The sequence below is a fragment of the uncultured Dubosiella sp. genome, assembly GCF_964018005.1.
GTDB lineage: Bacteria > Bacillota_I > Bacilli_A > Erysipelotrichales > Erysipelotrichaceae > Dubosiella > Dubosiella muris.
Map to the genome: position 1 here is coordinate 1 of NZ_CAXHOA010000005.1, position 55,617 is coordinate 55,617.

Annotated in this window: 58 protein-coding genes (1 of these 58 only partly in view); 24 read left to right on the forward strand and 34 right to left on the reverse strand. The window is 50.4% G+C overall.

Annotation, left to right across the window (positions count from 1 at the left end):
- Positions 1-84 precede the first annotated feature (84 nt).
- From ABNS49_RS04560 to ABNS49_RS04580, 5 genes are all read right to left on the reverse strand, one after another.
- Complete coding sequence (locus tag ABNS49_RS04560) at positions 85-1,512, reverse strand: DUF2812 domain-containing protein (protein ID WP_135980525.1); 1,428 nt, start codon at positions 1,510-1,512, stop codon at positions 85-87.
- A 91-nt stretch (positions 1,513-1,603) separates the two neighbouring features.
- Complete coding sequence (locus tag ABNS49_RS04565; protein ID WP_289108524.1) at positions 1,604-2,848, reverse strand: aminopeptidase; 1,245 nt, start codon at positions 2,846-2,848, stop codon at positions 1,604-1,606.
- A gap of 78 nt (positions 2,849-2,926) precedes the next feature.
- Positions 2,927-3,109: a FeoB-associated Cys-rich membrane protein gene (locus ABNS49_RS04570; protein ID WP_135980524.1), complete on the reverse strand. Its 183-nt coding sequence runs from the start codon at positions 3,107-3,109 to the stop codon at positions 2,927-2,929.
- Positions 3,110-3,194: 85 nt separating this feature from the next.
- Positions 3,195-3,470 carry a FeoA family protein gene (locus ABNS49_RS04575; protein ID WP_135980523.1) on the reverse strand — a complete coding sequence of 92 codons (276 nt, stop codon included), beginning with the start codon at positions 3,468-3,470 and terminating at the stop codon, positions 3,195-3,197.
- Positions 3,467-3,697 (reverse strand): FeoA family protein, encoded by a 231-nt coding sequence (locus ABNS49_RS04580; protein ID WP_135980522.1) that lies wholly within the window; start codon positions 3,695-3,697, stop codon positions 3,467-3,469. The genes ABNS49_RS04575 and ABNS49_RS04580 overlap by 4 nt, the downstream gene beginning before the upstream one ends.
- 143 nt (positions 3,698-3,840) lie before the next feature.
- On the opposite strand from ABNS49_RS04580, the gene ABNS49_RS04585 reads away from it, so the two are divergent.
- From ABNS49_RS04585 to ABNS49_RS04595, 3 genes are all read left to right on the forward strand, one after another.
- Positions 3,841-4,038, forward strand: coding sequence for a hypothetical protein (locus ABNS49_RS04585; RefSeq protein WP_135980521.1), 198 nt, complete (start codon positions 3,841-3,843; stop codon positions 4,036-4,038).
- Positions 4,039-4,214: 176 nt separating this feature from the next.
- Positions 4,215-4,496, forward strand: coding sequence for a hypothetical protein (locus tag ABNS49_RS04590; protein WP_135980520.1), 282 nt, complete (start codon positions 4,215-4,217; stop codon positions 4,494-4,496).
- Between the two features lie 26 nt (positions 4,497-4,522).
- Positions 4,523-5,329 (forward strand): Cof-type HAD-IIB family hydrolase, encoded by an 807-nt coding sequence (locus ABNS49_RS04595; protein WP_135980519.1) that lies wholly within the window; start codon positions 4,523-4,525, stop codon positions 5,327-5,329.
- Between the two features lie 39 nt (positions 5,330-5,368).
- On the opposite strand, the gene ABNS49_RS04600 is transcribed toward ABNS49_RS04595, so the two are convergent.
- The 3 genes from ABNS49_RS04600 to ABNS49_RS04610 all read right to left on the reverse strand — a co-directional run bounded on the left by ABNS49_RS04600 (position 5,369) and on the right by ABNS49_RS04610 (position 7,733).
- Positions 5,369-5,671 (reverse strand): thioredoxin family protein, encoded by a 303-nt coding sequence (locus ABNS49_RS04600; RefSeq protein WP_135980518.1) that lies wholly within the window; start codon positions 5,669-5,671, stop codon positions 5,369-5,371.
- Between the two features lie 242 nt (positions 5,672-5,913).
- Entirely contained in the window at positions 5,914-6,930 is a 1,017-nt protein-coding gene (locus ABNS49_RS04605) for a hypothetical protein (protein ID WP_304963797.1), read from the reverse strand.
- 215 nt (positions 6,931-7,145) lie between these two features.
- Positions 7,146-7,733 (reverse strand): flavodoxin, encoded by a 588-nt coding sequence (locus ABNS49_RS04610; protein ID WP_135980516.1) that lies wholly within the window; start codon positions 7,731-7,733, stop codon positions 7,146-7,148.
- A 139-nt stretch (positions 7,734-7,872) separates the two neighbouring features.
- Here ABNS49_RS04610 and ABNS49_RS04615 point away from each other — a divergent pair, with 139 nt between their 5' ends.
- Complete coding sequence (locus ABNS49_RS04615) at positions 7,873-8,772, forward strand: MurR/RpiR family transcriptional regulator (RefSeq protein WP_135980515.1); 900 nt, start codon at positions 7,873-7,875, stop codon at positions 8,770-8,772.
- A gap of 163 nt (positions 8,773-8,935) precedes the next feature.
- On the opposite strand, the gene ABNS49_RS04620 is transcribed toward ABNS49_RS04615, so the two are convergent.
- Genes ABNS49_RS04620 through ABNS49_RS04630 form a run of 3 tightly spaced genes read right to left on the reverse strand, consistent with a single transcriptional unit; the run spans position 8,936 to position 11,362 of the window.
- Complete coding sequence (locus ABNS49_RS04620; RefSeq protein ID WP_288343533.1) at positions 8,936-9,715, reverse strand: hypothetical protein; 780 nt, start codon at positions 9,713-9,715, stop codon at positions 8,936-8,938.
- The gene (locus ABNS49_RS04625) at positions 9,712-10,905 is read right to left on the reverse strand and encodes a zf-HC2 domain-containing protein (RefSeq protein WP_288343531.1); all 1,194 of its coding nucleotides are present in this window, start codon (positions 10,903-10,905) and stop codon (positions 9,712-9,714) included. The genes ABNS49_RS04620 and ABNS49_RS04625 overlap by 4 nt, the downstream gene beginning before the upstream one ends.
- Positions 10,898-11,362: a sigma-70 family RNA polymerase sigma factor gene (locus ABNS49_RS04630; RefSeq protein WP_135980512.1), complete on the reverse strand. Its 465-nt coding sequence runs from the start codon at positions 11,360-11,362 to the stop codon at positions 10,898-10,900. The genes ABNS49_RS04625 and ABNS49_RS04630 overlap by 8 nt, the downstream gene beginning before the upstream one ends.
- A 194-nt stretch (positions 11,363-11,556) precedes the next feature.
- On the opposite strand from ABNS49_RS04630, the gene ABNS49_RS04635 reads away from it, so the two are divergent.
- From ABNS49_RS04635 to ABNS49_RS04645, 3 genes are all read left to right on the forward strand, one after another.
- On the forward strand, positions 11,557-11,715 hold the full coding sequence (locus ABNS49_RS04635; protein ID WP_168353596.1) for a hypothetical protein: 159 nt from the start codon (positions 11,557-11,559) through the stop codon (positions 11,713-11,715).
- Between the two features lie 205 nt (positions 11,716-11,920).
- Complete coding sequence (locus ABNS49_RS04640; protein WP_348687971.1) at positions 11,921-12,394, forward strand: helix-turn-helix transcriptional regulator; 474 nt, start codon at positions 11,921-11,923, stop codon at positions 12,392-12,394.
- Positions 12,395-12,538: 144 nt separating this feature from the next.
- Positions 12,539-13,915, forward strand: a complete 1,377-nt coding sequence (locus tag ABNS49_RS04645; protein ID WP_288343026.1) for an MATE family efflux transporter — start codon at positions 12,539-12,541, stop codon at positions 13,913-13,915.
- Between the two features lie 42 nt (positions 13,916-13,957).
- Here the strand turns inward: ABNS49_RS04645 and ABNS49_RS04650 are convergent, their stop codons facing one another.
- Together ABNS49_RS04650 and ABNS49_RS04655 are read right to left on the reverse strand one after the other, a co-directional pair.
- Positions 13,958-15,133 (reverse strand): iron-containing alcohol dehydrogenase, encoded by a 1,176-nt coding sequence (locus ABNS49_RS04650; protein ID WP_288343028.1) that lies wholly within the window; start codon positions 15,131-15,133, stop codon positions 13,958-13,960.
- Positions 15,134-15,236: 103 nt separating this feature from the next.
- Positions 15,237-16,712: a family 1 glycosylhydrolase gene (locus ABNS49_RS04655; RefSeq protein WP_288343030.1), complete on the reverse strand. Its 1,476-nt coding sequence runs from the start codon at positions 16,710-16,712 to the stop codon at positions 15,237-15,239.
- 416 nt (positions 16,713-17,128) lie between these two features.
- On the opposite strand from ABNS49_RS04655, the gene ABNS49_RS04660 reads away from it, so the two are divergent.
- A complete protein-coding gene (locus ABNS49_RS04660; RefSeq protein ID WP_288343032.1) occupies positions 17,129-18,361 on the forward strand; it encodes an ATP-binding protein in 1,233 nt (410 codons plus the stop codon).
- Positions 18,362-18,564: 203 nt separating this feature from the next.
- Here the strand turns inward: ABNS49_RS04660 and ABNS49_RS04665 are convergent, their stop codons facing one another.
- Positions 18,565-20,739: an alpha-galactosidase gene (locus ABNS49_RS04665; RefSeq protein WP_288343034.1), complete on the reverse strand. Its 2,175-nt coding sequence runs from the start codon at positions 20,737-20,739 to the stop codon at positions 18,565-18,567.
- 71 nt (positions 20,740-20,810) lie between these two features.
- Positions 20,811-21,704, reverse strand: coding sequence for an AraC family transcriptional regulator (locus ABNS49_RS04670; protein WP_289647383.1), 894 nt, complete (start codon positions 21,702-21,704; stop codon positions 20,811-20,813).
- A gap of 160 nt (positions 21,705-21,864) precedes the next feature.
- Here ABNS49_RS04670 and ABNS49_RS04675 point away from each other — a divergent pair, with 160 nt between their 5' ends.
- The 4 genes from ABNS49_RS04675 to ugpC are packed head-to-tail and all read left to right on the forward strand — an operon-like array spanning position 21,865 to position 25,971.
- Complete coding sequence (locus tag ABNS49_RS04675; RefSeq protein WP_135980504.1) at positions 21,865-23,136, forward strand: extracellular solute-binding protein; 1,272 nt, start codon at positions 21,865-21,867, stop codon at positions 23,134-23,136.
- A gap of 1 nt (position 23,137) precedes the next feature.
- The gene (locus ABNS49_RS04680) at positions 23,138-24,013 is read left to right on the forward strand and encodes a sugar ABC transporter permease (protein WP_135980503.1); all 876 of its coding nucleotides are present in this window, start codon (positions 23,138-23,140) and stop codon (positions 24,011-24,013) included.
- Positions 24,010-24,861, forward strand: a complete 852-nt coding sequence (locus tag ABNS49_RS04685) for a carbohydrate ABC transporter permease (RefSeq protein ID WP_135980502.1) — start codon at positions 24,010-24,012, stop codon at positions 24,859-24,861. The genes ABNS49_RS04680 and ABNS49_RS04685 overlap by 4 nt, the downstream gene beginning before the upstream one ends.
- Positions 24,862-24,864: 3 nt before the next feature.
- A complete protein-coding gene (gene ugpC / locus ABNS49_RS04690; RefSeq protein ID WP_135980501.1) occupies positions 24,865-25,971 on the forward strand; it encodes a sn-glycerol-3-phosphate ABC transporter ATP-binding protein UgpC in 1,107 nt (368 codons plus the stop codon).
- Positions 25,972-26,019: 48 nt separating this feature from the next.
- Here ugpC and ABNS49_RS04695 read toward each other — a convergent pair whose 3' ends face one another.
- From ABNS49_RS04695 to ABNS49_RS04705, 3 genes are all read right to left on the reverse strand, one after another.
- On the reverse strand, positions 26,020-26,466 hold the full coding sequence (locus tag ABNS49_RS04695; RefSeq protein WP_135980500.1) for a threonine/serine exporter family protein: 447 nt from the start codon (positions 26,464-26,466) through the stop codon (positions 26,020-26,022).
- Entirely contained in the window at positions 26,463-27,203 is a 741-nt protein-coding gene (locus ABNS49_RS04700) for a threonine/serine exporter family protein (RefSeq protein ID WP_135980499.1), read from the reverse strand. Before ABNS49_RS04700 ends, ABNS49_RS04695 begins: the two co-directional genes overlap by 4 nt.
- Positions 27,204-27,329: 126 nt before the next feature.
- Positions 27,330-27,590, reverse strand: a complete 261-nt coding sequence (locus ABNS49_RS04705; protein WP_135980498.1) for a hypothetical protein — start codon at positions 27,588-27,590, stop codon at positions 27,330-27,332.
- 43 nt (positions 27,591-27,633) lie between these two features.
- Between ABNS49_RS04705 and ABNS49_RS04710 the strand changes: the two genes are divergently transcribed.
- Positions 27,634-28,383 (forward strand): GNAT family N-acetyltransferase, encoded by a 750-nt coding sequence (locus ABNS49_RS04710; protein WP_135980497.1) that lies wholly within the window; start codon positions 27,634-27,636, stop codon positions 28,381-28,383.
- A 1-nt stretch (position 28,384) separates the two neighbouring features.
- Positions 28,385-29,257 carry a radical SAM protein gene (locus ABNS49_RS04715; RefSeq protein WP_135980496.1) on the forward strand — a complete coding sequence of 291 codons (873 nt, stop codon included), beginning with the start codon at positions 28,385-28,387 and terminating at the stop codon, positions 29,255-29,257.
- A 45-nt stretch (positions 29,258-29,302) separates the two neighbouring features.
- Here ABNS49_RS04715 and ABNS49_RS04720 read toward each other — a convergent pair whose 3' ends face one another.
- The 4 genes from ABNS49_RS04720 to lacG all read right to left on the reverse strand — a co-directional run bounded on the left by ABNS49_RS04720 (position 29,303) and on the right by lacG (position 33,221).
- The gene (locus tag ABNS49_RS04720; protein ID WP_135980495.1) at positions 29,303-29,674 is read right to left on the reverse strand and encodes a hypothetical protein; all 372 of its coding nucleotides are present in this window, start codon (positions 29,672-29,674) and stop codon (positions 29,303-29,305) included.
- 126 nt (positions 29,675-29,800) lie between these two features.
- On the reverse strand, positions 29,801-31,447 hold the full coding sequence (locus tag ABNS49_RS04725; protein ID WP_135980494.1) for a PTS transporter subunit EIIC: 1,647 nt from the start codon (positions 31,445-31,447) through the stop codon (positions 29,801-29,803).
- Between the two features lie 3 nt (positions 31,448-31,450).
- On the reverse strand, positions 31,451-31,762 hold the full coding sequence (locus tag ABNS49_RS04730) for a PTS lactose/cellobiose transporter subunit IIA (RefSeq protein ID WP_135980493.1): 312 nt from the start codon (positions 31,760-31,762) through the stop codon (positions 31,451-31,453).
- A gap of 31 nt (positions 31,763-31,793) precedes the next feature.
- A complete protein-coding gene (gene lacG, locus ABNS49_RS04735; protein ID WP_135980492.1) occupies positions 31,794-33,221 on the reverse strand; it encodes a 6-phospho-beta-galactosidase in 1,428 nt (475 codons plus the stop codon).
- A gap of 211 nt (positions 33,222-33,432) precedes the next feature.
- Here lacG and ABNS49_RS04740 point away from each other — a divergent pair, with 211 nt between their 5' ends.
- Together ABNS49_RS04740 and ABNS49_RS04745 are read left to right on the forward strand one after the other, a co-directional pair.
- Positions 33,433-34,200, forward strand: coding sequence for a DeoR/GlpR family DNA-binding transcription regulator (locus ABNS49_RS04740; protein ID WP_135980491.1), 768 nt, complete (start codon positions 33,433-33,435; stop codon positions 34,198-34,200).
- Between the two features lie 2 nt (positions 34,201-34,202).
- The gene (locus ABNS49_RS04745) at positions 34,203-34,859 is read left to right on the forward strand and encodes an HAD family phosphatase (RefSeq protein WP_135980490.1); all 657 of its coding nucleotides are present in this window, start codon (positions 34,203-34,205) and stop codon (positions 34,857-34,859) included.
- 139 nt (positions 34,860-34,998) lie between these two features.
- Here the strand turns inward: ABNS49_RS04745 and ABNS49_RS04750 are convergent, their stop codons facing one another.
- Together ABNS49_RS04750 and ABNS49_RS04755 are read right to left on the reverse strand one after the other, a co-directional pair.
- Positions 34,999-36,465 carry an ROK family protein gene (locus ABNS49_RS04750; RefSeq protein WP_135980489.1) on the reverse strand — a complete coding sequence of 489 codons (1,467 nt, stop codon included), beginning with the start codon at positions 36,463-36,465 and terminating at the stop codon, positions 34,999-35,001.
- A gap of 119 nt (positions 36,466-36,584) precedes the next feature.
- Positions 36,585-37,955 carry an NAD(P)/FAD-dependent oxidoreductase gene (locus ABNS49_RS04755; RefSeq protein WP_135980488.1) on the reverse strand — a complete coding sequence of 457 codons (1,371 nt, stop codon included), beginning with the start codon at positions 37,953-37,955 and terminating at the stop codon, positions 36,585-36,587.
- Between the two features lie 153 nt (positions 37,956-38,108).
- Here ABNS49_RS04755 and ispG point away from each other — a divergent pair, with 153 nt between their 5' ends.
- Positions 38,109-39,158 carry a flavodoxin-dependent (E)-4-hydroxy-3-methylbut-2-enyl-diphosphate synthase gene (ispG, locus tag ABNS49_RS04760; RefSeq protein WP_135980487.1) on the forward strand — a complete coding sequence of 350 codons (1,050 nt, stop codon included), beginning with the start codon at positions 38,109-38,111 and terminating at the stop codon, positions 39,156-39,158.
- Positions 39,159-39,398: 240 nt separating this feature from the next.
- On the opposite strand, the gene aroD is transcribed toward ispG, so the two are convergent.
- Positions 39,399-40,169 (reverse strand): type I 3-dehydroquinate dehydratase, encoded by a 771-nt coding sequence (gene aroD, locus ABNS49_RS04765; RefSeq protein WP_135981340.1) that lies wholly within the window; start codon positions 40,167-40,169, stop codon positions 39,399-39,401.
- Positions 40,170-40,303: 134 nt separating this feature from the next.
- Here aroD and ABNS49_RS04770 point away from each other — a divergent pair, with 134 nt between their 5' ends.
- The 3 genes from ABNS49_RS04770 (at position 40,304) to ABNS49_RS04780 (ending at position 42,243) form a co-directional block, all read left to right on the forward strand.
- Complete coding sequence (locus ABNS49_RS04770; RefSeq protein WP_135981341.1) at positions 40,304-40,843, forward strand: shikimate kinase; 540 nt, start codon at positions 40,304-40,306, stop codon at positions 40,841-40,843.
- Positions 40,840-41,709: a shikimate dehydrogenase gene (gene aroE / locus ABNS49_RS04775; protein ID WP_288342284.1), complete on the forward strand. Its 870-nt coding sequence runs from the start codon at positions 40,840-40,842 to the stop codon at positions 41,707-41,709. The genes ABNS49_RS04770 and aroE overlap by 4 nt, the downstream gene beginning before the upstream one ends.
- Positions 41,710-42,072: 363 nt before the next feature.
- Complete coding sequence (locus ABNS49_RS04780) at positions 42,073-42,243, forward strand: hypothetical protein (protein WP_288342285.1); 171 nt, start codon at positions 42,073-42,075, stop codon at positions 42,241-42,243.
- A 398-nt stretch (positions 42,244-42,641) separates the two neighbouring features.
- On the opposite strand, the gene ABNS49_RS04785 is transcribed toward ABNS49_RS04780, so the two are convergent.
- From ABNS49_RS04785 to ABNS49_RS04810, 6 genes are all read right to left on the reverse strand, one after another.
- Entirely contained in the window at positions 42,642-43,679 is a 1,038-nt protein-coding gene (locus tag ABNS49_RS04785) for an aldo/keto reductase (RefSeq protein ID WP_288342286.1), read from the reverse strand.
- Complete coding sequence (locus ABNS49_RS04790; protein WP_288342287.1) at positions 43,672-44,508, reverse strand: MBL fold metallo-hydrolase; 837 nt, start codon at positions 44,506-44,508, stop codon at positions 43,672-43,674. The genes ABNS49_RS04785 and ABNS49_RS04790 overlap by 8 nt, the downstream gene beginning before the upstream one ends.
- Positions 44,509-44,574: 66 nt before the next feature.
- On the reverse strand, positions 44,575-45,141 hold the full coding sequence (locus tag ABNS49_RS04795) for a TetR family transcriptional regulator (protein WP_168353668.1): 567 nt from the start codon (positions 45,139-45,141) through the stop codon (positions 44,575-44,577).
- A complete protein-coding gene (locus ABNS49_RS04800) occupies positions 45,138-45,548 on the reverse strand; it encodes a hypothetical protein (RefSeq protein ID WP_135981347.1) in 411 nt (136 codons plus the stop codon). The genes ABNS49_RS04795 and ABNS49_RS04800 overlap by 4 nt, the downstream gene beginning before the upstream one ends.
- A 386-nt stretch (positions 45,549-45,934) precedes the next feature.
- Complete coding sequence (locus tag ABNS49_RS04805; protein ID WP_135981348.1) at positions 45,935-46,786, reverse strand: deoxyribonuclease IV; 852 nt, start codon at positions 46,784-46,786, stop codon at positions 45,935-45,937.
- Positions 46,783-48,105 (reverse strand): DEAD/DEAH box helicase, encoded by a 1,323-nt coding sequence (locus ABNS49_RS04810; protein WP_135981349.1) that lies wholly within the window; start codon positions 48,103-48,105, stop codon positions 46,783-46,785. The genes ABNS49_RS04805 and ABNS49_RS04810 overlap by 4 nt, the downstream gene beginning before the upstream one ends.
- A gap of 133 nt (positions 48,106-48,238) precedes the next feature.
- Between ABNS49_RS04810 and ispH the strand changes: the two genes are divergently transcribed.
- Together ispH and ABNS49_RS04820 are read left to right on the forward strand one after the other, a co-directional pair.
- Positions 48,239-49,138, forward strand: coding sequence for a 4-hydroxy-3-methylbut-2-enyl diphosphate reductase (ispH, locus tag ABNS49_RS04815; protein WP_135981350.1), 900 nt, complete (start codon positions 48,239-48,241; stop codon positions 49,136-49,138).
- Between the two features lie 371 nt (positions 49,139-49,509).
- A complete protein-coding gene (locus ABNS49_RS04820; protein ID WP_348687746.1) occupies positions 49,510-50,817 on the forward strand; it encodes an IS4 family transposase in 1,308 nt (435 codons plus the stop codon).
- Positions 50,818-50,969: 152 nt separating this feature from the next.
- Here the strand turns inward: ABNS49_RS04820 and ABNS49_RS04825 are convergent, their stop codons facing one another.
- Positions 50,970-52,241, reverse strand: coding sequence for a glucose-6-phosphate isomerase (locus ABNS49_RS04825; RefSeq protein ID WP_135980796.1), 1,272 nt, complete (start codon positions 52,239-52,241; stop codon positions 50,970-50,972).
- Positions 52,242-52,405: 164 nt separating this feature from the next.
- On the opposite strand from ABNS49_RS04825, the gene ABNS49_RS04830 reads away from it, so the two are divergent.
- Positions 52,406-52,870 (forward strand): divergent PAP2 family protein, encoded by a 465-nt coding sequence (locus ABNS49_RS04830; protein WP_135980795.1) that lies wholly within the window; start codon positions 52,406-52,408, stop codon positions 52,868-52,870.
- Between the two features lie 9 nt (positions 52,871-52,879).
- Positions 52,880-53,218, forward strand: coding sequence for a NifU family protein (locus tag ABNS49_RS04835; RefSeq protein ID WP_277820835.1), 339 nt, complete (start codon positions 52,880-52,882; stop codon positions 53,216-53,218).
- A gap of 22 nt (positions 53,219-53,240) precedes the next feature.
- Here ABNS49_RS04835 and ABNS49_RS04840 read toward each other — a convergent pair whose 3' ends face one another.
- Both ABNS49_RS04840 and ABNS49_RS04845 read right to left on the reverse strand, forming a co-directional pair.
- The gene (locus ABNS49_RS04840) at positions 53,241-54,449 is read right to left on the reverse strand and encodes an MFS transporter (protein WP_135980794.1); all 1,209 of its coding nucleotides are present in this window, start codon (positions 54,447-54,449) and stop codon (positions 53,241-53,243) included.
- Positions 54,450-54,571: 122 nt separating this feature from the next.
- Positions 54,572-55,617 carry the 3' portion of a DUF975 family protein gene (locus ABNS49_RS04845; protein WP_135980793.1) on the reverse strand. It continues 730 nt past the right edge of the window, so the window shows 1,046 of its 1,776 coding nt (coding positions 731-1,776); its start codon lies off the right edge, out of view; the stop codon is at positions 54,572-54,574.

Sequence of the window (55,617 nt, forward strand, 5' to 3'; positions counted from 1 at the left end):
TTCCCTTAATTTTACACTACAATACTACCCCCCCCCCGTTTTTTGTCAAGAGTGCCTACAAAAAAAGCCTTGCTTGCGCAAAGCTTAATCTTCGTCTTCCTCGTCGCGGGAACGATGGAATTTCCGTCGCTGGGTCTTTTCCGACTCGAGCGTATCCCAATCGGATTCGAGCTGCGACTCCGATTCGGATACATCGAAGTAGTTTTCTTTCGCCCGATTGTCCTGGTTTTCCTTAATGCGCAGCCGGGCTTTGAGCAGCCGGGCGCGTTTTTTCGCGTGGCGAAGCATGCGGCCATACGTGCAGAACGCGACCAGCGCGATCACGAACAGCGCCAGACAAACGATGATTCCCCACAAGTAGCCTTGGAACTCGTATTGCAAAAACGCGGTCACGATACAGCAAGCCATGCAAATAAAAATCAAGAACATCGTCGAGCGGCAGGAATTCGCGTATTTGCGGAAGAAACGATATTTTTCCTCCTCGTTGTCGATTTCTTTTTTGTATTCGCCCTCGTCCTGATAATTGCGGAACGTGAACCAGCCCGCTTCGGATTTTTTCTTCGCCGCAGATTTGGCTACGAGTTTCCAGCCGTCGCGCTCCCATTGGCGCCATTGATCGGCGGAAGGCTCGTCTTTGAAGTAGTTGATCGAATAATAGTAAGGCTTTGGATCGCCTTTGACGAAATAGTATTTATGGCCCACGTGGCGCACAAAATGGTACCCGTCTTTCGATTGCTCTCCTAAATAGTTTTCAATGACTGGATACTGGGAAAGAAGAAAATGTTTGCGATCCTCGTACAAATCCTGCTCTTCCTCGTCGTAAAACTCGTTTTCATCCTCGTTTTCGTCGTCGTCCTCTTCTTCCTCTTCGTCTTCGTATTCATATTCTTCGTCATCGTCATCCTCTTCGATGAACTGACCTTGCTTCATTCGAATCGTATCGTCTTTGCCGTCTTCTTCCAATTCCTCTTCTTCCTCCGCCAAATCAAACCGTTTCCCAAAGGATTCCGCTTCGATTTCCTCGTCAAAGGCCGGATCGTCTGCGGTTTCCTCGATGGTTTCCTCCATGGCCTGTGTCAAAGGCGCGGCTTCCTCTTCCTCGACTTCGATCGTTTCCACTTCGGGTTCCATGATTTCCACCGGTTCGATCGGGACAGCCACTTCCTCGATCTCGCGTTCCAGTTTTTCATGTCCTGGCTCGATTTCGATTCGCTCCTGCTTGACCACTTCCGTGCGTGGACGGATGCGGATCTCCTCCTCGATCAGTTCGCGGGTTTCATATGTATTCGTCTTCACCTTCACATTCGCGCTTCGATTCGCCCGCTTGCCAAAAATCTTTCGCTTCGATTTTTGCGCTTCCTGCGACTCGTCGATTTCGAAAATGGAAGATGCATCAAAATCATGCAGTTCCGGCTCGTTGAATTGAATGGATGAAATACGATCTTGCTGGTTCAACTCTTCGAGTTCGTCCAGGGCACGACTTCGCTTCAAGTCTTTTCTTTCAGATGCCATTCTTGATCACTCCATTTCTTTCCATAAGTATTTTACGTGCAATCATGGTTCAAGTCAAATGAAGTGGACTTTGCCAAACAACACGACCGTCTTATTCAAATTCCGGCACCCAGTTGCCGTTTTTAAACACATCCACTTTCGCGCCGTTTTTCAAAGTCGCCACAATGGAAAGATCTTCGCTGCCCACCATGAAATCGACATGCACGCGCGAGTCGTTCAAACCGACCGCGTCCATCTGGTCCTCTCGCAATTCCAGGCCGTCGCAAACGCATTCCAAATACGCGGCACCTAACGCGAAGTGGCACGAGGCGTTTTCATCAAACAGCGTATTGTAGAAAATCGTGTCCATTTTGGATATTGGCGAATCCACCGGAACGAGTGCGACCTCGCCCAAATACGCGGCGTTGCGGTCGCTTTTCAAAATCGCCTCCAACACATCCCGGCCGGTTCGCGCGTCAAAATCAACGACCTTTCCCTCTTGAAAGCGGAAATGGAAGTCCTCGATCACGCTTCCGTTGTAAATGAGCGGCATCGTCGCGTAGAGAACGCCGTCCACGCCGTATTTATATGGAGCCGAAAACACTTCCTCGGTCGGAATGTTTGGAAAATACACCGTGTGACGCGCATCGCGAAGCGTCGAGCTGCCACCCGCGAACCGGTAGCCGTCGGGCAGCTTCACGACCAGATCCGTTCCCCGTTTGTTTTTATAATGCAAGGACGCGATGTCGAGTCCGTTGAGCAAATCGACTTTTTTCACAAACGAGGCGTTGTGCCGCTCCCAGTTTTCTTTCGTCTTTCCCGGTTCGACGCGGCACGCGTCGAAGATCGCGTTCCAGAGCCGCTCGATCGCGTCGTGGAAAGACAGCTCGGGATACACTTTTTGCGCCCAGCCCGGTGTCGCGCAGGCCGCGACACACCATTGCGCTTCCATATGGTCCAGTTTGTCGTGCTGAAGCTTTGTCGCTTCCCGCAGCTTCGCCCGGTATTCGACTAGCCGCGTCATGTCGACGCCCTTCATCAAATCGGGGTCGTTTCCGGTAATACTTAAATAGCACGCGCCATCCTTGGCGGTTTCGTTGAAAAACAAGGCGTCGTAATCCGGAACGTGGTCAAACGCCGCGTCGTCGGCATGCTCGAGCCGTTCCTTTTCCACGACGTCGTCTTTATACCGAACGACAACGTCGCCGGCGTGCCGTTCAAACGCCGCTTTGCTCACAGCTCGCACGAGCGCTTTGGCTTCCACCGGCGCGCTAATCACGACAAGCTGCCGCGCCTTGACGTTCAGGCCTTGATCGACGATCAGCCTCGCGTATTCTTCAAGTTTTATTTGATCCATAGTATTCAACCTCACTTTTTATTTATCATATCAAAAAAAGCGGGTGGAATCGCCTTTTTTCGATTTTGTTCCCCCGCGTTATTTTTTGTTTTTTTCCTCATGGATCGACTTGCGCACTTCGTCCCAGTCGATTTTCGAACACGACGAGGCGCAAGACGAGCAATCGCCATGGCAAGAATTTTTATTTTTCCTCAAAAATCGAACGATCCATAAAACAAGACCGCCAATGACGAGGATGACTCCCAGATCCGCGATATTCATCGTGCTCCTCCTTTTTCTTTAAGATCACGCGCCTTCCAGATCCCAGTCGCTGTCGACCGCTTCCGAATCCGGCGTGTATCCTTTTCTAAATAAAAGATAGAGGATCCCAAGCAAAAGCGCAATCGCCACAACCGTAAACCCGTTGAACGCGACTTCGCCGGTAAACAACCCGCCAAGCTGGTACACGATGAGCGCACACATTGAGTTCCATCGGATCGCCCAGCGGCGCGATCTTGCGGACAAAGACTTCGACGCCTTTCGTCAGTCCCATGTCCATGATACGTCGTTTCGTGGCGCCCGATCCGTGAATTTTCACAACTTTCGCCCTTTCCTTTGGACGGCATTCATTCAACGTCTTCATACCGTTCTCCTTTCATCCTGAACAAAGATGCGTCGTCCAAGTCCCGCGTCGATGGCGACGCATCTTCCTTTTACTTCGACAATCAAATTTCCTCCAGCGCTTTGCCGGACAAGAACCGGCTCGTTTTCCACAAATCCGAGATTTTGAAGATGACTGCGGATCCGGTCCCTGCCGCCTACTTTGTGTACACGGTATACCGTACCCATATTTGCATAAGTCAATGGCATACTATCCCCCTTAGATTAGTTATAACTAACTATTATTAGTTTACACAAACCGAGTGTTAGTTTCAACTAATTTTTCCCAAAAGCGTCGACCGCCTTCTTTGCGGCATCCTATGCTAGGATGAGGGCGGAAAGAGGTGGTTCTTATGAAACAAATACGAAACGGATGCGCTTTTGTCGGCATTGTAGGGATGCTCATCGTCTTTATTCATCATTCTTTGATCGCGCTGCCGGATGTGGTCATGAAATGGACCTCTCTTGTTTTATCCATCGCGCTGGCGATGATGCTGTTTTGTATGTTCACCATGTGGCATGAGGGACGGCAAAAGAAAACCCGTTTTTGATTGAAAAAGGCAACAGCCGGCGTTTCGGCTGTTTTTTTGTTTCAAAAACAAAAACCGCATTTATTGTTTATTTTCAAAAAGAATTGATTACTGAATTCTTTTTTTCAAAAATTTTTATTGGTTTTTCGCCTGTTTTTTTCTATACTGCAATCGAAAACAAAAAGGAGGAATCAACGATGTGTGTCGTACATTTGGAACCAGAGGAATTTGTGAGTCAAGTTTATAAGAGTCATGCGAAAATCGACTTTCGCGTCTACCCGATGGACAACACCATCGCGGTTCTTGTCTATTGCATCCGCGACGGACAGACGCTCTATTATATGGACCGGGCGCTGGCTTCCACCCAAAAACAAGCTTTGATCGACGAAATGAACAGCGACGAGCGGCATGCCGAACTGTATCGAAAAGTGGCGCTGGATGAAAGACTTCGTTTCAATGGATCCTGTTCCCCGTTATAATGAAACAAGGAAAGAGAGGGTGAAGGATGGAAAACATCAAACTGGTCCTTGTCGATTTGGACGGGACGCTGCTGGACGACCAGAAACGCGTATCGGCGTATACGCTTGACGTGTTGCGCCGGCTGAAAAAGGCGGGTATTCAATTTGGCATTTGCACAGGCCGGACGCCTTACGCGGTCGAACAGCTGTTGAAAACATGGAATATGGACGAAGTGACGGATGTGATCATCGGCTTCAATGGCGGACAGATTTTTGATTTACACGAGCAAAACAGCGAGTCGATTTACGAAATGGACGGGGCGTACATTGACGAGATCCTGGCCTTTTTGGCGGATTTCGCGTTTAACGCGTTCGTCTTCGATCATTACACGCTGCACGCGTTGCGCGACGACGCCCACGCCCAAACGATTGCCCGCCGCAACTTGCTGACGATTGTCGAGGATGGACTCGCGCCGTACCGGGCAAAAAAAATCAACAAGCTGTTGACGAGCTGGGACAAAGACGATCTAGATCGTTTTTTATCGACGCATACGTTGCGTCATCCGGACTACTACATGGTGCGGTCCACCCCGACGCTGCTGGAATTCATGGATCATCGCGTGACCAAAGGACAAGGCATTCAGCGGCTATGCGAACGAAAAGGCATCCATCCCGCGCAAATTCTATCCTTTGGGGACGAATTGAATGATTTGGATATGCTGGAAAACACGATGGGCGTGGCGATGGCCAACGCCAATCCGCTTTTGTTTGAAAAAACGCGATGGCGCACGCGCGAAACCAACAACGAGGACGGAGTCGCCCGGTTTCTCGAACGCCACCTTCTGAATCGCTAAACAATGAAAGGCAGGATCGACCCTGCCTTTGACTTTCTATTATCTTACCATCGCTTCCAGCGCTTCGATTGGCTGGCTGCCCGGCTTGTGGTCAACGATCTTTCCGTTGGAAAAAGCGAAGAAATTCGGCCAAAGTTCCACATGGTACTTCTCGACAAGCGCAGGGAATTTGTCGACATCCACTTGCATGACAAGCACATCCGGATTGGCTTGGGCGTATTGTTCGACGACGGGCATTTCCGCTTTGCAGTATTTGCACCATGTCGCGAAAAACTCCACAAGCACCTTCTCTTTTTGAATGCCTTGCGCAAACTGGTCCACTCTTTGAATTTGCTCGATCATTTGCGGCTCCTCCTTTCCGTCTCTTCGCTTATTGTACAAAGTCTTTTCCAAAACACCATTCGAAACGCTTCAAAAAAACAAAATGATTTTTGTTGTGCATAACATTTGAGGCAAAAGCCGGAATATGGTTCAATACAAGCGAGCTAGATAAGAGCTCACTTCATAATCAAATTCCCTTTCTTAAAACTTTCTTGAAAAAAGGCCTCGTTGGAGGTCTTTTTTCTTGGAACGGCTTTCCTGATTTAATTTTTTGTAAAATCCGACGGCTCCATTTCCTTCTTCAAAGCCTGCACATCCTCGATTGACAATCCGGTTACTTTCGCAATGATCTCAACGGTAAATTGCTTTAGATCCAGCATCCGGCGAGCTGTGGCTAACATAGCTTTCTCATATCCATCCACATGCCCAGACTCATACACGCCCATGCTCAAATTGCACATATCCTCTACCTCCTTATTGAATTTCTCCGTCATTGGGATCTTGTACTCTTCCTCCAGGATCCTTTTCTTGTCGGCTGCTTCCATCGTGTTCGACAATAAAACATCCAGCATCTTGAAAATCCCTTCGTACCTTTCCCGCTTTTCACCGCCCAGCGTAATCAGGATTCCCGAAATCAAATCGTAGTTTTCCGGGTTTCTTTTCATGTTCCCAGCCACGCGTTCTTCCGTTATATGGTAATGGTTCATACTGTTCGCACATTCCTGCGCCGGATCGTTGCAGATCCAAATCGAATAGCATTTTTTGATCTCTCCATAGCGCGAGTTTTTGAACTCCGTGCCATACTGACGCGAAACCATCCGGCACATGTTGTACACCATCCGCGATTCCAGCGGATAGCCCGGATAAAACTTGTTTTGCGCTTCCAGATCGACAAAGACCTTGACTCTCTCTCGGCTTTTTGGAAGCAGCACATGAAACAAAATATCGAAAGCGGCCGTTCCTTCCAAAACGCTCGCGTCTTCCGTGTTCATCCCAACGATCCGCGACGTGTCCCGACGCAAAGGGACGGCGCTTACATAGGGCGTCCCTTCGATATAGAACGACTCGATGTCCTTGACATCAATGTCCTTAAATTCCGGAATACACGCTTTCACGATCCGGGCCAAAACCGGCTTTTCCGACAACAGCCGCTTGCACGCCGCCCGGTACTCGGTGCTATCCAGACTTTCGGAAAGCGAGTTTTTCTTCCATCCATACAATACCACATCCTCGCGAATAAAGGATGGTCTTGATGTTGCCGCAAACGGAAATGCCATCATCCATCCCGTCCTTTCCTCATCCTGTTCCTGCTTGGTTTGTATTTGTTCATAAAGAATCCCCTCCTATCTCTTCCTTGTTGAAACAATCATACCACAAAACACAGAATAATTGTTCGAATTCATCATTTTATCCATAAATATTATAAGTATATATAAAAATCCAGCGTCTTTTATGACGATCCGTCACAAAATTCACTGGATCCAAAGTATTCGTCCTATTCGGCTCCAATCTCATTCAGCCACGTGTCGACATCTTCAATCGACGCATCGGCAGCAAACCGCTGTCCTTCAAACCAGACACCTGTCTTCGTCAAATCCTCCAGTTTCGTCGCGCTGTCCCCCACCTTCGAACTTGACGAGGTGCAAAACGGATACACGACTTTATCCGAAAAGTCTTTGCCCTTCACAAACGAAGCCACCGGATACGCCGCCTCGTCCCACCAAATCGGATAACCGACATACACCGTGTCGTAATCGTCCCAGTCCGGCACGTCGACTGTTTTCAGTTCCACCTTGCGATCATCCATCGTGCGCTCTTTGGCAACTCGTGAATCGTCGTTGTCGTAGGCAAGATCCGCCTTCGTATACGGTGTGGCCGGCTCGATCTCAAACAAATTGGCCCCCGTTAGCTGGGCGATGTCCTCGGCAATCTTTTTCGTATTGCCGGTCGCCGAAAAATAAACGACAATCGAGGCGTCGTCTTTTGCCTCCTTGCGCTCTTCTTTCGCCGCCGGCGTGTTCTGGCACGCAGCCAGCGAAACAGCCAGCACGAGGCTGAGCATGAGTCCTGCAATTTTTTTCATGACAATCTCCTTTTTGACTATTGTACTTCACGAAGCCGGCGGATTCATTTCTAAAACTCTTTGTTCTTTTCCTTCCAGTCGCTTCAACTTTTCCCTCGTTTCTATTTTCGATATAATACAAAAAAAGGAGAATTTGACTATGCTTATTCGCGAACGACTGGAAACCACGAAGTTTTCCAACAGCGAGAAAACGATCGTGGATTTCATTTTAGAACAAAAAGAGAAAATCAAACCGATGACGACGAAGGAAATCGCCAACGCCACGTTCACCTCCCCTTCCACCCTCATCCGCATCGCCAAAAAAATGCGCTTTGAAGGCTGGTCCGAATTGAAAGAGGCGTTTTTAAAGGAAGAGGAATACTTGTCCTCCCATTTTTGCGACATCGACGCCAACCTTCCCTTTACTGCCGAAGATCCATGCTACACGATCGCCTCCAAACTGCTCACCCTTAAAAAGGAAGCGCTTGACGACACGTTCCAGCTCATCAACCACGTCGATTTGCACTACGCCATCCGGATACTCGACCGGGCGTCCCTCATTTCCGTGTTTGGCGTATCCAACAACGGATTGATCGTTCAGGAGTTCAAGCACAACATGCGCCGCATCGGCAAGCTCGTCGAAGTCGTCAACCTCCAGGGCGAGCTGCTCTACAACGCCCACACGATGCCTGCCAGCGCGTGCGCCCTCATCGTGTCCTATTCGGGCGAAACCCCGATCTATCACAAGATTTTAGCCGTCTTGAAAGAAAATGGCATTCCAAGCATCGCCCTGACCAACATTGGAGACAGCACCGTCTCCAAGCAAGCCGACATCGTGCTGCGCCTGTCTTCCAGGGAAAAGCTCTACTCCAAGATCGGGACGTTTTGCACCGACGCCTCGATCGAATATTTGCTCGACGTCTTGTTCGCCGGCGTGTTTGCGCTCCACTATGACGAATATTTGCGCGAAAAAATCGAGCGGTCGTCCCAAATCGAGCAAGGCCGGTTTTCGACGACCGAACCACTCAAAGAATCCCGCTTTTTCGACGATTTTGACTGATTTTCCGCTTTGGAAGTGTCTGGTTTGTGTTTTGAAACCGTCTATGCTTTACTAGGGTCAAGCGGGTGGTCACGCCCGTTTGAATATCAATTCCCTTTTCTACAACAACCTTATAAAAAAGGCGAAACCCGCTGCCCGGACGCATCGCGGTTTCCGCCTTTTTTTATTGATCTTCAAGCAAACGCGCGACGATTTGCCCGATTTGCTCCTGCTCCTCCTTGGAAAGAAACGGAGCCGTTTTCATCCACGTCGTTTCCGTATTCACAACCGATACGCTGCCATTCGTTTCCATGAGCCGGTCGCTCAAACAACGAAGCGACAGCCAATCCTCTTGTCGATCGAACGTCAGCACGTATTCGTCTTTGTAAATTTCCACCCGGTTCAAATCGTTGACTGTCCGGTCGTTTTGCTCCATAAAATCCGCTTCCGCCTCTTCAAGATCCATCAGGGAAGCCGTAATCGTGTTGCCCTCCTTCGTAAAACGATACGCCGGATTCAATCCCACGATTTGGCCATCCCGCCATGTAAACAAAAACTGCATCCAAAACGCAAATTCCGACGCCGGCTGCGCGTACGATGAATCGAGCGTATACGAACGAATCGAAAACCCGTCGTTTGTCTTTTCAAGCCACACGTCCACGCCCAGGCCGTTTGAAGACGCCTGCACGCTGTACGTCAAATCGTCGACCGGCAAAATGCCTGTCGATTCCGTCACCGAAATTTTCATTCCTTCCGTTTCCCACATTTGCACGCGCGAAACGCTCGTCGAATCGTTGGACAACGTCGTAACCTGTATCGTCGTTTCCGTTTGCTGCCGTTCCGTTTCCATTACTTCCACAAGCTGCTTTTCAACGGCCGGATCCAGCGTCGCCGTTTTTGGCGCGCAGCCGATGCCACCCCATCCAAGCAGCCCGATCCACAGCGCTATCCATCCTCGTTTCATGATCCAACCTCCCTGACTTCGATATCGCCACCGCTTTGCCCGACCTCGAAAACAAACGAACGGGCGTTTTCTTTTAAATCGACTCGCGCCGGCTTTGTCTTTTTCACTTGTCCGTCTTGCGTGACTGCGATTTCCAGCTCGTACTCACCGTCCTTTAACGCAATTTGCGTCATGCCCAGCATGGATCGGCCGCCGTTTTCATAAACCCGCTTTCCGTTTTGCCAAAGGGTGACGACCACAAATTCAGGTTCGCTGTCCAAATCCCAGCGAAAATCAAACTGCGCCATCGAACGCATCGACACCAACGCCTGGTTTTCAAGCACCCGCTGCAAAATAGCCGGATGCGCGTAGGCGTCTTTTAAATCGGGCGCGACATCCGCGGGCCGGACGCTTTGCACGATCTCGTTTCCAACCAGCCAGTCCACCTGCTTGACGTTTTGAATCAAGGCAAGCAACCGGATCGAAATCGTATCCAGTTCCGCTTTTTCCAAAACCTGCCCGATTTGAATCGTTAAAACGCCGTTTTCAAACCCGTACGACACGTCTTCGTCCAGCGCGGTCGCGTACGTCATGAGCGCTTTCACTTTCAAGGGGTCGCTCGTGTTTTTGATCCGCATATTGTACAACCGGGCGATCGAGCTAGAAATCGCCATCCCGTCGTCCCATTCCACCATGCCGTTGAGCCACACCTGCGTGATCCCCTCCTGCTCATACGCGTAATGAAACGAAGCGTCGGCGTTGGGCGTTTCATACACGGTCGCTTTGAGCACGTCGCCCTGACGAAGCCAGCGGATCCGGCCGATGCCCTGCCCTTTTTTCTCATCCGTTCCCTGAATGACGACTTTTCCATTCGTGTTCGTCACGTTCGCGTTTAGATTTTGCGGCTTGGCCGGCACGCCGATTCCATACACCCACACCAGCGCCGCGACGCCGATCACCAGCACGGTGCCAACGACCGAAAGCAAGATTTTTTTCCACGTCTTTCGTTTAATGAGAAGCAGGTAGTCCACCGAGCGGCTGTCCGCTTTCGGGATCTCGTTGTCCGACTTCATATTTTCATACACCGCCCGGCACGTCGGACACGACGCCAAATGGTTTTCGATCGTTTCGTTTGTGCTTTCGTGTGTCAGCTTGTCGATGTAGCTTGGCAGCAAGTCCTGCACAAGATCATGCATTTTTTGTTTATCCATCGCGTTTCATCTCCCTTCTTAGATTTTCCTTCGCCCGATAAAACGTGACCCGCGCCCAGTTTTCCGAGCGATCCATCACTTCGCCAATGTCCGCGAAACTCAAATCGCCATACATGCGCAAATAGACGACTTCGCGCTGGCTGTCGCTCAGCTTCCGGATGGCCTTGAGCAACCGCACCTTGTCGACCGGATCGGCTTGGGCGTTGGCAATCATGGAATCATCCAAATCCACCGTCGGCGGATGCTCCCGGACGTACGCCGCGTACAACGTCTTCGCGATGCCGCAAAGCCATGTCGACATCCGGCATCGGCGGTCGTACGATTTCAGCGAGCGGTACGCCTGGTAAAACGTTTCCTGCGTCAGCTCTTCGGCAATGGACTCGTCATGGCAGCGCGACAACAAAAACCGGTAAATAAATCGGGCGTGCTGTTCGTAAAGGTGTTCAAACGATTCCATCCTCTTTCTCCTTTCACCCATATATGTAAAAAATCGTCGGTTTCGTTACAAAAAAAATTTTTTTCCATTATACCGTTCGCAAATTCATCGCGACAATGTTCAAAAAAGGAAAACGCCGTTTCATTCGAATCCCGTTTTCTGTATTTCCTGTTCTTCCTTTTGTACAATGCGATCGTACCAGGGAGGAAAAAACAATGAAAAAAATCAATGAACACGAAATCATCGAACGATATGTAAACTCGAGGTCGGGCATGTACGACTGGAAGATGCCCGTCAAAACAAGCGCGCCAAGCCATCGGCCATCCCGGTTCGCCTTTGCGGGCATCCTGAAGCTTTGCGGCATCGAAAAGTAGAAGCGTCGCGCTTGGCAGGAAGGCGATTTGTATGTTTAAATAAATGTGAGCTGAAAAGAGCTCACTTCATAATCAAATTCCCTTTCTTAAAACTTTCTTGAAAAAAGGCCTCGTTGGAGGTCTTTTTTCTTGGCATTTTTGTCAACTTTTCTTGGTGGCGCTTCGCCCGTCTTTTTGGCACAATAAAGCTAGACAAGGAGGAATTATGAATTTAGGAAACAACTTATTTCACGCGCGCAGGAAAAAAGGCTATTCGCAAGAAGACGTGGCCGAACGGCTGGGCGTCAGCCGCCAGACGATTTCCAAATGGGAAACGGGCGAAACGATTCCCGACGTGTTTCAGGCCAAAAAAATGGCGCACCTTTACGACATTCCACTCGACGAATTGATCGAGCTGGACGCCACGCTTTTCGAAATCGAGGCGATTATCGCCAAAACCGACGAAGCCGTGGACGAGAAAATCGACTGGACGTCGGCATGGGCGAAAAAATACCCGGTTTTGGCGCGCTATCCGCAAACGATCAACACCGCGTACTACGCCCGGGCGATCGAACAGTTGCTCAACGAGCTACAAGCGGAAGCCGGCTACAACGATCTGGACACGATGCTTGTGCTCAAAGACGTGCTGTACCAGACGTGGAAACGAAAAAAAGGAAAATCAAACCGGTCAGCGTCTTGAGAATCGCTCAAGGCGTTTTCGTTTGTTCGCGTTTTTCAAAGGAGACGGCTTTCTTTTTGCGAACCCGGTTTCAATCAGAAAAGAAATCATTTCGCATTTTGAACGATTTGGCCATAATGAAACCGAAAAACGAAAGGAGTCTTTATGGAATCAAACGCTCTAAAAACGGAACCCGTTTCAACCTTGCTCGTTCGCATGGCGCTGCCGGCCATTTGCGCCCAGCTTGTCACGCTGCTTTACAATTTGGTGGACCGCGTCTTTATCGGACAAATGGAAAACGGGACGCTCGCCATGGCGGCCATCGGCATTTGCGCGCCCGTCGTCACGATCGTCACCGCCTTCACGAATTTGTTCGGTCGGGGCGGCGCGCCCCTTGCCGCCATGGAAATGGGAAAAAAACAAGTTAAACGGGCCGAGCAGTATATCAACCACTCTTTTTTCGCCCTCGTTCTCGTTTCCCTTGCCATCACGTTTTTGGTTTCCTTGTTCAAAAAACCGGTTTTGCTCGCCTTTGGCGCCAGCGACGCCACGCTGCCCTTCGCGCTGGACTACTTGTCCATTTATATAGCCGGCACGTTTTTTGTCCAGCTGTCCGTAGGCATGAACGACTACATCACGACGCAAGGATTCGCGAAAACCGCCATGACGACGACCGCGATCGGTGCGATCTTGAACACCCTTCTCGACCCGTTGTTTATTTTTGGACTGGGCTGGGGCGTGCGTGGGGCGGCGCTGGCCACACTGTTGTCCCAAATGGCTTCCTTTCTCTGGGCGATGCGTTTTTTGCTCGGACCGAAAACACGCCTGCGTTTGTCTTTTCGGACGTTTCACGCCCGGTCCTCCATCTTTCAAGACATCCTCAAGCTGGGCGCCTCGCCGTTTTTCATGAGCTTGTCCGAAGGCGTGCTCGTCTTGTGCTTCAACACGCAAGCGTACCGGCTTGGCGGGGACGTCGCGGTTGGCGCGATGGCCATCCTGTTTTCGATGTTTCAGTTTTTGCTGCTGCCCGTCGAAGGCGTCACGATTGGCGCCCAGCCTATTTTGAGCTACAACTACGGTGCCAAACAACACGAGCGGGTTCGAAAGACGATTCGTCTCACGCTCCAAACCACCCTTTCCTTTACTGTTGCCGCGACGGGCCTTCTTGTTTTGTTCCCGTGCCCGGTGCTCGCCATTTTCACACACGATCCCGCGCTCATCGAGCTGGGCTCCCGCCTGCTTCCCGTCTATATGGCTGGATGCTTTGGCATCGGCGCCAATTCGACGTTCCAGCAAACGTACAACGCCCTGGGCGCGGGCGGACGCTCGTTTTTCTTCGCGTTTTTTCGCAAAGGAATCCTGCTCGTTCCCCTGCTCTATCTTTTGCCCGCGCTCACCAATGGCGGTCTTGTCGCGCTTATGCTGGCCGAGCCGGTTTCCGACGCGCTGACGACGCTTGTCAACGCGCTGTCGTTTCGAGGGTTTGCCCGACAAACGCTTCAAGCCGCTTCCAATCACCAACCCGTTTTATCCTTCGAATAAAAAGGAAAAAGGCGACAATCTCGTCGCCTCTTGATGGTTGTTTTAGAAATCCACGTCCTCGTTGTAGAAGCAAGCCTTCAGCAGCCGTTCCATTTGTTCCGGGGTAATGGAGCGCGGGTTGCTTCCGGTGCACGCGTCGCCGACAGCCAGCTCGGCCACCGTTGGCAGTTTTTCAAGGAACTCCGCCTCGTCGATGATACCGCCCTCGTACTCTTTGATGCTTGGAGCGATGTTGAGCTGTTTATTCATTTCATTGATGTGCTCGATGAGCGCCTTGGACGTTGGCTCCAGGCCGATGAACGCCGCGATCTCGCCATAGCGTTTTTCCGCTTCCGGCTCTTTCGCATTGTAGGCGATGACCTTCGGCAAATACATCGCGTTGGCCGCGCCATGCACGATATGGCCGCCCGAGTACGCGGCACCTGTCTTGTGAGCCATCGAGTGCACGATGCCAAGCAGCGCGTTCGAGAACGCCATGCCTGCCAGGCATTGCGCGTTGTGCATACGGTTGCGCGCCTCCTTGTCCCCGTTGTAGGAATCCACAAGGTTCTCGTCAATCATCTTGATCGCGTGCAGCGCCAGCGGATCCGTGTAGTCGCAATGCAGTGTCGACACGTACGCCTCGATGGCGTGCGTCAAGGCGTCCATTCCGGTGTTGGCTGTCAGCTTTGGCGGCATCGTCTGCGCGAGCGCCGGGTCGACGATCGCCACATCCGGCGTGATGTTGAAGTCGGCCAGCGGATATTTGATGCCTTTGTCGTAGTCGGTAATGACTGCGAACGCCGTCACTTCCGTCGCCGTGCCCGACGTGGATGGAATCGCGACGAATTTCGCCTTCGTACGCAATGTCGGGAACGCGAACGGCGTGATCAAATCCTCGAATTTCGTTTCCGGGTATTCATAGAACGCCCACATCGCCTTGGCCGCGTCGATTGGGGAACCGCCGCCCACCGCGACGATTACATCCGGTTCAAATTCCTGCATGACCGCCGCGCCACGCATTACCGTTTCCACGGAAGGATCGGGCTCGACGCCTTCGATCAAAATCGTTTCCATGCCGGCTTCCTTCAAATACGACTCGATCGTATCCAAAAAGCCGAAGCGCTTCATGCTGCCGCCACCTACGACGATGGCCGCTTTCGTGCCTTCCAGCGTCTTCAGCGCTTCCAGCGCGTTTTCCCCGTGATACAAATCCCGAGGCAGTGTAAAACGATACATATTCAATTCCTCCTCTTACTGTGTTGATTTTGTATAGCCGGTTTCATTATAGCGTGGTTTTCGGCGGGTTGCCACTTCTTTTTGAAAGCGTTTTCAGTTTCTTTTATTCGCCCAAATCGTCTCCGTTCGTCGCGATGACGGTTTTATACCAGTCAAACGAATCCTTTTTGATGCGGCGGCCTTCCCCGCTACCATCGTCCTGGTAGTCCACATAAATGAAGCCGTACCGCTTGTGCATCTCGCCGGTCGAAGCCGAAACGAGGTCGATGCAGCCCCACGGCGTATAGCCCCACAGCTCGACGCCATCCTCATTGATCGCCTGATCCATCGCTTTGATGTGGTCGCGCAAGTAGTCGATATGCGCCCCATCGTGCACGACGTCGCCTTCCTCGAGCGCATCCTGCGTTCCGACGCCGTTCTCCACGATCATGAGCGGCTTCTGGTAGCGGTCGTACAAAATATCAAGCGAATAGCGCAATCCCGTCGGGTCGATCTGCCATCCCCAGTCCGACGCCTTCAAATACGGGTTTTTGAATCCCATCGACATGTTGCCAATCGAGGTTTCCGCCGCGTCCGACTGTTTCGCCGCGCAGTTGCTCATATAGTATGAGAACGAGATGAAGTCCACCGTTCCGTTTTTCAACGTTTCCTTTTCCTCGTCCGTCAAATGGATTTCGATGCCTTCGCGTTCGTACTCTTTCAGCTTGTAGGCCGGATAATATCCTCTGGCCTGCACGTCGCAATAAAAGAAGTTGCTGTTCATCTCGCCCCAGCACGCCATGATGTCGTCCGGGTTGCACGTCAAAGGATAGTACGTCATGAACGCGATCATGTTGCCGACTTTGTTGTTGGCGTCGATGGCGTGCAATACCTCGACCGCTTTCGCGCTGGCCAGCAGCTGGTGCTTGGCTGTCATCGCCAGCTTTTGCGGATCGGTCGAAGGGACACCCGCGCCCATCCAGCCGCCATGCCCGAGCGTGTTGATCTCGTTGAACGTCAGCCAGTATTCCACCTTGCCTTTGTATCGTTCGCCAACGACTTTCACATAGCGCAAAAACGCCTCGATCGTTCTTGGATCGTTCCACGAACCCCATTCGTTTGTGAGTCCAAGCGGCGTCTCGTAGTGGGAGAGCGTGACAAGCGGTTTGATGCCGTGTTTGTTGCATTCGTCGAACAGCTCGTCGTAAAACTTCAGTCCCGCCTCGTTGGGCTCGGTTTCCAGTCCGGTCGGGAAAATGCGCGTCCAGTTGATCGACGTGCGGAACGTCTTGAATCCCATCTCGGCAAACAAGGCGATGTCCTCCTTGAACCGGTGGTAGCCATCCACCGCCTCGTGGCTTGGATAGTCATAGCCTTCAAACACGCCGAATTTCGCGTCGTCCGGCGTGTTGAGCGTGAACATCTCGTCGGCGTGCACGACGCCATCCGCCGTTTGGTACGTCACATAGCGCGCCTGCGTCCTCGAACCGCGGGTCACGACATCGGCGGTGGACAAGCCTTTGCCTTCGGCGTCCCAGCCGCCTTCATACTGGTTGGCGGCTACGGCGCCGCCCCATAAAAAATCCTTTGGAAAACTCATAATCCGTTCCTCCTTCTTTTTCTTCATTATAAAATGAAAACGCTGTCAATCTACAAAAACAAGTCAAATTGTTTCATTGTTTCGGTCTTTCCTTCCAAAACCAAATGGAAAAGAGAACATCGTTCCCTTTTCCTCACAAGAGATGAAAAACTATTATTTTAACAGAATGTTCATTATGAAATTCATTGAATGGAAAGAAAATTCGAATTGTTTCGAAAACATCAAAAAGAGATACCAAGCAACAGTGTCTTTCAAGTATTTCTACCTAAGTCTCCCGGAAAAGTCAACGAATGTCTTTTTATCGGTCCGGTTCAAAACTTTTGTCATTTGAAATGATAAAACTTTTAAAAAAACAAAGTTTTTTCATTCTGAACGACAAAACTTTTTAGTATAATAGAGATGAAAGGAGAGCTTCTATGAAGAAATTAATTGATCGTCCTCAATATTTAGCTCAACTGATTGGTCATAAAGATGTAGATTTAGTGAAGATCATAACTGGTATTCGTCGTTGTGGTAAGAGCTCGTTGCTGGACTTATTTCATCTTTATTTATTGGAAACCGGAGTAAGCGATGGTCATATTATCCATCTTAATTTGGAATCTATGAAGTATCGAAATCTGACTGACTATGTGGTCTTTTATGATTTTGTTGCGAGTCAACTCCAAGATGGTCAAAAAACTTATTTGATGTTTGATGAACTTCAAAATGTTGAACACTGGGAAAAGGCGATTGAATCCTTCCGACTCGATTTTGATGTGGATATTTATATTACTGGTTCGAATGCCTATTTATTATCTTCCGAATTCTCCACTTTACTTTCAGGTCGTTATGTTGAGATCCGTGTATTTCCGCTTTCCTTTGCTGAATTTTTAACCTTCAACACCTGGGAAGACTCCATTTCAATAGAAGAAAAGTTTCAAAAGTATTTACAATTTGGGGGAATGCCGATTTTAAGTGAATATCATTTTGATGAAACTAGATGCAATCAAGCATTAGAGGGTATTTATTCAACAATTATTTTACGTGATATTATGCAAAGAAATTCCCAAATCAATCAAAATACCCTACAGCGTATCACTTTGTTTCTTTGTTCGAATATTGGCAATATTACTTCTCCAAATAATATGGGGAATGTGTTATCAAGTGATGGCGCTATAGAATCAAGTCGCCAGGCGCTTACCCGAAACACGGTCGAACGTTACATCACCTTATTGAAAAACGCATTTTTATTTATACAAGTCAATCGTTATGATGTGAAAGGAAAACAATTATTGAAGACATTGGAAAAGGATTATATTATCGACCTTGGTTTTCGCAATCTGCTTTTAGGGTATCGGGATGTGGATCGGGGTCACATGCTCGAAAATGTGGTTTACCTTGAACTCATGCGCAGAGGCTACCGTGTTTATATTGGCAAAGTCGGTACGACAGAAGTTGATTTCATTGCGGAAAAGCCGAATGAAAAAAAATACATTCAAGTGACAGAATCATTACTTTCCGAAGATGTTCGAGACCGTGAACTTCGTCCTCTCCACGCCATTCATGATCATTATGAAAAGATCGTTTTATCCATGGATCGCAGTTTCATTAACTCGGAAGATGGAATCAAACTGATCAATCTTATTGACTGGCTGTTGGAAAAAAAATAAAAGCCATTGATACACTCATAAAACAATGGTTTTGGATCATGTTGTGGAAGTCAAAGGATGACTTCCTTTTTTTTCTGAGCCCTCCTCTTTCGTTTTCGGTATATTATTTCATCTTCTCTTCAAAAACACCATCATTTGCTATGCTCCTTTTTGCCATTGATCGTTTTGCGCGACAAAAAAAGAGAGCGTCGCTCACGACTCCCTCAATCTATTTGTTCCAATTCCACCTGATGCCCCACGTTCGAGCCCAGAGTATCCGGCAAGAAGATACCCGCCTTCATCAGCGCCTTGCCCGAAAACACCATTCCGTCTTCCTTGCGGCGATAAAACGCCATCGGATCAAGCCCTTGCAGTTTGACATGCGGCTTTTTCGCGTTGGGCTTGTGCTCGAACACAACCGCCTGCACGAGCGCGGTCTTTTTGTCTTTGGACACAAACGACCACGCGCACACGTTGTTTGCGTTCGGGTCGCTCAACCGGTAATAGTCGCCATCAAACACGAGTGGCTGCATCGCCTTGTACGTTTCGACTTGCGCCTTGACTTCCTCTTTTTCCTCGTCGCTTAACGTGGACAAGTCGAGCTCGTAGCCAAACGTGCCCGCCATCGCCACGATGCCGCGCGTCTTGAGCGACACGGTCCGTCCAGTCTGGTGGTTTGGCACCGCCGAAACGTGGGAACCCACGCTGCTGATCGGATAGAAAAAGCTCGTGCCATGCTGGATGAGGCAGCGGTTGTGGGCGTCGGTGTCGTCCGAGCACCAGTATTGCGGAAAATAGTACAGCATTCCCGCGTCGAAACGGCCGCCGCCACCCGCGCAGCCTTCAAAGAGCACGTCGGGAAAGCGCGAAGTGAGGCGGTCGGCCAAATCGTACACGCCCAGCATATAGCGATGCGCCATCTCGCTTTGCCGTTCCGGCGCCAGGGACGGCGCGTAAAAGTCGCTAATTGAGCGGTTCATATCCCATTTGATGTAGTCAACGCCGTTTTCCTCGATCAACGCCATGAACGTGTTCGCCAAATAGTCGACAACCTCCGGGTTGGCCATGTCCAGCACGAGCTGGTAGCGGCTGCGGGCCGGATCGCGCAGCGGCGAGCGAAGCACCCAGTCCGGATGGGCACGGTACAGCATCGAGTTTTCCGACACCATTTCCGGCTCGATCCACAAGCCGAACTGCATCCACTTGTCATGGACGCGATCCACGAGCTCGCGCAGCGGCATTTGCAGTTTTTGCTCGTTGACGACCCAGTCCCCCAGACTCGAGTCGTCGTTGTGGCGCTGGCCAAACCAGCCATCGTCCAGCACGAACAATTCAATGCCCAGCTCGCGAGCCGTTTGCGCGATGTCCAACAGCTTTTCGCCGTTGAAATCGAAATACGTCGCCTCCCAGTTGTTGATGAGGATCGGCCGCTTTTGATGCACGAACCGGGAACGGATCAAGTGCTCCCGGATGAAATCGTGGTACTGGCCGCTTAACGTTCCCAGCCCGTTTTCCGTAAACGACAAAATCGCCTCCGGCGCGCAAAAGCGCTCGCCCGGCTTGAGCGTCCAGTTCAGATTTTCGCTTCGCAAACCGATCGTCGCCCGCAGCTGGTCAAGCTGGTCCTTTTCGACTTCGGCCTCGAAGCTTCCCGAATACACAAGCAGCATTCCGTACGCCTCCCCGCTTGTCTCGGTCGTGTTCGCTTTGGCGAGCACGAGGCCCGGATTGTGCTGGTGGGACGACTGGCCGCGTCTGGAACCAATCGAAAACGTCCCGTGGGTGAGCGGCGTCTTTTCCATCATCCGCTCCATCGCGTGGCGGCCATGGAAGTGGATCACCTCATAGTCGCTGGTCGGCAAATCGAGGCTGGCGCTCACGATTTTTTTCACCTTGATTTCAAACGGTGTCAAGTTGCGGATGACAACCGAGCGCGTGATGACGTTCTCCTCTTCAAACACCCCGTAAAGCAAGTCCACGTAAATATCGTACACCGTGTCCTTGAGCGTGATTTTCAATGTCTGGCCGTCGCCAAACGAGGCCGGCAAGCCCTCAAGCGCGTACTTGTCCGGCATGATCTCGTACGAAAAATAACGCAAATCCAGCGAGGACGAGCCATCGGGCACCGTCAGCAAAAGCGCGGGATTGCGAAAATCCGAAATCCCGCCGCACGAGTATTCAAGCAGACGGTCGTTGAGCGAGTACATCCGGCTTTTTTCGGTATCCCACAAGTTGGCGGAAAAGCTGATTTCCGGATAATCCTCGATATAGCTCATATCCATGGCGGTATCGGGACCGTACCACGTATGGTTCAAAACGCCATACTGGTCGACTTTCATTTGGTATAGGGAATCACGCGTGCACAGTGAAAATAATGAATCGTGTACTTGTATTGACATGTTCGTTCTCCTTTTGGTTTGATTTATTCCCAGTTTTAACGGAACGAAGCAAAATTGTCAACTTGTTTTTACTAAAACTTTTCTTGTTTTTTACCGACCGGCTCCAGTTCGACTGGCTTTTTCCGCCGCGTTTCCTGCCGGTACTGCTTCGGCGACTTGTTGTAGAGGGATTTAAACGCCCGCGAAAAATGGAGCTGGTTCTCGTAGCCGACCTGCGCCGAGATTTCCGCGATCTTCAAATCGGTCACTTGCAAAAGCCCGGCCGCCTTCGTCATCCGGTACTGCAACAAAAACTGCATCGGCGCCTTGCCCGTCACCCGCTTGAACAGCTTGCCAAAATAGCTGCGGTTGATGCCAAGCGCCTTGGAAATCTGCTCGATCGTGATGTCTTTGGCGTAGTTGTTTTCGATAAACGACACCGCCTCGCGCACGTAAAAGTCGGCAAGCGAATTGGTCGGATGCTCGACAGGCTGGCGGGCCGATTTCATAAAATCGTCGAAAAACAAGTACAAATGGCCAATCGTGGCGAAACTGGAATCGTTCATATGATGCAAAATGTACTCGATTTCCTGCACCATCGCCTCTTTTCGTTTGGCGTCTCCCGCCCGGTAAACCGGATCGTCCACCGTGATGTTCATCAAATCCAGCGCCGCCTGCACGCGCAAGCCGTCGAATTCGATCCACGCGTATTCCCACGGATCCTTCTCGTCGGCGAAATACGTCGTAATTTGGCCCGGATAAATCAAAAACCCCTGTCCGGCGTGCAAATGGAACGTCTGGTTCTTTCCTGTCCGGTCGGGCGCGATCAGCGTTCCCTTGCCGCGGTGTATGTAATGAAACAAGTAATGGTTGCGGGCGGCCGGGCCGAAAATGTGGGCCGGCGCGCATTGCTCGCGTCCGCACTGATACAATCCCAGGTCGATGTAGTTCTCGTTGGGAAAAATATTAAAGATCACATCACGCATATTTGTAAGCCCTTTCCACGTTATATATCAAAATGCTATCTTGGTTTTAGTATAACGCAAAAACATCGTTTTTTGGTATATTTCATGTCACTTTATTCCATTTTATGACTGAAATCTTCGTGTTACGATTTTATCAACAGCAAACGAAAGGAGAATTTGCATGAAAACAATCCGTAAAATCATGGCGGCTGCCACATGCGTCATGATGACGGCCTCGCTCGCAGGATGCGGGCAGGCTTCGCCGGACGGCATTCCCGAAATCGAAATCGTTTCGTACAAACGGGAAGCCGTGCAAGTCATGGAGGAAATCCAGGACTTGTTCAACGCCACGCATGACGATGTCCGGCTCAAAATCAGCAGTCCCAACGAAGCGATGACCATCTTGAAAACGCGATTCATCCGCGATGATTATCCGGATATTGTCGCCATCGGCGGGGACATCAACTATTCCAATTTTCTCGACGCCGGTCTGTTCATGGACATTTCCGACCTGCCGGCGCTTCAGAACGTCAAGCCCGGCTATCTGGACATTGACAAACAGCTCGAATTTGTCGAAATGGAAGGCACGTACGCTCTGCCATACGTCGCCAACGCGGCGGGTGTCCTCTACAACAAGGACCTCTTCGACGAGTACGGCTGGAAGATCCCGAAAACGTGGGACGAGTTTCTCGCGTTGTGCGAAGCGATCCAGGCCAAAGGGCTGATGCCGTTGTATTTCGGCTACAAGGACACATGGACGACGTTGGCGCCATGGAACGCGCTGGCGGTCGATCTGGTGGATGCCGACATTTGCTCGCAAGTCAACAAAAACGAGGCGACATTCGCCGATGCGTACCGCGAGGTGGCGACGAAGCAAAAAGAGCTGCTCCAGTATTGCCAGCCTAACCCGTACGCCTACTCGTACACGGACGCGGCGACGGCGTTTGCCAACGGCGAGGCGGTCATGTGGCCGATTGGCAGCTACGCCATCAGCCAGGTGCAAAGCGTCAACCCGGATATGAACATCGACTCGTTCGTCATGCCCGGCAGCAACGACCCGGAAAAAAACATTTTAAACTCCGGCATCGACGTCCAGTTCTCCGTCATGGAAAACTGCCCGAACAAGGAGGCGGCGTACGAGGTGCTCGACTTCCTGTATTCCGACGAGGTGCTCAACATGTATTTGGAGGATCAGGGCGGCATCGCGACGAAAAAAGGCGAATTCCCGATCGCGGAATATTTGAAAGGCATGGAAACGTACATTTTGGCCGGCGAGGTCGCTGACTACCAGGACCACCACTACCCGACCGAAATGGCGGTGGACGCGATGATCCAGACGTATTTGCTTGACGAGAAAAAGGACGCGCTCGACACGTTCCTGAACAAATTCGACACGGAATGGATCCGTTACAACCGCGATTTGATCGCGCGGCTCCAAAAGGAGGAATCATAACATGAAAAAGAAGATGTCCAACCGGACAAAGACATATTTGTTCATCCTCGTTCCCGCATTGATCTTGTTTGTGATGTTCAATACGTGGCCGATGATCAACGGGTTGATTTACAGTTTCACCAACTACAAAGGCTACGGCAAGTTCGACTGGGTCGGCTTGCGCAACTACGCCGACTTGTTCCAGGACGGCCGCGTGCTGAAAAGCTACTTGTTCACGTTCAAGTACGCCATTTGCGGCACGATCCTTGTCAACGTGCTCTCGCTGCTGATGGCGCTCGCCCTCAACGCCAAGATCCGCTTCAAATCGGCGCTTCGCGGCATTTACTTCGTACCCAACATTTTGGGTGGTCTGGTCATCGGTTACATTTTCAGCTTCTTCTTCACGTACATCCTGCCGTATATCGGCGTGGCGTGGAACATTGAATGGCTGCAAAACTCGATTCTCGCCTCCCCGGCGTACGCCTGGATCGGCGTGCTGATCGTGGGCGTGTGGCAGGCGGTCGCGATGACGACGATCATTTACATTTCCGGCTTGCAGACGGTGCCTGAAGACGTGTACGAGGCAAGCCGCGTGGATGGCGCGAGCAAATGGACGGAATTTTGGAAAGTCACCTTCCCGCTCATTATTCCGTTTATTTCGATCAACTTTGTCTTGACGACGAAAAACTTCCTGATGGTGTTCGACCAGATCATGTCGTTGACCAACGGCGGGCCGGCCCAGTCTACGGAATCGATTTCGTTTTTGATTTACCGCAACGGTTTGGATGGCGGCCAGTTCGGGTTCCAGAGCGCGAATGCCTTCGTGTTCTTTCTCGTCATCGTCATCATTTCCGTCATCCAGCAAGTCATTACCGGAAAGAAGGAGGAGCAGCTATGACAAAGCCAATCAAACCGAAAAAGCAGACAAACTGGCTCATGACGATTGTCTTGTGCCTGGGTACGGTCACCGTGTTCTTCCCGTTGTACATGGCGCTGGTCATCGCGTTTAAAAAGCCGTCGGAAATGACCAACAGCGTCCAGGGCGCGCTAGGCTTTCCAAAGGAGCTTGGCTTTGACAACTTCGCCAAGGCGATGGAAGTGACCGATTTCTGGAACACGCTGGGCAACTCCCTGCTCATCACCATTTCGACGATCGTGCTGGGCATCATCGTGTACTCGCTGGTCGGCTACGTGCTTGGACGCACGACGGCCAAGTCGAAACACTTCAAGCTCATTTACTTGTACATCATTTCAGGGATGTTCGTCCCGTTCGCCATTTTGATGATGCCCCTTGTCAAGGAGACGGCACAACTGCATCTGGGTAATCAGCTAGGCGTCATCTTGCTGTATCTCGTGTTTTACATGCCGATGAACGTCATGCTGTACGCGGGATACATGAAAAACATTCCGGAAGTCATGGAGGAAGCGAGCATGGTCGACGGAGCGAGCACGTGGAAGACATACTGGAAAGTCATCTTCCCGATGATGAAGCCGATGCACGCGACGGTCGCGATCATGACGGCGCTGGGCACGTGGAACGACGTCATGACGCCGCTAGTCATCATGTCGGGAACGGGCATCAACACGCTGCCGATCGCGCAGCTCAACTTCCAGACGGCGTTTGGAACCAACTACAACCTCGCGTTCGCGTCGTATATCTTGTCGCTCATTCCAATGCTTATTTTCTATGTCGTCTGTCAAAAACAAATTTTAAATGGCGTCGCCAATGGCGCGGTGAAAGGATAAGATATGTCAGAAGTTATTTTGAATCACATCCAGAAAGTGTATCCAAACGGCTACCAGGCCGTGAAAGATTTCAATATGGAAATCAAAGATCAGGAGTTTATTATCTTTGTCGGTCCGTCGGGGTGCGGCAAGTCGACGACGCTGCGCATGATCGCGGGTCTGGAGGACATTAGCGGCGGCACGTTGCAAATCGACGGCGTCGTGTGCAACGACAAGGAGCCGAAAGATCGCAACATCGCGATGGTGTTCCAAAACTACGCGTTGTATCCGCATATGACGGTGCGCAAAAACATGGAGTATCCGTTGAAGATCGCAAAACTGCCTAAAGAGGAAATGGACGCCCGCATCGACCACGCGGCCAAAATCCTTGGCTTGCAAAATTTGCTGGATCGCAAGCCGAAGGCGCTTTCGGGCGGCCAGCGCCAGCGTGTGGCGATGGGCCGGGCCATCGTGCGCAACCCGAAAGTGCTGCTCATGGACGAGCCGCTGTCCAATTTGGACGCCAAGCTGCGCGGGCAAATGCGAATCGAGATCGCCCGCCTGCACAAGGAGCTCAAAGCGACGACGATTTACGTCACCCACGACCAGACGGAGGCGATGACGCTGGGTGACCGCATCGTTGTGATGAGCGATGGCGAGATCCAGCAAATCGACACACCGCAAAACTTGTACGAGAAACCGCGCAACTTGTTTGTCGCCACGTTTATCGGCATGCCGGTGATGAATCTGCTCGACGCACGCCTCGTTCAAAAAGACGGTCGTCCGGTTTTAACGGGTGACGGATTTCAGTTCGACGTGTCCAAAACAATGGCGGATACATTCGAGCGTCTGGGATTCGGTTCGAACAAGGCGTTGAAAGTCGGTATCCGTCCGGAAAATTTACGCATCGCCGATCGAAACGCCGACGGGCTGCACGGGCATGTCGATGTCGTCGAGATGCTGGGCAGCACGACGAATGTCTATATGACGATGGCCAACGGCGCGAAAGTCGTGGCGACTTTGCCGGGCGACGCGCGGGTCCAGGATGGAACCGAGCTGACGCTGGCGGCCGATGCCGACGCGCTGCATGTGTTTGATGCCGACTCAAGCGTGAATGTTCTTTATTTATAAAAAAGAATGCGACAATGGCTCGTTCCATTTCGCATTCTTTTTCTTTTGTTATAAAAACGGATCCTCGTCGGGCTGGTGTATTTTTTCGGAGAAGAAGTGGATCGCGGTTTGCGTCAGCAGGATGGCCAGCGCGATCATGCCGCACACGCACATGATTTCCGACAGCCGATCCATCGCCGCCACCCGGTCCCCGTGGACAAACTCGCCCATCATATAAAACGTAAGCTTGCCGGGAACGAATGGCACGAGCACGGCTGGCAAGTACACGGCGACCGGTTTTTGCTCAATGCGGGCGAAGATTTCCGAAAGAATGCTGTAAATCAGGCCGCTAACGAACGCCCGGACGTACATGCCTTCGAAAAAGCCCATGCCCAGCGCGGCCATGAAGCCGATGAATCCGGCGATGGTGATGTCTTTCCCTCGTCCGTTGAAGCGGATCGAGCACATCATTCCGACGATACCGGCGCCAAGCGCCTTAATCAAGATCATGATCATAATACCATCACTCCTAACGCGAGGCCGGTTCCGGCCGCGATGGCCGCCCCAATCAGGCACGCTTCGGCGGTTCGGTTCAAACCGGCTTGGTAATTTCCGGCCAGGGTGTCGCGGATGGCGTTGAAGATGACCATGCCGGGCACCATGAGCGGCATATTCGATACGACGACTGTTTCAATGCTTAAGTGGATGCTGGCGTGCTCCAGCAAAATGGGGCAAATCGTCACGAAGAAGCTGGCGCAAATGATCATGAGGATTCGGTTGCTTTTGTTGGTCAGGATCCATCCCGCGCCCAAGCCGATGAAAAAGATAAAGAGTACATCGAGCGGATCGCCAAAGAAAAGGCCGAATCCGGCGGAGCAAATGCCGGAGGCTAAAATGCGCAACCAGCGCGGATGCGTCTTTTCGCGTTCGATGGCGTCCAGCTCCTCCTCCATTTCTTTCATCGACAAGTTTTCGCAGTTGTTCACGAGGTCGTGGATCTTGGCGATTCGAACGAGATCGTTGCCGACTTTCGTGATTTTGCAGGCGCGCGTAATGATATGATGTTCGGTTTTAAAGGAAAAAAGAATCGTTGTGGGTGTCAGCACGCATTCCGGCTTGGAGGCGCCTGGATGCGAAAGACAAATACGTTTCATCGTCTCTTCGGCGCTGACCACATCCCCTCCGCTTTGGAGCAGGAGCTTTCCGCTTCGCATGACGATTTTGGCTAGGCGGCTGCTTTCATAAGGTTCCAAAATGACCTTCCTTTCTTTTTTTTAAGATACAGATTGTCAATGTCTAGGTCTTATGTTTTTTTGATCTATGGCACTGGCATGGCGAATGTGATTCCCTTTCAATGCGTATGGAGAAAACGGCGCGTTTCAATGAAAATGTCCCTTTTTTCTCCATACATTTTCGTTCTCATTATACTCGCATTTTCCTTGATGTCCATTATGGGGACACTGGAGTTTTGCGCGCGGTTTCCCATGAAAAGCCCAAATTTTTGAAGGTTCTTTTCCATTTTGTTTCCGCCTCCTTTCGCAACCGGTTTCAGAATACCCTTTTTTTCCGCTTTTCGTTCCCCATCTTGTTTCTCTTTTTAAAAATGCAAATTTTTTAAGAAATATCACATAAAATTCCATAGTTTCTGGTATAATTTTCGTAAATGAAACGAGGAAGAACACAATGGAACATCAATGGATCGACTTGACGGTCGAAACGGTGGAATCGGAACATCTTTGCTGCGCCATCGCCGACAAAAAGCATCAGGCGGGCGTCCAGTCCAAAAAACAATGGCTGAAACAGCGATTCGAGGAAGGGCATGTCTTTCGCAAGCTGGACGCGCGAGGCAAAGTTTTGATTGAATACGCTCCGCTGGAAACGGCGTGGGTGCCGATTGAAGGCGACAACTACGTCTATATATATTGTTTGTGGGTGGCTGGCTCTTTCAAAGGCCAGGGTCTGGCGAAGGAATTGCTGGAATCGTGTATTGCCGACGTGAAAGCGAAACACAAGGCGGGCGTATGCGTGTTGAGTTCGAAAAAGAAAAAGCCGTATCTTTCGGACGCGAAATTTTTCAAGCGCTTTGGTTTTGAAGTGGCCGATACGGCGCCCAATGATTTTGAACTGCTCGCCCTCTCCTTTGACGGTTCGATGCCCCGCTTTGTTTCAACGGCGAAAGCCTTTGAAATCGGCGAGAAAGATTTGACGATTTACTATGGCATGCAATGTCCGTTTCTTATCAACTCGGTCGAGCAGGTGCGCTCGTATTGCGAAACGAACGCCATTCCGCTGCGGCTGGTCGCGATCGACTCGCTTGAAAAAGCGAAGGCGCTTCCTTTCGTGCCCGCGAATTACGCGGTGTTTCAAAACGGAAAATTCGTGACGCATCAGTTGCTGAACGAGAATTTATTCAAGAAGAAACTCGGTCTTTAAGATGCACTGGATCCACGCGAAAACCATTCTCTCGGCGAACAACGGGATGAATTTGTACCGGGGCTGCCTGCATGGCTGCATTTATTGCGATTCCCGCAGCGCGTGCTATCGTATGGACCACGACTTCGAGGATGTCGCGGTCAAGGAAAACGCGATCGAGCTTTTGGAAACGGCATTGAAACGAAAGCGAAAAAAAGGAATGCTGGGCATCGGCGCGATGAGCGATCCCTACCTTCCTTTGGAGGAAACCTTGCGGATGACGCGGCAGGCGCTTGAACTTGCCTTGCGGTATGGATTTGGCTTTACGTTCATCACCAAATCGGCGCGGGTGCTGCGGGATTTGGACTTGCTGGTGGCGATCAACGAAAAAGCCAAATGCGTCGTCCAAATGACATTGACGACAATGGATGAGCGTCTGTGCCAAACCCTGGAACCCAACGTCAGTACGACAAAAGAGCGTATTCGCGCGCTGGGGGTTTTGCGGGACGCGGGCATTCCAACGGTTGTCTGGCTTTGCCCGATTCTTCCATTCATCAACGATTCGTTTGACAACATCGCGCGAATCTTGCAGGCGTGCGTCGACGTCCGTGTCAAAGGGATCGTCTGTTTTGGGATGGGCGTCACCTTGCGGGAAGGCAACCGGGCGTATTTCTACGAACAGCTGGACCGGTTTTTTCCGGGGATGAAAAGCCGCTATCAGCAAGCCTTTGGCGACCGGTACGTGTGTGGCAGCCCTCGAAACCAGGCGCTCATGAAATACTTTCATGCGGTGTGCGAGCAAAACGGCATTTTGCACGACAACGAGCAAATCTTCGCCTATCTTCAGCAATTCGAATCGAAAGAAAAAGCGGTTCAGCTTTCTTTGTTTGAGTAGCCAAACCGCTTTTTTATTTTTCGAAGGAAAACGTTGGAAGATTTTTCAAAAACACATTGCTGGCTGTGCTTGATAGGAAAGGATTCGATCGTACATTTCGCACTTTTTCAAACCGTATACGCTTCGGATCATCGCATCCAATTCATCACAAATGACAACATTCGTTTCGAAAAACCGCTCTTTTCCGTTTTTCACTTTCCATTCTTTCATTTGCTCCTGTAGACGGCGGCGTTCCTCAATCTGCGCTTTTGTTTCTTCCAATAGCTCCAATGGAATGTATTGACTTTTTACCTTTCCATTTTCCTTCCACTGCAAATAATAGCGTGTTTTTCCGCCAATCCGCTTTTGAGAAATATACCCGCGCGGAAGCGTGGATAATCGTTCTTCGATTTCCCAAATCGCATTGAATTCGTTCATACGATCACCTTCTTTTTTTAATATAACCTACTTTAACCTACCGGTCAACGAAAGGCTTTTTGATGGCTAACAACAATATAAAAAAGAATACGCCGCTGTCTGGACGTATTCTATAGATAAGATGTTTTACGATTTCGACGCCTCCACCACAAATTCGACCGCGCCTTTCGGATCTTTGGTGAGCTGGATGTATTGCGCGCCTTTCGTGCGGACGATTTGAATGCCGTACTTGTCCGCGTCTGCTTTGATTTCGTCAAACCGCGACTGCACTTGCGGAGACAAAACGACAAGCTGGAAATCTTTGAGAATGTCCGTGTGCGCGCCAAACGCCTCGGCTTTCGCTTTGACCGGCAGGTTTTCCTGTTCGGCGCCTTTGTTCACGGCGTTGGCGAACATCGCCGACGTTCCGGCTCCGACGCAAAGCACAAGCACGTTCAAATCGTCGTTGAGTTCGACTTTCTCTTTTTCCTGTTCCTCTTCTTTTTCCTCTTCGATTTCCTCGTGCTTTTGCGCCTCCTCTTCCACAAGCGTCGAATCGTACGCTTTGATGAATGGCGCGTAAATCACGACATCGACGACCAGAAGAACGACGGCAAGCAACAGAGCCATCGGCGCCATGCCCGTTCCAAAGAACAAGCCAAGCGGTCCGGGCATCGCCCATGGCATGACGTATACGAACGAGTTCATTTGCAGGACGTCGACAAAGAATTTGAAGATGCACACGTTGACCATCGGCGCCAGCAAAAACGGCACGAAGAAGTACGGATTGAGCACCATCGGCGCCGCGAACAGGACTGGTTCGTTCACGCCAAAGCAGCATGGAACGATCGACGCTTTTCCAACGGCTTTCAACTGTTTCGATTTGCAAAACCAGATCAGCAGAAACGGCACGACGAATGTACAACCGGTTCCGCCCAGACACGCGATAAAGTTGTTCATACCAATCGTCAAAGCGTGCGATGCGTGCTGTCCTTCTTCAACAAGACGCAAGTTCGCTTCCACATTGGCATACAAAGCGGCCGCCACAGCCGGCTCCACAATGGATGGGCCATGGATGCCCAAAAACCAGAAGAACGCCATCGCGCCCGCGATCAGCATCAGGCCCGGATACGAGTCGGCCGCCGAAAAGATTGGAGAGAACAACGCGATCATGCTTTCCGCAAACGAGATATTGAACACATTGCGGGCGATCGTGTCGATCAGGACGCAAACGAGCACCGAAAACGAAAACGGGAATACGTTTTTGAACACATTGGAAATGACGCCCGGCACTTCCGGCGGCATGTTGATCGTGATGTTTTTGACAGCGCAAAACTTGTACATGTTCGCGGTGATGAACGCCGCGATAAATGAGCAAAGCAACCCTTTCGTCCCCAAATACGTGACGTCGATGCCGCCGTCGATTTCCGTGACCGCCAGCATCATAAAGCCGGTGATGCTGGCTAGCATGACGGACACGATGTTCATGCTTACGCCGGAAGGCAGTTTGCGGGCGAAATTTTCTCCCAGCGAACGGGCCGTTGTCGCCGCGACGAGGATCGCCACGATGCCCATTGACAAATTGTACACCCGCCACAGCCACGAGGAGACGGATTCGGGCAAGACGATTCCGAACACTTCCGGCAGCGCCGCGATCAAAATGAAGATGGATGAAAACAGGATGGCGGGCATCGCCGTCAAAAATCCATCGCGAATGGCCTGCAAATACGCGTTGGCCGCCAGTTTGTTAAAGAAAGGCTTTCCCTTTTCGATAAATCCAATGATCGCGTTCATGGCTTATTTCCTCTTGTACAGCTCGACCATATCCATGATCAAATCGCGCAGCAGGATCGTCGTCATCAAGTGGTCCTGTCCATGGATGAAAATGAATCCCATATCCATGCTTTGACCTTGCGCTTCCTGCGCCAGGATTTCCGTCTGCGCCTTGTGCGCCAGATTCAGGTTTTCATCCGCGTCCGCAAGCAGCGTGTCCACATTGTCAAAGTTTCCGTTTCGCACCTGCTTCAGCAATTCCAGCAGCGTGCTTCTCGCGTCCCCGGAATACGCCACGATCTCAAATCCTACCATTGCCAGTTGTTCTCTGTTCATTTTTTGTTCCTCACTTTCCTGACTTCTTTATTTAATATTGTTCCTCTTCCTCGTACCGGTCCCGGATCTCTTTCGTCCGAGCCAGTCCCTGATACCAGTACGCGGACTGCTTTGGATAGCGCTTTTGCGTATCGAAGTCGACATAAAACAAACCGTAGCGCTTGTTGTAGCCGTTCGACCACGAGAACACGTCCATCAGCGACCAGAGGAAGTAGCCTTTCACATTCACGCCATCGGCGATCGCGTCCGCCAGCGCCTCCATATATTGTTTGACGTAGTCGATGCGCGGTTCGTCATAAATTTTTCCATCGACAAACTCGTCTTTGTACCCCATTCCGTTTTCCGTGATATAAATCGCTTTATAATTTGGATAGTCGGTCTGAATGCGAATGAGCAAATCGTACAATCCTTTCGGATAAATCAACCAGTCCCAGTCCGTCCGTGGCAGTCCTTCTTTGTAAATCCGCTCACCAATCCCTTTGACCGCATAAGCGCTTGTTCCTTTGTCGCCTGTCCCATTATGGTGGATCCGGCTTTCGCCATGGTAAGCCTTCACGAAATGGCTTTGATAATGGTTAATGCCCAAATAGTCGTTTCGATCTTTCGCTTTTTCCATTTCGACAAAGTCCGCTTCCGGGAAATGGATTTCAAACCCGTTTTCCTCACTGATTTCTTTTAACGCGGAAAGCGTTTCTTTCGAGTATCGACCCTTGAACGTCCCATCCAGCAACATCCGAATGCTTAACGCATCGTCAAGAAAAGCGGCGTGGATGTCTTCGTCGGACATGCTGGCCGGATATTTCGTTTCCAGAGAGTGCACGACTCCAATCTGTCCCTTGTATCCCCCATCTTTGAACACGTTGACAGCCCGGGCGTGCGCGTACAGCATATTGTGCAGGCACGTCATTACTTTTTTTAAATCGTACGTGATGCCTGGAGGAAACGTTCCGTTCAAATACTGGTTGGTTGCGATCGGATAAATCTCGTTGAAAGTCGACCAGTATTCGACTTCTTTGAACTCCTCGAAACAAAATTTCGCGTACTCGACAAATGCGTCGATTGTTTGCCGATTTAGAAAATCTCCTTCGTCAAAGAGTGCTTTTGGCGTGTCGAAATGATGAAGGGTTACAAACACCTTAACATTCCTCTTTTTCGCTTCTGAAAGAACTTCATGATAATAGCGAACGCCTTCTTTGTTGACTTCACCTGTACCTTCTGGAAAAATACGACTCCATGCAATCGAGAGCCGGATTCCGTTGACGCCAAATTTTTCGCACAATTCTAAGTCGATCGGGTATTTATGATAAAAGTCGCTTGCGGGTTCCGCGAGAAACCGTCCTTGTTTTTCAAGAAACGCGTCCCAGGCAACGGGTCCCTTTCCGCCTTCATGTGTCGCGCCTTCACATTGATATGCAGCTGTCGCTCCACCAAAAATAAAATCATCCGGTAATGTTTTCATGTACTTCTCCTTGTTCATTTGATTTTGATTTTGTTTATTTCTGTTGTTCACAAACTCACTATATTCGATTAATTTGAAATTGTCAACGTTTTCATAAACAAATTTAAACACGTACACTCAGATTCCAACAAATTTTCTCGTTCCAAATGTTTGCTTTTGTTGACTTTGATATAAATCACATGCTATAACCAATTCGAAAGGACAGGATATTATGCTGAAAAGTGAACGACTACAATATATTGGTCGGCTTGTGGATGAAAAAGGGATCGTGACGGCTACGGAAATTATGAGCGCGCTCAATGTATCGGACATGACTGTCCGGCGCGATTTAGATGAACTCGAAAAAAGCGGGAAGTTGATTCGCGTTCACGGAGGCGCGCAAGCCGTCAACTACAATATTGACTTCGAACTTTCCCACTTTGAGAAATCGACTGTCAATACAGAAGAAAAAAAAGCTATCGCAAGACAAGCTGCCAAACTGATCAAAGACAATGACACGGTCTTTTTAGGTCCAGGCACGACGATTGAGCAGCTCGCCAAAGAAATTGCTGGAAGAAAAGTGCGCGTGATCACGAATTCACTACCGGTTTTTGAAATTATTCGGCAGCAAGATCCAGATCAAGTTTTTTTAGCCGGAGGAACATTTCGAAGCCATACAAGCTGCTTTGTGGGTCCCTTATGCGCTGAAGTGCTCGGGCGATTGAAATTTTCCGCCGCCTTTATTTCTTGTAATGGACTGGCGGAAAATCAAATCACCACATCTACGATTGAGGAAGGCCAAGTTCAAGAAACCGCGCTTAACAATGCACGTTATCGCTATTTGCTCATAGACGAACATAAATTTAACCGGGAAGACTTTTATGTTTATTACAAACTCTACAATATGGATGGTATCATCACGGATGCGACCACCAATCCAAATCTTATTGCGCATTATAGCCAATATACCCAAATCATACAAGCAGGAAAGGATGAATAAATATGCATGGAGTAATTTTTGATTTTAACGGAACGTTGTTTCTCGATAACGACAAACATACTATGGCTTGGAATAAAATTTCCCAATCCATTCGCGGACGCGGCATCACACAAGAGGAACTGCATACAAAAATGAATGGCGTCAACAACAAATACATCATCCGCTACTTAAACGGCGGTAAACCCGACGAAAAACTTGAGAGCGCCTATTCGTCACTCAAGGAACAATACTACCGCGAGTTTTGCAAAGAGGACGCGAAAAATTTCCATTTGATTGCCGGAGCGAAAGAACTATTTAACGAGTTGAAAAAAAGAGGTGTTCCGTTCACGATCGCCTCCGCGTCCATCAAGGACAACATTGATTTTTTTGTGGAAAGCTTCCATCTCGACCGCTGGATCGACCCTAAAACGATCGTTTACGACAACGGTCAGTATAAAGATAAAGAAGCGATGTTCCTGCAGGCCGCCAAAAACATTGATGTTCCTACGGAAAAAATTTGTGTGATCGAAGACTCGCTCGCCGGCGTGAACGCGAGCGTCAAAGCGGGCGTTCAGGATATTCGAATTATCGACTCCGGCCATATTGCCGACCAGGTCAAAGATCTGGAACAAGTCAAACAAATTTGCGAAACAATGGAGGAAATCCAATTTTCTTTATAAGACAATTCATTCATTGATCAAAAAAGTGATCGACTTTCTCTCCTTGAGCAAGCCGATCGCTTTTCTTTTTTCTTGCATTTCAAATCAAGTCAAACAACTCCAAAAACCAGTTCTTTGCAAGTTGCGTTTATTTTTACAGTTAAGCCGCGTATTGCAAACTTGCCGACTCGACAGGACTGACTTCCAGCTGCTTTTGGCGCCACTGGCCGCACAGCTGCAAACTGCCTTCGAAAATCAGCTCGTTGACGTCGCTAATAAACTCCAGCTTTGGAATGGATGGGGCCGGAATGAAATTAGCCAGCCGTTTTTCCAGGCTTTGCATGTCGTTGACCATCGGGGTGCGGAGCACGACGACTTCCGGGCCTAAGAGCGCGATCGTTGGCAGCAGCGCGTTGATGACCAGCTCGATTTGTCCTTGTTCGGTGCGGGCCAGACGACGTGGATCGTCGGAAAACTGCATACGGCCTAAAAAGTATTTCAACTCGCCGCCAATGCCGGAAAGCCCGGTGACGAGCGTGCCGTTGACGAGATTGCCCTGCCCGCCCATCGGCTTTCCATAAGGCTGGGAGTGGAACGTGATGTTTTTGTATTCAGGATGCTCGACGCCATAGCCGACGACGGCCGCGTTGACGTTGTTGACGATCATGGCCGGCATCCCGTAGCGGGCCTGTACCTCCTCGCCAAGCGGATAGTCGCGTAAATCGCGCTGGACGTGATTGACGACGCCTTGCTCGTTGACTTCGCCTGGAAACGCGATCGTAATGAGCTCGATTTGCGGATACTGGCTCAAACAGTAGTCGATCGTGTCCCACAGCGGAATGGAGTTGAAATCGGCCTTGATGACGACATCGTCAAGCATGATCGTTCCTCGATCGTACACCCGGAAAAACAGCGTGACCTTGTTGCCGTCATACAGCTCGGCCAAACTGAGCACGACCTTTTCTTGTTGGGCGCACCGGCACACGCTGGCTTCCTTCTTTTTTTTCTTTTTGTGTTTTTCACATCGCCGCCGCAAATTCGTCTGGATAAATTCGAGCGCGCTCATCGCGTCGTACGAGGCGAACACCGCAGTCGGAATCTGCAAAATGAGCTTGTTGGGCATCGAGGTCGACAATTTTTTAAGCATATAGCCGATTTGAGGCGCGAGCAGAACGATATCGTAGTTTTCGGCCTGGTCGTACAAGTCGAAATACGACACGGCGTCAAACGTGTAATCGAGATCGAGCGTATCGGCCGCTTCCGTCAGCCGGCTGGCGAAAAAAGACGTCGTAAAGCCCGAGGAACACGACAACAGCACTTTGATCTTGCGCTCGCTTTCCAAGGTTTCGAGCGCCTGTTCCATTTCGTAAAACAGCGTTTTCGTATGCTCCTCGTCCTTGAGCTGAAAATGCAAGTAGTATTTCGGCTCGTTGTCTTTAAAGCTGGTGATGCTGATTTCCACGATTTCGTTGGGATAAAAATTGATTTCCGCCCGGCCGTACTTTGTCAGCAGCCGGTAGTGGTCGTCGTCTTCGACGACAAGGTCGTATTCCTTTTGCGGCTGATTTTGGATCCAGGCGCGAAAATCAAAATCAATAAATTCCACGTTTCGTTTTTTTTCTTCCATCCTTCCCCCTCTCTTTCCTTTTCCTGTTTTTATTATATGGGTTTATCCAAGTTCTGAAAAGGCTTACAAAAGAAATAAAAAACGATCGCGTCTATTTCACCACGATCGTTTTTCTGACTTTATTTTTCCGCGATTTTTCTTGCCGCGTACACGCCCGAAGCGCTGGCGTGCGAGAGCGAGTGCGTCACACCCGAGCAATCGCCAATGACGTACAGCCCCGGGACGCATGTTTCAAGATTGTCGTCCACTTCGACTTGCATGTTGTAAAACTTCACTTCAATGCCGTACAACAGCGTGTCGTCGCTGGCCATGCCCGGGCACACCCGGTCGAGCGCCTCGATCATTTCGATAATGTCGTCGAGCTGGCGTTTTGGAATGACGAGCGACAAGTCCCCTGGCGTCGCTTTGAGTGTCGGCGTTACGAAGCCGTTTTCAATGCGGTCCTCGGTCGAGCGCTGGCCGCGGATGAGGTCGCCAAACCGCTGGACGATGACGCCGCCTCCCAGCATGTTGGACAGTCTGGCGATCGACTCGCCATACTGGTTGGACTGGTGGAACGGCTCGGTGAAGTGGTTGGACACGAGCAGCGCGAAGTTCGTGTTGTTCGTGTACAGTTTCGGATCCTCATAGCTGTGCCCGTTTACGGTAATGATGCCGTTCGTGTTTTCGGACACGACCACGCCATGCGGATTCATGCAGAACGTGCGCACTTTGTCCTGGTAGCGTTTTGTGCGGTACACGATTTTCGACTCGTACAGCGCGTCGGTCATGTCGGAGAAAATATCGTATGGCACTTCGACGCGGACCCCGATGTCAATGCGGGAAGACTCGGTTGGGATCGAGAGCGACTGGCAAATGCTTTCCATCCACTTCGAGCCGGAACGTCCGGTAGAAATGATGACTTTGTCGGCGGTGAACTGTTCTTTTGGACACGTGAGCACGAAGCGCTCCCCTTCCCGCTCGATCGTTTGCACTTCGGTATTAAAGACGAAGTCCACTTGGTCTTTGAGCTGGTTGTAGAGATTTTCCAGCACGATATAGTTGATATCGGTTCCCAGGTGGCGGACTTTCGCTTTGAGAAGGTGCAAATCGTTTTGCAGGCACAGCTTGGCGATGTCCGGTCTTTCGCTGGCGAACAGCCGGCTTTCGGCCCCGCCGTTTTCCACGTTGATGGCGTCGACGTATTCCATCAGCTCGATGGCTTCGTCGGCTCCTACGTATTTATAGAGGTCGCCTCCAAACTCGTTGGTGATATTGTATTTTCCATCCGAGAACGCGCCGGCGCCCCCGAATCCATTCATAATTGAACACGAAGGACAGTTGATGCATGATTTGATTTTCACCCCGTCGATTGGGCATTTTCTTCGATGCAGCGCGCTTCCCTTTTCAATGACGACGACGGAAAGCTCCGGTTTTTGTTTTTTTAATTCGTAGGCGGCGAAAATGCCTCCCGGCCCTGCGCCTACGATCGCAACATTGTAACTATTCATCGTTTATTTTTGTTCTCCTTTTTCGCAAACCCGATTTATTTTATTGGATTTTAAAAGAAATGTCAACTCTTGTTTTTCTTTTCTAATTTGCGTGAACTTGGTATACTCAAAGCGAATCCATATCAAGTTCCAAACGAATAAGTGAGGTAAATTATGAAACGAAATCAAACAAGAAGCGTACGGGTCGGCGATCTGGTGCTGGGCGGCAACGACGAGGTCATCATCCAGTCGATGTGCAACGTGCCGACAAAAAACGCGCAGGCGGTCATTGACCAGATTTTGGAGCTGGAAAAGATTGGCTGCCAGCTCATCCGCGTGTCTTGCATGGACATGGAGGACGCCAAGGCCATCAAAACGATCAAAGAGCACATTCACATTCCGCTTGTGGCGGATATTCATTTCGACTATAAGCTCGCGCTGGCATGCATCGAAAACGGCGTCGATAAGATTCGGATCAATCCGGGCAATATCGGCTCGCGCGCCAATGTCGAAAAAGTCGTCGAGGCGTGCAAAGCCCGTCACATCCCGATTCGTATCGGCATCAATTCCGGTTCGCTGGAAAAGGACATTCATGAAAAATACGGCAAGCCGACGGCGGAAGGCATGATCGAGAGCGCCAGACGCCATGTCGAGATTTTGGAATCCCTCGACTTTTACGATACAGTGCTTTCGTTTAAATCGAGCGATCCGATCTTGTGTATCGAGGCGTACAAACTGGCGTCCGAAACATTCGACTATCCGCTGCATTTAGGTGTGACGGAGGCGGGCACGACGATGACGAGCGCCATAAAATCGTCTTTGGCGTTGGGAAATCTTTTGCTGGATGGCATTGGCAACACGATTCGCATTAGCGTCAATGGCTCGCCAGCCAAGGAGATCCCAATTGTCAAGGAATTGCTGAAAGACTGCAAGCTACTTAAAAACGTGCCGGATCTGGTGGCCTGCCCGACGTGCGGCCGCACCCAATGGGACATGGAACCGGTCGTCAACTGGGTGGAGGACTATCTCCAGCAAATCAACAAGACGATGACGGTAGCCATCATGGGCTGCGCGGTCAACGGGCCGGGCGAAGCCAAACATGCCGACATCGCGATCGCGGGCGGCAAGGACGAAGGCTTGCTGATTAAAAAAGGACAAGTCATTAAAAAGATTCCGCAGGATCAGATGATCGCGGTTTTGAAAGAGGAAATCGACAAATTTTAAACGAATCCGGGAGGCCTTCCCGGATTTTTTGTGAATGAAGGAAAAATGTCGGTTTGAGTGTCAGTATAAATGTCGGTATGTCTAAAAACGAAAAAAATTGTCTTTTTTCTGATGGAAAATACAAATTATACGGCTGAGGAATTGGCATCAAAAATAGGGTTACCAAAAGAATAATCGGGCGTTCTTTTCAAGCTTTATAAAACCAAAAAAAGCCGGATCTCTCCGACTTCGATTCCATTCTCAACATTCTTCCAAACTCTCGTGAACGACATCCAGCAGCGTGTGTAGCGTTTCGACCGGGATCTGTCCCGGCGCGGAAGCCTGTCCCACGCAGCCAAATGTCATCGTCGAGCCAAACAGCTCGCCCGCGACCCGGCTGATCTTTCCAGTTTCTCCCATCGCCATCGTGACAAGCGGCTTCATTTCCTTTTCATTGGCCAGCTTTCTTGTCGTCGCCAGCAGACGAACGACATCGTCTTCAGTATTGGGCATAACGGCGAGTTTCAACACGTCCGCGCCCAGATCTCGCATCGTTCGCAAACGACTTTCCATATCCTCATTTGATGGTGTTTGCTTGAAATCATGACTGGAAGCGACGACCTTTACATCGTTTTGATGGGCGCATTCCACCAAAGAGCGAACAATATCCTCTCCGGAAAACAGCTCGATATCAATCAAGTCGATCGCGCCCGATTGAATGAGCGTCCGATTCAGCTTCTCGTACGCCGCGCTATCCAGCCCCTGCTCTCCTCCTTCCGCCTTCGTGCGAAACGTCGCCAGCAGCGGAATGTCTTCTAAAGCCTGGCGCAGCTGCTTCGCGACCGCTTTGACTCGTTCCAAATCGGCAAACGCTTCAAACCAGTCCACTCGCCATTCCACCAGATCGACGGGACTTTCCTTTATTGTTTTCGCGGCCGCCTCGATCCCTTCAGGCGTCGCTTGCACGATTGGAACGATCACCTTCGGCTTTCCCGACCCAATCGTTTGATTTCGAACCGTGATTGTTTCCATTTGGTTTCCATCCTTTCGATTTTTTTTATCTTATCACGATTTTTCCTCGAATGAGAAGAAAAGAAACAAAATGAAAGAGCCTTGTTTCTCTTTCATCGTTTCCGCTATAATGGATACGAAAGAGAGAGGATCTCATGGAAACAAAGAACAAAAATATTTTTCTGATTGGCTTCATGGGCGTTGGCAAAAGCACAATCGCCCGCGCCTTGCAGGAACGACACGATATGGAAATCATCGAAATGGACGACATCATCGCCAAACGCAACGGCATGAGCATTCCCGACATTTTCGAACAGCGCGGCGAGCCGTATTTTCGCAACGAGGAGACAAACCTGCTCAAAGAATGCGAAAACAAACAAAACGTCATCGTCTCGTGCGGTGGCGGCGTCGCCATGCGAAAGGAAAACGTGGCCGAAATGAAAAAGAGCGGAACCGTCGTGCTGCTGACGGCCAAACCGCAAACGATTTTGGAACGCGTTGAGCACAGCCACGACCGCCCTTTGCTTGAAAACAACAAGACCATCGAGCACATTGCCGCGCTCATGGAAACCCGACGCCCCGCCTATGAAAAAGCGGCCGACATCGTCGTCGAAACCGACGGGAAATCGGCATCCGAAATTGGCGAGGAAATCATTCGCCGCATCAATGAATCAATAGAAAGGAATCCCTTATGACAAAACCCATCAGCGGCCACACCGGCCTGCTTTGTTTGCTGGGCAGCCCGGTCGCCCACAGCATTTCCCCCGCCATGCACAACGAGGCGTGCGAACAGCTTGGCCTCGACTACGCGTACTTGGCGTTTGACGTTGACGAAAACGGCATGAAAACGGCTGTCGAAGGCTTGAAAACCCTGGGCGCGCGCGGCTGGAATATCACGATGCCATGCAAAAACATCATGTGCCAGCTCGCCGACAAACGCTCCCCCGCTTCCGAGATTTCGGGCGCGTGCAACACGATCGTTAACGACGACGGCGTGCTGACCGCCTACACGACCGATGGCGTCGGCTTTATGGACGCTGTCGCGGAAAACGACGTCGGCCTCAAGGGAAAAACAATGACCCTTCTAGGCGCGGGTGGCGCCGCCACTGCCATCCTTGTTCAGGCCGCCCTGGACGGACTCAAGGAGATCCACGTCTTCAATATTCGAGACGGCTTCTTCGAACGTGCCGAAGAAATCGTCGATACGCTCAACGAGCGCACCGATTGCCACGTCACGCTGCACGATTTTAGCGACGAGTCCGTTTTGCGAAATTCGATTGCCCAAAGCGACATTCTCGTCAACGGCACGAATGTCGGCATGGCGCCAAACATCGACCGCACCATTATCACCGACCCGACGATGTTCCACAAGGATTTGTTCGTCTTCGACGTCATTTACAACCCGCAGGAAACCAAACTGCTCAAAGACGCGAAAGCGGCCGGATGCCAAACGGCCAACGGCATGTACATGTTGTTGTATCAGGGGGCGGCTTCGTTCAAACTGTGGACCGGACACGACATGCCGGTCGACATCATCAAAGAAAAATACTTTGCCAAATAAGCCGGATTGCCGGCTTTTTTCATACGCTTTGGCGCAAACTGATACCCGATGGGGTCGAATGATTTCAGATCTTTTTTTTGCTTCTCTAAGCTCATCATAAAACATGTCATCCGGGTTTGTACAGTGGAAATCATGCATCAGCTTTCCCAATTCGTCATCGCCCCGGTATTCTCCATTCACAAAGCGGATATGCGCTTTCGTGTTCAATATACGCCGCCATTTGCAGTTGAACCATTCATACGAGTAAAATGGTTCGTTTTGTTTAAGGAAATCCTTCTTCGTTAAAAAGACGACCCAGTTTTCCCGCAGCGCTTTGTGTTCTTCGCCCGGTTTTAAGCCCTGAGAGCCCAGCAGGCACATGTTGTGAAAAGCCCGTTTGCCAAGGAAACGAAGCGTGTTTTCGATCTCGATGTTGTAGACATTGCCATACTGGTCGATGATGAACAAGTCGTAGCGGTCGTTTCGAAAAAACGGGAATCCCTTTTTCACTTCCAGACCCCATTCTACAACGATCAAGTCGGTTTTGCCCGTTAAGATCCGGGCAAGCAGCTGCACGGATTCCCTACTGTGGGAAAAGACGGCGTGCATGAAAAAGTCACTAAACAACGTGAATTGCTGGATCATTAAATAGTATTGATGATTGTTCAAATAAGCGCCTCCAAAAAATTATTTCAATGAAACCAAGATCGCAAAAGATCCATTTCTGTTTTCATGCGGTGCTTTGATCTAAAAAAGTGATGAGGAAAAAATCAAAGGAAGCCATAAAAAGACAAGAGAGGAAAGAACCAGGGGAAAAAGAACGGAATCTTTCGATGTTTGGAATCAGGATCCGCCGGAAGGCGGATGTGGACAAACTATAGCATGAAAAAAATGAGGACGTCAACACGAAAAGCGGAAGAATCCAATTTCCTTCCACTTCTCTCATTGCCAACTCATTGTTTTTCCAAACACTTTAAGTCCGCGTCCTTCCGGCTGAATGGCGAGCTTCCCGGCTTGTTTTGCGCCATGACGCCCACCAGCGCATGCGGGATATAATTGGCGTCCAGACATTCCATCTGCGCTTCATTCAACTGTAAACACATCGCTGCTTTCATCGCCTCGATCTGTTCCGGTTTGGTCGCGCCCGCAATCGGAACCGCCCCTTTGGCCATGAGCCACGCCAGCGACACCGAAGCCATTGAAACGCCAAGCTCGCCGGCGATTTTCTCCACCTCGTCAATGATCTTCCGGTCTTCCGCTTCCGTCTTGTCATATTTGAAGCGGGCATAGGAATCGAGCTCCTTGCGCTTCGTATCCACGGTTTTCTTTCGCGCCAGACGACCACCCGCCAGCGAGGAATACGGCGTAACCGCCATGCCAAAGAAGTTTGCGCACGGAATCATTTCCCGCTCCTCCTCGCGGAAGATGAGGTTGTAGTGACCCTGTATCGACACGAACGGTGTCAGTCCCCGCTCTTTGGCCATCGTGTTCGCCATCGCCACCTGCCACGCGTACGCGTTCGAAATGCCAATATGGCGGATCTTTTTTGCCTTCACGAGAGAATCGAGCGCTTCCAGCGTTTCTTCGATCGGCGTGTTATAGTCCCACATATGCAAAATGTACAAATCGACATAATCGGTTTGCAAGCGCGCCAGAGAAGCGTCCAGACAGCCTTCAATATACGCCATTGTTGTCTGCTCGTTCTCCACCGGTTTCGGATAAAACTTCGTCGCCAGCACAACATCCTTTCTTTGCGCGCCAATCTCTTTTAGCGCTCTGCCAATGAACGCTTCCGAATCGCCATCCGAATACACCGGCGCGGTATCGAAAAAGTTGATTCCCGCCTCCAGCGCGCGTTGAATGATCGGTTTCGTCTGCGCGTAATCCAGCGTCCATTCGTGTTGTCCGTGCGCCGGTTCGCCAAAGCCCATACAGCCCAGACAAATGGGCGACACCATCGTATCGGTCGTTCCCAATCTTTTTTTATCCATAGCGTTTCTCCTCTCCTTTCAACACAAACGCCTCTCCCGGCGCCAGCACATGGATCCGCGCCGGATGCACGACCCAATCCATCAAATCCATTGGATTGCCGTTAAACGGCGTCATATCGGGCGCGTCCACCGTCCCCCAGTGAATGCAAATCAAATCGGCATCCGGATACGCGTTCGCCAGCTGGATCGCGCCCTCCAGCGTGATGTGCCATTCGTTGTCGGCAAAGTCAAACAAAATGACGTCGGGATCGGGCATATGCAGATGGCTGCCCAGCAGCCGGGAATCGCCCGGCATCCAAATCGTGCCATCCTTCGTTTCAATCCAGTACCCGCAATAGTCCTCCTCTTTCCAGTACCGGGTGTTGTACTTCGCCGAGCCGTTTTGCCAGTTGTGGCAAGCCGGCGTCGTCGTCACCTTCAACGAGCCGACCGCGAACGTTTCGCCAATATAGCGCTTGTTCGCGTTTTTGAATCCTTCCTCGACCATCACGTCGCCCACGTAGCCCGGCGCGTGCATCGAATGCACATTGTTCGCGATATCGCCAAGCGTCATCCGGGAAAAGTGGTCGTTGTCGATATGGGTGACGAGCACGCCATCCACCATTCCAACTTCTTCAACCGGCAGCGGATCGTCCACGAGCAAGTCGATATCGAATCCTTCCAAAATCGGGTCGATGAGCACGTTCGTATCCCGTGAGTGGATCATCGCGCCCCCTCCCCCAAGCCAGTACACACGCGTCTGGCCGTCCGTTTCAAACTCTTTTTTCGTCATTGGAACGGCGGCCGGCGCCACCGCCTGTCCTTTCGCGTTCTTTTCTATGGTTCGCATTCCCGCTCCTCCTTCTTTGTCTTTACTATAAGAAAAAAGCGAAACGCCCTCAATAGACATTTCGCCTCAATCGTCCAGTTTATACAAATCGGCCAGCGTTTGTTCCATACCCGTCGCCCGCATTTGGCACACAAGGCGCACCAGCTCGACGGCCGGTGTCGAGAAACCGCCCAAAATCCATGAAAACGTCATCGCGCTCGACGCGTTGGCGTGGTAAATCGTCGCCAGACGCAGCGATTCCGGCAGCTTTTTTCCATACATTCGGGTATGATAAGCCACATCGAACCGTTCACAATGCGTCGTGATGTACGATTTCAAATCGTTCTGCCCTTCCAGAAGCAGCGCCTGCCTCATAAACTCGCCATGCTTTTTCATCGCTTCCAGCGTGCGAAGATAGCTTGGCGCGAAACGTTCAGGAAACCGCTTCTCGTCAAAATCGGGAATGATCACGGTGTCGTACACGTACTGAACGAGCGCCTCCTTGTCCTGAAAGTGATTGTAAAACGTCTGTTTGGACACGCCCGCCCGCTTCGCGATTTGCTGGATGGTCATCTTTTTAAGCGGCGTCTTTTCCAGTTCCCAAAGTAGCGCCGTGGCGATATCCGTTTTTGTTTCTTCCCTTGATTGATTCATTGGATCCATTTTCCTCCTAGTCTTCCAAGCAAAACGGCGTTAAGGCCGAATAAAAGAAACAACGCGGCGCGCGCCATCGCGTAGCGAGGGGAAAAGCCGCCATATTGGAGCTCGACAAAAAACGCAAACGGCCACGACATCAAATCTAGCAAGGAGTACACCAAAGCCACGCCTTTCCTCATACAATACCATGGCACGATCATCCCGGCCGTCCACAAACACAACATCCCGTACGCAAGCGGCGCCACAAGCGGCTCGTTTAGGATGAAGCGGCTCGTCCATGCCATATGTACGATGGGCGCGAACAGAGCGAACAACAGCCAGATCCAGCCGCCATGTGTTTTGCGTCGCCAGATATACAACCCGAGAAAGATGAGCGCGAACAATACTTCCCAAACCACGTCCATATCCTTTTTCCCTCCCTTTTCTTTGATTATAGCAGAAAAAAGCGTTCAAAATGCCGGACATCTTCGCAAGAAACTGCAAAGGATAAAAATATGGATGATGTGGAACGTATCAACAAAGAACAGCGTATCCTGAAGGACAGCTGCCCTTGGTCATGATGCCCAAACCATAGCTCTACGGCAAAAACAAGTCAAAAAAACGATCACAGTCCGCACACATGGTCATTCTCCACGCTCGCGCGATGCAATCATGTACATCATGCCAAACACTTGCCAATGATTCCCGTCTTTAGAATGGAAAGTGCCGATTGGCACCGGCTTTTTGGTCTCAGACAATTTGCGAACCAATCAAAAAAACCGCTTTGCCAACAGGCAAAACGGTCAAATGATTATTCCTTCCACGTGAGCAGTTGTTCGATTTCTTCTTTATAAGGCGGCTTGTTGTCGATATATGGCGTTTCCAAAATTTTCGTGATGGATTCCAGTTTTGGATGGTGCACGATTTTTGCCAGCGTATCGAATCCGATATAGCCCTGGCCAATGTTTTCGTGCCGGTCCTTGCGCGCCCCTTGCGGATTTTTCGAATCGTTGACATGCACGACCGCCAGCTTGTCCAAGCCAATCACGGTGTTGAACTCGTCCAGCACGGCGTCAAATTCGTTGATATCGTAGCCCGCGTCGTGAATGTGGCACGTGTCCAGACAAACTTTGACCCGGTCTTTTTTGTGGATGTTCCGGATGATTTCGGCCAGCTCCTCGAATTTCGAGCCAACCTCGCTTCCCTTGCCCGCCATCGTTTCCAGCGCGATGACGATATCGCTCTCGTCCTGATCAAGCACTTCGTTCAATCCGTCCACGATCCACGCGCTGCCGGTTTCCACACCCGCCTTCATATGGGCGCCAGGATGCAGGACAATCGTCTTCGCCCCGATTTTTCGCACCCGCTTCAACTCCTCGATCAAAAACTCCACGCCAAACTGCGCGGTTTCCGGTTTGACGGAATTGGCCAAATTGATGATGTACGGCGCGTGGACAATGACTCGCTCCATCGAGAAGCCGTTTTCCTCCATGAGCGTCTTCGCCTCGTCGAGCTTGAACTTTTCGATCGGCACACGCTTGGAGTTTTGCGGAGCTCCCGTATAAATCATACATGCGTTGGCGCCATACGAAAGCGCCTCCCGTATGGAGCCCAGCAAATAGTCGGGCGCCTTCATCGAAACGTGGCTTCCAAGATAGATCATCGTTCACCCGCCCGTTTCGCGCGTTGCTTTTCCTTCGCCCGCTCTTTTTTCTGGCGTTGAATGTCCTTTTGGATAATTTCACGCTTTTTCTTGCGGCGCAGCCGGTCGATTTCCTGCTTTTGTTTTTTGCGGTAGTTCGGCTTCACCTTTTTCGATTTCGAACGCACGATTTTCGAGATTTCCTTTTGGAGCGGATCGGCGCGGCGTGTCGCCTTCACCCCAAACGGCTTGAGCGTGATCCATTGCGTGCCTCGCACATCCTTGTGCTCGAACTCGATGCCTTTTTTCATGAGCAAGTCAATCGAACGCTGGTCCGACGGCTTGTACAACGCGATACACGTGCCCTCGCGGTTGGCGCGGCCCGTCCGTCCGGCCCGGTGCACGAAAAACTTCAAATCCTTCGGGAATCCGCAGCTAATGACATGCGTGATGCCTTCCAGGTCGATTCCCCGCGAAGCGATATCGCTAGCCACGATATACGATTTTTTTTGCGACTGGATTTGCCGGATGGCCTGGGCGCGCTGTCTGGATTCCAGACCCGAATGCAGTTCGACCAAGTCGTATCCTTCCTCGCGCATGCGCTTGGCCGTTTCCGCCGCCTCCTGCGTCGTATTGCAAAAGATCAGGCACACGTACGGATTGATGGCCGGCAGCACCTCAAGCAGTTTTTCCGTATACGACTTGTGCTTGCACGGAACGAGAACGTTCTCGATATTCGCCTGGTAGTCCTCGTCCTGGTCGATCCGGACGATTTCCGGATTGTGCAAGTATTTTTTCAAAAACGGTTCCAGATTTTCCGGGATCGTGGCCGAGAAAACCATAACCTGCACGTTTTCGTCAAGTTTGGACAAAATCTGGTCGATATCTTCCAAAAAGCCGAACTCCATCGTCATGTCGGCCTCGTCCACGACGACGGTCTTCGCCGTATCCAGCCGCAGATTTTTCTCGTCCAAAAACAAGTCCTTCATCCGTCCCGGCGTTCCGATGACGATATGCGGCGCCAACGTGCCGATATTTTTATCCATACCGCCCGTAACCAGCTTCATTCGAATGCCGAAGTGGTCGCACAAGCCTTTGAACCGATCGTACAGCTGGTACGCCAGCTCTCTTGTCGGTGTCGAGATGATCGCCTGCACCTTGTCCTGCGTCGGGTCGATTTTTTCAATGATCGGGATGAAAAAAGCGTGTGATTTTCCCGAACCCGTAGACGAGATTCCAATAAAATCCCGGTTTTTGTCTTTTCGCGACAGCATCGCGTCTTGTATAGGAGTCAGTGTTTTAAAATGCTCGTACTCCATGATTTCTTGTAGTTTATCCATGATTGCCTCCTGAAATAGGTTCACGTCTTATTATACCTGTTTTTCGCGCCTGTGGACATCGGGTTGAACCCAAAGTTCGGCTTTTGGCTCGTTTTCGTTTACAAACGTCCGTCGTTTTGCCATAATTTTTACTATGAAAAACAATACGATCATCGAAGTCATGCCGCAAGGGTTCTGCGGCGGCGTGATGAAAGCGATCAAAATCGCCAAGGAAGTCAGAACCGAGCATCCCGACCAGAAAATCACGATTTTAGGCAACCTCGTCCACAACCGCTACGTCAAGCTCGCTTTGCGGCACTGGAACATCGAAACCGTCGAGGAAACAGGAAAAACCCGTCTGGAACTGCTGGATCGGATTGACGACGGCATCGTCATCTTTACCGCCCACGGCGTGCATCCGGATGTCTATAAAAAAGCGGAAGAAAAAGGACTGCGCGTCTATGACGCGAGCTGCCGTTTCGTCGTCCAGACCCAGCGCATCGTCCAGGAAAAGCTGGAGGAAGGCGCGGTTGTCTTTTACATCGGCAAAAACAAGCATCCGGAAGCGGAGTCGATTTACACGCTATCCAGCCGCGTGTACTTGATTGAAACCGAGTCCGACATTCCGGAACTGGACGCCCCGTCGATTTTCGTCACCAACCAGACAACGATGTCCACACTGGACATCGAGCATTTATTCGACGCCATCCGGCGCCGCTACCCTTCCGCCTGCTTCCACAACGAGATTTGCAACGCGACCCGCGTCCGCCAGGAAGCCGTGCTCGCCCTCCAAAATCAGGAAGTCGACGTGCTCATCGTGGTGGGCGACCCCACCAGCAACAACACCGAGCAGCTCGCCCAAATCGCCCGGCTCGCCCAAATCCCGACCGTTGTCAAAGCGGAAACCGTCGAGGACTTGCGCGCCTTCGACTGGAACGGAAAAACCATCGCCGTCACGTCCGGCGCCTCGACGCCAAAATACCTGACCAGCCAAATCATCCGGTTTGTCCAGGACGGCACGCTCGAGCCCTTTGAAATCGAACGCGTTCTTTAAGCGGGCATACGGCTTTGAAACCCCTTTCAAATGGTATATCCTATAAGGGACATAACAAGAACTGCTCATCATTGAAAGGAGTTAGCTATGTTTGCGTTTATTGTGTGGCTTACACAAATGCTTGGAACCGGTGAATAAAGCTTCAAGCACCGATATCCTCCTCAATCCCTTTTATTTAACATGAAAAAAGAGTCCATGGACAATGTCATTTAGTTAAGAAATGGCAGTCTTAGAGGATACATTTTAAAGTGTACCCTCTTTTTTTTTAGATAATTTTCTTATTTTTGTTGACTTCCATCCAAAAACGTGTGGCCAAGTATCATTCATGATACTTGGCCAATTGTTTATAGGCATTCGTCTGGAGGTTACTTATGAACAATTTTAAATCCTTGAAAAAACATCTCAATTCCTGTATCAAAACTATGGATCGCTCCCGCTCTCTTTTTGTCGTTGATCCCATGAAACATTTTACCCGGAAACGGAAACATCTTTTTGGTAATACTTTACTCAATGTCATTCTTCTTGAAGCTGGTTCCTTGAAAGATGAAATTTATAAACTCTTCGGATATCATCTCGATACACCAACAGCTTCTTCTTTTATACAGGCTAGAGACAAGATCCGTCCCGACGCTTTTCGCTCTCTTTTCGATTCTTTCAATCGAAACACCCATATCGTTCCTCTACTCAAGGGGTTTCGCTTGATCGCTGTGGATGGAACCGTTCTTCCTATCCGTAACGAATTCAAAGATGAAAAAACGACGATAATGAATGGCAATCAATCAAACATTCCATTTTCTGCTTTCCATATCAATACGAGCTACGATCTGTTGGAACATACCTACGAAGATGTCATTATCCAAGGTCAGGCTGTAATGGATGAAAATGGCGCTTTCCGTCAGATCGTTGAACGATATCAAGGAAGAAAAGCCATATTCATTGCCGATCGAGGCTATGAATCACTCAATTCGTTCGCCCAAATCAATCATTCCGGAAACAAATTCTTGATTCGGGTCAAAGATATCGGTTCAAGAACGAGTGTGCTTCGAAGCTTTGGTCCTTTTCCGGATACCGAATTCGATAGGACAGTCAAACGAACATTGACGAGGAGACAGACAAAGGAGATAAAGGCACATCCTGAGATCTATAAATTCGTACCGAAAAATCAACGATTCGATTATTTTGGCGAAAGTGAATTCTATGATATGAGTTTCCGAGTTGTCCGTTTTGAAATCAGTGACGGTACATATGAGAGTATCGTTACCAATCTGGATAAAGACGAATTCACAATAACGGAAATAAAGGAACTGTATCATAGACGCTGGGAAATCGAAACATCCTATCGGGATTTGAAATATGATCTTGACTTGAATACCCTGCATTCAAAAAAGCGAAATCTGATCGAACAGGAGATCTATGCAAGGTTGATCCTATATAACTTCTGTAGAAGGATTACCAACGAGGTGCGAATCAAAGAAAGAAAACGGGAATATGAATACCAATTGAATTATGTCCGCGCCTATCATATGATTCGAGATTATCTAAAGAAAAAGGGCAGAACGGATCTGCCCAATATCGAAGAATTGTTAGCCAAAGAAATACTACCAGTCCGCCACAATCGCCAAAATGAGCGGAAGATAAAACCCAAAAATGCGATAGGATTCAACTATCGCTATGACTAACAGTTAAATTATAAACTTAAAAAAATGGAGTGACAACACTTCAGTTTTTTGTCGTGCACATTTCAAAAAAAACCATCTGGAAATTAATCTCCAGATGGTTAAGCCATTTCTTAACTAAATGACATTGAGTCCATGGACTCTTTTTTCTTTCGTTATTCTTTTCCAAGCAGTTTGAACATGTTTTTCTTGTACACTTCCACACCCGGCTGGTTGAATGGGTTGCTTCCGTTCATCAACGTCGTCAAAGCGATCGCCTTGAAGAAGAACATGCACATGTTACCAAAGTCGTACGCGCTCATACCCGGCATCGTCAAGATGATGTTTGGCACGCCGCCGGTTTCCTCATGCGCCATCAGCGTTCCTTTGGCCGCCATCTTGTTGGCCCAGTCGATCGACTTTCCGGCCAGGTAATTCATGCCGTCCTCGTTTTTGTCGTCGTTCGGGAACAACACGTCGATGGCCGGCTGGTCGACATATAAATTCGTTTCAAACAAAACCTTCTTGCCATCCTGAACGAATTGTCCAAGCGAGTGCAGGTCGGTCGAGAAGCAAGCCGAATCCGGCAGGATGCCCAGCTCGTCCTTTCCTTCGCTTTCGCCAAACAGCTGTTTCCACCATTCAGCCACCATTTGCATTTGCGGCTCGTATTCGACAAACAATTCGACGTCGTAGCCTTGATGCTGCAAGATCCGGCGCGCCACCGCGTAGCGATACGCCGGGTTTTTATCCAGATCCGCGTCGCCGTATTCGCCGCTTCCATCGGAAAGACCTTTCATGAAGGCGTCGATATCCAGTCCGGCCGCGGCCATCGGCAGCAAGCCAACCGGTGTGATGACCGAGAAGCGTCCACCAATATTATCCGGAATGACGAATGTCTCATAGCCTTCCTTGTCGGCCAGCGTCTTCAACGTGCCGCGCGCCTTGTCCGTCGTGGCGATGATCCGGCTGCTCGCCTCGGCTCCGTATTTTTTCTCCATGAACTGCTTCAGGATCCGGAACGCGATCGCAGTTTCCGTCGTCGTTCCCGATTTCGAGATGACGTTGACAACGACGCTCTTGTCCTTGATATAGTCCATGACCTGGGCGATGTACGTGCTCGAGAACGTATTTCCCATGTAAATCACTTCGATTTGTTTGGTCGGATAAAGACCGTTAACCATTTCGATTCCAGCTCGAGGCCCAAGGTAGGATCCGCCGATTCCGCAGACGATCAGCACGTCCGCCATGTCCTGGATGCGTTTTGCGCAAGCCTTGATCCGCGCGTATTCCTCCCGATCGTAATCCTGCGGCCAAGTCAGCCATCCGATGAAATCATTTCCCTTGCAGGTGCCTTGAACGAGCGACTCGTCAATGCGGCACACTTCTTCTTGATAGTCTTTGACATTTTCTTTCAAAAATGCATGATTTAAATCCAACTTAATCATTGTGCTTTGTTTCTCCCTTCGTGCCTAAGACGATTTCATTATACCGCTTCTTCGTTCGGTTTTCTATTTTTTACGCTTTCATTTTATTGATTTGCCGACAAAATCACTTCATCTCGTTTTATTCGGAATTTATGCTATAATGCGTATTGATTAGGAGGTATTTTATGATTCCTTCATCGTTGTTCCCTTTGGTGAGCGCGCTGCTGTCCAACGTGGTCGCGCAAGTCGCCAAAACGTTCGTATACTATTATCGTACCGGCAAATGGGATTTACATTGGGTCATGGCGAGCGGCGGATTTCCAAGCTCGCACACCTCGACAGTCACCGCGCTGTCGCTGGCGATCGGCATTCAGGAAGGATTCGACTCGGCGATTTTCGCCGTCACCGCGATCTTCTCGTTCATCGTCATGTACGACGCGTGCCACGTGCGCTACTACAGCGGCAAAAACATCGCGCTGACCCAGCAGCTCATCAAAGACCTCAAGTCGATGATGGGACTTCACCTTGACGATCCGATTTATCAAGAGAAACTCAAAACGATTTTAGGACATAAAAGCGTGGAAGTGGTGGGCGGATTCGGCGTCGGACTCATCGTGCCGATGATCCTGCTTCCCTTATTTATCGCATAGGAGGTTATGATGGCAGAAGAAAACAAAGAAACCGAAATGGAAAAAAACGACACGGCGCCTGTCGAAGAGCAGCCGCAAAACGAGCCGGCGGCCAAAGCACAAGAGGATCCGCAAAACATCGTCGTGGAAGAGGAGCAAGTCGAAGAATGCCTCGACAAGATCCGGCCCTACATTCAACACGATGGCGGCGACGTCGAGCTGCTTGGCATCGACGAGCAAAACATCGCGTACGTCTCCTTCCGGGGCGCTTGCGCCGGCTGTATGATGGCGGCCGACGATTTCAGCGGCGGAATCAAGCTGCTGCTGCTCGACGAGATTCCCGGTCTTCGGGATGTCGTTTTAGTGTAAAACAAAAAAAGGAGCGAAACACTCACTCCCCTTTCGCCAGCAAGGTTGCGTCTTTGCTGGTTTTTATTATGCGCCCGCCGCTCAACAACAAGATCAACGTCACAGCTCCGGCAAACGTGACGATCGAAATCACGATATCCATCGAGATTCCCGCTCTGGCGATCACAACAGCAGCGATCGAGGTGCCAAGCGCCTGTGCGAATTGAATGATCGAGTTGTTGATCGAAACAACCAAATTGGATTTACGCCCGGTTACAAGATTGATTCCCGTATTGAGCTGCAAGCCAATGAACCATCCGTTGAACATCCATACCAGCACAAACAGCACGTTGGCAACGACATAGCGCTGCGACATGAGAATCGCCGCACCGAGCACCGCCTGCAATACGGATCCAATCCACCACGCTTTTTCGAAACCGATCTTGTCGCACACGACGCCGCCAAAAAGATTTCCCAAAAAGCAACAAGCGCCAATCAAGACGAGCAATCCGCTCATATACGGTTCCAGCAAAGGAAACCGTTCTACAAGATAAGGCGTCACATACGTGTAAAACGCCCCATACCCGACAAAGGTAATCAAACTGCCCAGCACGACCAGTAAAACGCGCCGCTCTTTCAACATGGCCAATTCTTGCTTCAAGTGAAGCGAATCGCCCGACGCTTTGATTGTCGGCAGGCAAAACACGAAATACAATACACCCAGTCCCATGATCACAATGAGCGCGAAGTTGATCGACTGCCAGGAAAAATCGCGAATCAACACCCGGCACAACGGCACGCCCGCCATGAGCGATACGGCCGCGCCCGTAATCAGCAACGACAAGTTGCGCCCGACCTGCCGCTCATCCGACAACGCCACGACGCTTGTGGTCGCCACGACGCCATACGTCGTGCCCATCAGGCCAAGTCCAAACCGCGCAGCCAGCAGCAGGAAAAAATCCAGCGCGACGATTGAGAAAAGCCCAAAAACGATATTTCCAAGCAGCGTTCCCACGAGCATCGCGTTGCGCTTGGCGTTTCGCAACAACGCGAGCAATACCGGCGCGCCAATCGCGCCATACGCGTACATAGACGTCAAATACCCGGTTTGCGCGACGCTGATCCCCATCTCGAGCGCGATCCGGTCCAGGATTCCGTTAAACAGCGTTCCCGACAAGGACATCGTAAAGTTCATAATCATAAAGACCCCCATCGTCTGCGCACTCAGTTTCGCTTCTTTGTTTGCCATCATCAAACCTCCCTCTATCTGAAAGTGATTATACGGCTCCAAAAAGCGATTGAATAATACTTATTTTTTATCGAAATCTATGCGAAAAACGAATAGAAATCGTTCCAGAAAAAAAGCGGACGTTCTCATCCGCTTGCCTTGTGGGAGGCACGCTCCGTCACGACTTTTCCCGTCGTCACGCCCTGCCCTTCGTTTGGATAAAAATGGGAGTAAATCACATCCGCCACAAAGACGACGCCTAGCGCGATTGCCACCTTGTTCAGCTTGTCGATTCCGATTTTCCGGAACCAGTTGTCCAGAAGCGGGGCGACGATGTACACAAAAGCCATACCGCCCAGCCCAAAGACGAGCAGCCCCTCGGCGCAAATGCGCCCGTTCAAATTCAGAAAATAGCCTTGATAGCTCCACCATTCGGTGTGGTATACCGCCTGCAAATACACACTCGTAAAATATTCGACAACGCCGCACAAAACGATCGCGTAAAGAAACTCCTTCAACGGTTCCTGTCGCCAGCGGCGCAGCAGCAGCAAAATGAACACGCAGCCAAACCCGTAAATCGGCAGCCACGGCAAATGGAGCACGCCGCGGTCGACGAACCGGCCGTTTTGGATCAAATGGAGCGACACTTCCCAGCACCAGCCCACAAACGACATGAAGAAAAACAGCAACGCCACGCTCGTAACCGTGTAGTTACGTCCCGGATACAACGAACGCAGCACATGCCGGTGTCGTATTTCCGGAATCGGCGACAGCTTGATTGGGTATTCCTTGCGCTCGACTTGCCATTTCATCTCTTTCAAGTCCCATTGCGTGAAATTGTAGCGCTCATACGCCCGCTCCTGGCTGGACAGCCGGAACACCAGGCCGAAATTGCGCTCCAGGAATCCTTTGAATCCCGTGTAGGCGTTTTGGATCGGATTGATTTTCTTCATATCCACGATTTCCTTGGCGTAGGCTTTTTCCAACAGCCCGCGCGGCGCCAGCCGATACAAATACGGGTTGTCAAACACCGTTTCCGCTTTTGGATTTTCCGCCAAATACCCGGCCCGGATCCGGACGAAAAACTCGCTAAAGATCGCCTGCCGGTACGCGTTGGTCCAAAACAAGCTCGACACGCCCAGCGTCGCCACATCGAGAATGTACCATCCAAGCATCGAGAGCGAAATCATGA

Excerpts from the sequence above, each read along its gene's own strand:
- ABNS49_RS04560 (WP_135980525.1), bottom strand. The coding sequence starts at position 1,512 with ATGGCATCTGAAAGAAAAGACTTGAAGCGAAGTCGTGCCCTGGACGAA.
- ABNS49_RS04565 (WP_289108524.1), bottom strand. The coding sequence starts at position 2,848 with ATGGATCAAATAAAACTTGAAGAATACGCGAGGCTGATCGTCGATCAA.
- ABNS49_RS04570 (WP_135980524.1), bottom strand. The coding sequence starts at position 3,109 with ATGAATATCGCGGATCTGGGAGTCATCCTCGTCATTGGCGGTCTTGTT.
- ABNS49_RS04575 (WP_135980523.1), bottom strand. The coding sequence starts at position 3,470 with ATGAAGACGTTGAATGAATGCCGTCCAAAGGAAAGGGCGAAAGTTGTG.
- ABNS49_RS04580 (WP_135980522.1), bottom strand. The coding sequence starts at position 3,697 with ATGCCATTGACTTATGCAAATATGGGTACGGTATACCGTGTACACAAA.
- ABNS49_RS04585 (WP_135980521.1), top strand. The coding sequence starts at position 3,841 with ATGAAACAAATACGAAACGGATGCGCTTTTGTCGGCATTGTAGGGATG.
- ABNS49_RS04590 (WP_135980520.1), top strand. The coding sequence starts at position 4,215 with ATGTGTGTCGTACATTTGGAACCAGAGGAATTTGTGAGTCAAGTTTAT.
- ABNS49_RS04595 (WP_135980519.1), top strand. The coding sequence starts at position 4,523 with ATGGAAAACATCAAACTGGTCCTTGTCGATTTGGACGGGACGCTGCTG.
- ABNS49_RS04600 (WP_135980518.1), bottom strand. The coding sequence starts at position 5,671 with ATGATCGAGCAAATTCAAAGAGTGGACCAGTTTGCGCAAGGCATTCAA.
- ABNS49_RS04605 (WP_304963797.1), bottom strand. The coding sequence starts at position 6,930 with ATGATGGCATTTCCGTTTGCGGCAACATCAAGACCATCCTTTATTCGC.
- ABNS49_RS04610 (WP_135980516.1), bottom strand. The coding sequence starts at position 7,733 with ATGAAAAAAATTGCAGGACTCATGCTCAGCCTCGTGCTGGCTGTTTCG.
- ABNS49_RS04615 (WP_135980515.1), top strand. The coding sequence starts at position 7,873 with ATGCTTATTCGCGAACGACTGGAAACCACGAAGTTTTCCAACAGCGAG.
- ABNS49_RS04620 (WP_288343533.1), bottom strand. The coding sequence starts at position 9,715 with ATGAAACGAGGATGGATAGCGCTGTGGATCGGGCTGCTTGGATGGGGT.
- ABNS49_RS04625 (WP_288343531.1), bottom strand. The coding sequence starts at position 10,905 with ATGGATAAACAAAAAATGCATGATCTTGTGCAGGACTTGCTGCCAAGC.
- ABNS49_RS04630 (WP_135980512.1), bottom strand. The coding sequence starts at position 11,362 with ATGGAATCGTTTGAACACCTTTACGAACAGCACGCCCGATTTATTTAC.
- ABNS49_RS04635 (WP_168353596.1), top strand. The coding sequence starts at position 11,557 with ATGAAAAAAATCAATGAACACGAAATCATCGAACGATATGTAAACTCG.
- ABNS49_RS04640 (WP_348687971.1), top strand. The coding sequence starts at position 11,921 with ATGAATTTAGGAAACAACTTATTTCACGCGCGCAGGAAAAAAGGCTAT.
- ABNS49_RS04645 (WP_288343026.1), top strand. The coding sequence starts at position 12,539 with ATGGAATCAAACGCTCTAAAAACGGAACCCGTTTCAACCTTGCTCGTT.
- ABNS49_RS04650 (WP_288343028.1), bottom strand. The coding sequence starts at position 15,133 with ATGTATCGTTTTACACTGCCTCGGGATTTGTATCACGGGGAAAACGCG.
- ABNS49_RS04655 (WP_288343030.1), bottom strand. The coding sequence starts at position 16,712 with ATGAGTTTTCCAAAGGATTTTTTATGGGGCGGCGCCGTAGCCGCCAAC.
- ABNS49_RS04660 (WP_288343032.1), top strand. The coding sequence starts at position 17,129 with ATGAAGAAATTAATTGATCGTCCTCAATATTTAGCTCAACTGATTGGT.
- ABNS49_RS04665 (WP_288343034.1), bottom strand. The coding sequence starts at position 20,739 with ATGTCAATACAAGTACACGATTCATTATTTTCACTGTGCACGCGTGAT.
- ABNS49_RS04670 (WP_289647383.1), bottom strand. The coding sequence starts at position 21,704 with ATGCGTGATGTGATCTTTAATATTTTTCCCAACGAGAACTACATCGAC.
- ABNS49_RS04675 (WP_135980504.1), top strand. The coding sequence starts at position 21,865 with ATGAAAACAATCCGTAAAATCATGGCGGCTGCCACATGCGTCATGATG.
- ABNS49_RS04680 (WP_135980503.1), top strand. The coding sequence starts at position 23,138 with ATGAAAAAGAAGATGTCCAACCGGACAAAGACATATTTGTTCATCCTC.
- ABNS49_RS04685 (WP_135980502.1), top strand. The coding sequence starts at position 24,010 with ATGACAAAGCCAATCAAACCGAAAAAGCAGACAAACTGGCTCATGACG.
- ugpC (WP_135980501.1), top strand. The coding sequence starts at position 24,865 with ATGTCAGAAGTTATTTTGAATCACATCCAGAAAGTGTATCCAAACGGC.
- ABNS49_RS04695 (WP_135980500.1), bottom strand. The coding sequence starts at position 26,466 with ATGATCATGATCTTGATTAAGGCGCTTGGCGCCGGTATCGTCGGAATG.
- ABNS49_RS04705 (WP_135980498.1), bottom strand. The coding sequence starts at position 27,590 with ATGGAATTTTATGTGATATTTCTTAAAAAATTTGCATTTTTAAAAAGA.
- ABNS49_RS04710 (WP_135980497.1), top strand. The coding sequence starts at position 27,634 with ATGGAACATCAATGGATCGACTTGACGGTCGAAACGGTGGAATCGGAA.
- ABNS49_RS04715 (WP_135980496.1), top strand. The coding sequence starts at position 28,385 with ATGCACTGGATCCACGCGAAAACCATTCTCTCGGCGAACAACGGGATG.
- ABNS49_RS04720 (WP_135980495.1), bottom strand. The coding sequence starts at position 29,674 with ATGAACGAATTCAATGCGATTTGGGAAATCGAAGAACGATTATCCACG.
- ABNS49_RS04725 (WP_135980494.1), bottom strand. The coding sequence starts at position 31,447 with ATGAACGCGATCATTGGATTTATCGAAAAGGGAAAGCCTTTCTTTAAC.
- ABNS49_RS04730 (WP_135980493.1), bottom strand. The coding sequence starts at position 31,762 with ATGAACAGAGAACAACTGGCAATGGTAGGATTTGAGATCGTGGCGTAT.
- lacG (WP_135980492.1), bottom strand. The coding sequence starts at position 33,221 with ATGAAAACATTACCGGATGATTTTATTTTTGGTGGAGCGACAGCTGCA.
- ABNS49_RS04740 (WP_135980491.1), top strand. The coding sequence starts at position 33,433 with ATGCTGAAAAGTGAACGACTACAATATATTGGTCGGCTTGTGGATGAA.
- ABNS49_RS04745 (WP_135980490.1), top strand. The coding sequence starts at position 34,203 with ATGCATGGAGTAATTTTTGATTTTAACGGAACGTTGTTTCTCGATAAC.
- ABNS49_RS04750 (WP_135980489.1), bottom strand. The coding sequence starts at position 36,465 with ATGGAAGAAAAAAAACGAAACGTGGAATTTATTGATTTTGATTTTCGC.
- ABNS49_RS04755 (WP_135980488.1), bottom strand. The coding sequence starts at position 37,955 with ATGAATAGTTACAATGTTGCGATCGTAGGCGCAGGGCCGGGAGGCATT.
- ispG (WP_135980487.1), top strand. The coding sequence starts at position 38,109 with ATGAAACGAAATCAAACAAGAAGCGTACGGGTCGGCGATCTGGTGCTG.
- aroD (WP_135981340.1), bottom strand. The coding sequence starts at position 40,169 with ATGGAAACAATCACGGTTCGAAATCAAACGATTGGGTCGGGAAAGCCG.
- ABNS49_RS04770 (WP_135981341.1), top strand. The coding sequence starts at position 40,304 with ATGGAAACAAAGAACAAAAATATTTTTCTGATTGGCTTCATGGGCGTT.
- aroE (WP_288342284.1), top strand. The coding sequence starts at position 40,840 with ATGACAAAACCCATCAGCGGCCACACCGGCCTGCTTTGTTTGCTGGGC.
- ABNS49_RS04785 (WP_288342286.1), bottom strand. The coding sequence starts at position 43,679 with ATGGATAAAAAAAGATTGGGAACGACCGATACGATGGTGTCGCCCATT.
- ABNS49_RS04790 (WP_288342287.1), bottom strand. The coding sequence starts at position 44,508 with ATGCGAACCATAGAAAAGAACGCGAAAGGACAGGCGGTGGCGCCGGCC.
- ABNS49_RS04795 (WP_168353668.1), bottom strand. The coding sequence starts at position 45,141 with ATGAATCAATCAAGGGAAGAAACAAAAACGGATATCGCCACGGCGCTA.
- ABNS49_RS04800 (WP_135981347.1), bottom strand. The coding sequence starts at position 45,548 with ATGGACGTGGTTTGGGAAGTATTGTTCGCGCTCATCTTTCTCGGGTTG.
- ABNS49_RS04805 (WP_135981348.1), bottom strand. The coding sequence starts at position 46,786 with ATGATCTATCTTGGAAGCCACGTTTCGATGAAGGCGCCCGACTATTTG.
- ABNS49_RS04810 (WP_135981349.1), bottom strand. The coding sequence starts at position 48,105 with ATGGATAAACTACAAGAAATCATGGAGTACGAGCATTTTAAAACACTG.
- ispH (WP_135981350.1), top strand. The coding sequence starts at position 48,239 with ATGAAAAACAATACGATCATCGAAGTCATGCCGCAAGGGTTCTGCGGC.
- ABNS49_RS04820 (WP_348687746.1), top strand. The coding sequence starts at position 49,510 with ATGAACAATTTTAAATCCTTGAAAAAACATCTCAATTCCTGTATCAAA.
- ABNS49_RS04825 (WP_135980796.1), bottom strand. The coding sequence starts at position 52,241 with ATGATTAAGTTGGATTTAAATCATGCATTTTTGAAAGAAAATGTCAAA.
- ABNS49_RS04830 (WP_135980795.1), top strand. The coding sequence starts at position 52,406 with ATGATTCCTTCATCGTTGTTCCCTTTGGTGAGCGCGCTGCTGTCCAAC.
- ABNS49_RS04835 (WP_277820835.1), top strand. The coding sequence starts at position 52,880 with ATGGCAGAAGAAAACAAAGAAACCGAAATGGAAAAAAACGACACGGCG.
- ABNS49_RS04840 (WP_135980794.1), bottom strand. The coding sequence starts at position 54,449 with ATGATGGCAAACAAAGAAGCGAAACTGAGTGCGCAGACGATGGGGGTC.